The sequence below is a fragment of the Pseudomonas ogarae genome (genome assembly GCF_014268695.2).
Classification (GTDB): domain Bacteria; phylum Pseudomonadota; class Gammaproteobacteria; order Pseudomonadales; family Pseudomonadaceae; genus Aquipseudomonas; species Aquipseudomonas kilonensis.
On record NZ_CP077086.1, the window covers coordinates 2,199,518 to 2,257,188 of the forward strand.

Sequence of the window (57,671 nt, forward strand, 5' to 3'; positions counted from 1 at the left end):
CGCGAATCTTCACTGGGGCGCCAGTCCCGGCCGGCGCGGATTGCGTCGAGATGCAGGAAAACGCCGTGGTTGAAGACGATCAGCGGGTGCGGTTTATCGAGCCCATGATCAGCGGGCAGAACATTCGCCCCCAGGGACAGGAGACCACCGTCGGGGAGCAGGTTCTCTCTGCTGGCACTCGCCTGGGGCCGATCGAGCTGGGGCTGGCGGCATCCTTGGGCTGTGCATCGCTGGAAGTGGTGCGCAAGGTCCGCGTCGCAGTCCTGTCCACGGGGGATGAACTGGTCGAACCCGGTCAGGCGCTGGGCCCAGGCCAGATCTATAACAGCAACCGCGTGCTGCTGTGTGGCTGGCTGCAACGCATGGGGTGTGAGGTGGTTGACGCGGGTATCCTGCCTGATGATTTATCGGCCACCCGCGAGCGCCTGGCACAGTTGTCAGATGTCGATCTGATCCTGTCCACCGGCGGGGTATCGGTGGGGGAGGCGGACTTCCTGGGCATCGCCTTGCGCGAGGACGGTGAGCTGGCGCTTTGGAAACTCGCCATCAAGCCGGGTAAGCCGCTGACGTTCGGGCATTACCGCGGCGTGCCGGTCATAGGCCTGCCTGGAAACCCGGCCTCGACCCTCGTGACTTTCGCATTGCTGGCAAGGCCTTACCTGCTGAGACGCCAAGGCGTTCAGTCGGTGGCGCCGCTCAAGTTCAAGGTGCCGGCCGGTTTCGCCTGGTCGAAGGCGGGCGGTCGACGAGAGTACTTGCGAGGCCGCATGGAGAATGGTCGAGCGATCATCTACCGAAATCAGAGCTCGGGTGTCCTGCGCAGCGCGGCCTGGGCCGAAGGGCTGGTCGAAGTGCTGGAGGGACGGACGCTGGTGGAGGGCGATGAAGTGGGCTTCATTCCCTTGAGTGAAGTCCTTGGCTAGCCCTGTGACAGGTGTTCTGCGGCCCGAGTCGGATACTCGGGCCTGCATGCGTCTCACCCTTCATCGTGTGAGCAGCATCACCAACTGATCGAATCGATTGTTCGCAATCCAGCCCAGCAGGCCGAGCACCACCCCTGCAGCGCCAGCCGAATAGGCCAGCCGGTGGCGGATCACCTTTACGTCGGTGCGAATTTCATCCATGTCTTTGCGGATGTATTTGAGGTGGGTTTCCAGTTCAACGACGCGCGGTTCCAAATCAATTCCTCCAACGGGATTACTGCAACTTTTGCATTCGTTCCGAGTATCGGCCCGCCCGTTCCCGAAGGACGGGCGCTGCCGGGGCAACAGCTTGTATTCACGGTTATGCATGGGACGGTTCATCCCCTTGGTCATAACTGTTCAAACGACTGATCCGGCCCCGGCGGGCCGTGACGTATCCATCCATGGGTAAGTGCTTCCTTGTGTGATGAGGGTTTTAGCGTTCCAGCAGAACAGAAGGCCAAGGTCTCTCAATACCGCTAGAGGGTCAATTGAGCCGATTCGCCAGATCTTGTAAGAAAACTCTTCGAATCAAGGCGTACCGGTCGGGCGAGCTGCCCAACGGGTTTTCTCCCGGGGCTCGCCTTCCTGCCTTTTTTAATAAATTGAGGTTCATCGAGGCTATTTCGGTCGAATGAGCGGTCCCATTTCCTGAACCTTCCAATGACGGAGACAACGATGAGCAAAGGCAAGGCGCTGTTGATTTTGCATGGCAAGCAAGCGCTCAACGAAGAGGTTCGCACGGCGGTGATGCTCAAGCGCGAGCAGGGCTGGGACCTGGCGGTACGGTTGACCTGGGAAGCCGGTGATGCCCAACGATGCGTCGACGAGGCGCTGGAGGCCGGTTATACGCGACTGATCGCCGGCGGCGGCGATGGGACCCTGCGTGACATCGCCGAAGCGATCGTCCTCAAATCGAGCGATGCCAGCCTGGTACTGCTGCCGCTGGGCACTGCCAACGATTTCGCCCGGGCCGCCGGTGTTCCGTTGGAGCCGGCGCAGGCCCTGGATTTGCTTGACGTTGCGCCACGGGCGGTGGATGTGGGCGAAGTCTGCGGCCGGATTTTCCTGAACATGGCCACTGGCGGTTTTGGCAGCCAGGTGACGGCGAACACCTCCGAGGACCTCAAGAAAGTCCTGGGGGGCGCGGCCTACCTGTTCACCGGCCTGTCGCGATTCAGTGAGCTGAGTGCCGCCTATGGTGAGTTGCAAGGCCCCGATTTCCACTGGCAGGGCGATTTGCTCGCGCTGGGTATCGGCAACGGTCGACAGGCGGGGGGAGGCCATGTGCTGTGCCCGCAGGCGTTGGCCGATGATGGGTTGCTGGACATCAGCATCCTGCCGGCGCCTCAGGAAGTGGTCAGTACGTTGAAGGACTTGCTGGCGGGCGGCCTGGGCATCGACAACATGTTTGTTCGCGCGCGCTTGCCATGGGTGGAGATCAAGGTCGCCCAAGGCCTGGATATCAATCTCGATGGCGAGCCGTTGCAGGTCGACGCCCTGCGTTTCACTGTCCGCCCGAAGGCACTGCGCGTGCATCTGCCGTCCGATTCGCCACTGTTGGGCGATACGGCTGCGCTCAATCGTCCAGGCTGATGATTTTTTCGCGCACCGCGAACAGCACCAGGCCGGCCACGTCATGGATCTGCAGGCGCTTCATGACTTGCGCCCGGTGGGTTTCGACGGTCTTGATGCTCAGGTTCAGGCCGTTGGCAATTTCCCGGGTGGACTTGCCGCGTACGATCAACCGCAGTATTTCCAGTTGGCGTGCTGTCAGGTTATGGGCCTGGGCGGGGTCCGGCTGGTGCTTCTGGACGCGAGTCAGCGCCTGGTTGATCACGGTGTGGGCGATGGCCGGGCTCAGGTAGCGTTCATTGTTGCGCAACGCCTCCAAGGCGTGTTTCAGCTCATGGGCAGTGGTGTCCTTGAGCAGGTAGCCATGGGCTCCGGATTCCAGCGCCTGCATGATCAGCGCCGGATCCGTATGCATGGACAGGATCAGCACCTTGCTGTGGGGGCGCACTCGCTTGAGCTGTAGCAGGGCGTCCAGGCCGCTGGTGTCCTTCATGGAGATGTCCAGCAGTACGATATCGGGGTTCAGCCGTTCGACCAATTCCACCAATTGCGTGCCATCACTGGCCTCGCCGATGACGGCATAACCGGGGATATCCATGACCAGCGCGCGTACGCCGGCCCTGATCAGGGAATGGTCATCTACCAGAAGCAAATTACAAATCAAAGGAGAACCTTATTCTTACTGGCTCGTTCCAGGGCACGCGGTGCCCAGGGAAAGCGTGCTTCGATGTGCGTGCCTTTGCCGGCCTCGCTGGTGACCTTGAGGGTGCCGCCCAATTGTTCGACCCGCTCCAACATGCCGGCCATGCCCCGTTGACCTTCGCGCGCGGGGTGGGTGGCCGGGACAAAACCCTGGCCATCGTCGCTGATCTCCAGGGTCAGGCCGTCGGGCAGGCGTTGCAGGCGTACCAGCAGATTCGTCGCCCGCGCATGACGCAAGATGTTGGTGACCGCTTCCTGGGTGATCCGGAACACCGCGACCGACATTTCCTCGGGGATGCCCGCCATGCGCTGTTGGCAATCGAGGCTCCATTTCACCGGGACGTTGGCCAGCGTCTTGAGCAGGTGCGCCCGCAGGCTGGCTTCAAGTCCGAGGCTGGTCAGCTCCCTGGGGTTGAGGATCGCCGATACATCGCGGACCTTGTTGAGGGTTTCGTCCAGGGTCTCGCAGAGCAGCGCGCATTGGCCTTGCAATTCTTCCGGCATCCGCCGCTTGAGCCATTCGCCTTGCAGTTTCGCCGCGGTCAGCAACTGGCCAATGTCGTCGTGCAATTCGCGGCTCAGACGATGGCGCTCGTTTTCCTGTACTTCAAGTAATCGGTCGGCCAGTTCCTGGGGCTGGAACTTGATGGATTTGCGCGACAATCGATGGTGGATCCAGACACAGGTCATGGCTGCGACATTCAGTGCCAACAGACTCAACGGCACCGTATGGGCGAACAGGTAGGCCAGCAGGCTGCCGAGGGTCGAGCAGACGCACAACAATAATGTGAAGCGACGGGCGTTTTCTCGGGAGGGAGGCCAGGTGATGAATGACTTGAGGCTGGCGTACATAGCGGATGGAGCCAATGAATGTTCGCTGCGGGCAGGCCGGTCAGCGCGTCTGACAGGCCGGTCGGGTAAACGTTTCAGGTCGAGGGCGGCTTCGGTTGGCGGCTTTTACGGCGCTGTCTTGAAGTGGCTGACGCGCGAGATGGTACCACTTCGCTTATCGTTGGTCGCGCTCGGCATGGCGCGGCGAAAGCACCATGGGCCGGTCGCGCCGCATTGAGCCGATATCATCGCATCAGGCTTGTTTCTGGGAGTAGGGTACCAACGCCAGCGGACATGACGCTGCCAATGCCTGGCCAGGGCACTGGCCTACCTGGAAAGCAAATGCCTCGATCAACGAGATCTGTTCACTGCTGTCCAGGCCCAACTGGCCTGTGGTGTGATCGACCAGTTCCAGTTGCCAGGCCATCAGGGTCAAGCAATCCTTCAGGGCGTCCAAGGCCTGGTCATGCAACTCCATGTGGTTTTGCGCGTGATTGAGCAAACCATGGATATGCAGTGAAAACTCCGAAACGGCTTCCAGCGCCAGGGCATTGGCCTTGTTCGAGAGTTTCAGCAAGGTGCTGAGCATGCAATCGATGGCGTCCTTGTCGTTGTTGATCAATTGCAGATGGCTCAGGCATTCCTCCGACTTGGCCAGCAGCGTCTCGGCTTCGATCAGAAGTTCGGGAAGACGCTGACTCCAGTTCCTACGATCGTTCGGCATGCTTATCTCCACAACATCATGTCAGGCGAAAGAAAACCGCTTATGGCGAACGGCTGGATCTCAAGGTCGATTGCGGACGGACGCACGGCGACACGCCCCTGCCGTTCAGCGAAAGTGAATTCGCAAACAATTGCACGGGTGGGATCGGCCGAAAGACTGGAGGTCCGATGTCCTGTGGTCGCGCACAAAAGCCTGACTCCGTTCAGCAATGAGAATGGCGTCACATTAATGGCTATTGGATAACGGGAATATCAGGTTGGACCTGATTGTGCCTAGGGGAATCCCTTAGGCAGCGGAACTTTGCGCGCAAACCAGGGTCGCGCGGCGAGGAAAATCGCAGATGAAGTTACGAAGCCAGTAAAGCATGATGTTAATGTGACATCAATGCCCCCACGCTTGTATTTTATCCGGGGTCAAGATTCGGCTGGTGCAGCCGATATCTCTTTTATTGGATTCATCCGAACAAGCCCAGGAGTCATCGATGGCCGGCATTCTCGACACAGTAGATCAACGAACCCAACTGGTGGGTGAGAATCGCCTGGAAATTCTCATGTTCCGCCTGGCGGGGCGGCAGTTGTTCGCCATTAACGTGTTCAAGGTCCAGGAAGTCCTGCAACTGCCGAAGCTGACCCTGATGCCGCAGCGCCATCCGTTCGTGTGCGGCGTGGTCAATCTGCGGGGCCAGACGTTGCCGGTGATCGACCTGTCCCAGGCCATTGGCATGCGTCCGCTGGTGCCAGGCCCTAACAGCACCATTATCGTGACCGAATACAATCGCTCGGTTCAGGCATTTTTGGTGGGCGGTGTCGACCGCATCGTCAACATGAACTGGGAAGCCATCCTGCCACCCCCGACCAGCGCCGGTCGTGAGCACTACTTGACGGCCATCAGCAAGGTGGACGATCAGTTGGTGGAAATCATCGACGTGGAAAAAGTCCTGGCCGAAATCGTGCCTTACAACGCCAAGGTCTCCCGGGACAAACTCGAAGACCCGGTGCTGGAGCGCGCCCGTGGCCGCGAAGTGCTGCTGGTGGACGACTCCAACGTCGCGCTCTCGCAACTGCGCGATACCCTGGGTCAACTGGGCGTGAAAATGCACATCGCCAGCGACGGCCTCAAAGCCCTGAACATGCTCAAGGCCTGGGCCGATACCGGCGAGGTGATGACCGATAAATTGCTGATGATCTTCACCGACGCGGAAATGCCGGAAATGGACGGCTACCGCCTGACCACCGAAATCCGCAACGATCCGCGTTTGCGTGGGCTCTATGTCGTATTGCACACCTCGCTGTCCGGCAGCTTCAACGATTCGATGGTCAAGAAGGTCGGGTGCGACAACTTCCTCTCCAAATTCCAGCCGGACAAGCTGGTCGACGTGGTGCGTCAGCGGCTGATGCTCGACTGAAGCCGAGGGTGGTTTGCTTCGATGGCCGGCTCGTATAAGGTGGCATTTTTTCGCCACCAGGGAAGTTGACCATGTTGCGGCTGAGCGCGCTGTATCGGTATCCGTTGAAGTCCGGCCAGGGCCAGCCCCTGCAAGGGATTGGGCTGGACAAGCTGGGGTTGGACGGTGATCGGCGCTGGATGCTGGTGGATGAGGGCACGGGTCGTTTCCTGACCCAGCGCGCCGTGGCGAAGATGAGCCAGCTCTCAGCCTTGTGGAACGAAGCGGGCGGCCTGACGCTCAGCGCGCCGGGCCATGGCGCCATCGACGTGCCGCTGCCGCCAACCCAGGAAGAGCAGCGGCGCGCAGTGATCATCTGGCGTGACACCTTGCGCGTGCCGGATGCCGGTGACGAGGCCGCGGCCTGGGTCAGCGAATTCATCGGCACCCCCACGCGGCTGGTGCATGTGCCGGTGGAACTGGCGCGCACCACCGCAGCCGGTTATGGCAAGGACGATGACAAGGTCGCCTTTGCCGATGGTTTCCCCCTGCTGCTGATTGGCCAGGCGTCCTTGCAGGACCTGTCGAGCCGGGTCGGTCGTTCGCTGGAAATGTTGCGCTTTCGCCCCAACCTGGTGGTCGAAGGCAGCGAGGCGTTTGCCGAGGACGGCTGGAAGCGCATTCGTATCGGCGAGGTGGAGTTCCGGCTGGTCAAGCCATGCTCGCGCTGCATCATGACCACGGTCGATCCGCAGACCGGCGAACGCGACCCGAATCGCGAACCCTTTGCCACCTTGCAGCAATACCGTTCGACACCGGACGGTGCGATGTTCGGCCAGAACCTGGTCAACGACAGCAACGGTCGGCTTGAAGTCGGCATGCCGGTTGAAGTGCTCGAATAAAAAGATCCGTGAATAAAAATGCCCGTGTCATTGGACACGGGCATTTTTGTTTGTCAGGCAACAGCTTTTCTAGCTTCTAGCTTCAGCCGCGGTATTCACACAGGTAGGCGGTATCGACAGCCACTTTGAGCTGGAACTTGCTGTTGGCCGGGACATTGAACTGGCTGCCGGCCTCGAAGGTTTCCCAGTCGGTGCTGTCAGGCAGTTTCACGGTCAGGGCGCCGGAGACCACGTGCATGATTTCCCGTTGGGCCGTGCCGAACTCATATTCGCCCGGTGCCATGACGCCGATGGTCGCAGGGCCTTCGGCAGTGCCAAAAGCGATCGACTTGACGGTGCCGTCGAAGTACTCGTTGACTTTAAACATGGGCGATTCCTCGAAAAAGGGGCTGGAAAAGGCCGGCCAGTATGCACAAGGCTGCAACATTCGTCATCTGCCGCACCGGCAGGTGGCAGGCGTTCAACCCGGAAGCACCAGGGGCAACAACCGCGCGGTATTGCGCGCGTCTTCCAGCGCACGGTGCTGTTGACCGCAGAATTGCAGGCCAGCCAGTTGCAGAGCGCCATTGAGCCCCAGCGGTCGTTCCAGCCGACGGGCCTTGGCGAAGCGTTGCTTGAGGTTCATGTGCGGCACCTGGCCGAGGACACTGTGCAACTGCTGGTGCTGCCATTCCTGAAGCAGTTGCTTGCGGTCGTAATCGCCCCAACTGACCCAGCTTTCCAGCTTCGACTGGTACGGCGCCAGCCAGCGCTCGAACGCCGGCCAGACCTCGGTCAAGGGCGCGGCACCGTCGATATTGGCCTGGGTGATGTGGGTCAGTTCGCGACAGAAGGGCGTGAGCAGCGGGCGTCTCAGGGGGCGCACGAAGCGCTGGAAATGATCCACCTCGCGACCGTCACGATTTACCAGCGTGGCGCCGATTTCGATAATTTCCATTTCGGTTACCGGCCAGCCACCTTCATCGGTGGTGGCCTCCAGATCAATCACCAGCCAGTGAGGCATTGCAGGGTTCCCGGTATCGGCGTGCTGATGGGTTTGAGCGTAGTCAAACCCGCGGCATCCGACTAGTCGCCTGTTTCGACACGTAACAAAACTTGCCGGTTTTGCACCTGCTCACCCCGTGTGACCTGCAATTGCCTGACCACGCCGTCAATGCCGGCCTTGAGTGGGTGCTCCATTTTCATTGCCTCAAGCACCATCAGCAGTTGGCCTTGGCGCACTGTGCTGCCTTCGCTGACCAGCAACTCGACAATGGCACCGTCCATGGGCGCCTTGAGCGTGCCGTCGCGGGGGCCGGCCTTGGCGGCGATGGAGGTGTGGGTTCGGTCTTGCAGGTGCAGGCCACCGGGGCGGGTAGACAGCCATAGATCATTGCCATCGAGGCGCCAGGCATGACGCTGGCGAATCCCGTCGATGATCAGCGTGGCGCCATACGCGTCAGCGTCGAGCAGCCTCAGTTCGATCAAGCGCCCGGTACTGCGGATGTGCAGTGTCCCGTTGGTTTTGGCCTCAAGGCTCAGCGCCCAGTCGTGCTCGCCGATGCCGATTCGATAATGCAGCGCCGCGCCGAGGCTGTTGCGCCATCCGCCGAGGTCGGGGGCATGCCGTGCCTGCGAGGCCTGATAGAACGCCGCGGTGGCGATGGCGAGCTGTTCGGCTGAGGGCTCAAGGGGCAAGAGCGCCGCATGATTGGCTAAGTGCTGCCCGATGAAACCGGTGCCGAAGTCGCCGGCGATGAACTGCGGATGTGCCAGCAACCCGGCGAGCAAGCGTTGGTTGCTCTGGACGCCAAGCAATACGCAATCTTCCACCGCTCGCAACAACTTGCGTCGGGCCTCCTCGCGGGTGGCGCCGTGGACGATGAGCTTGCCCAGCATCGAATCGTAGAACGGAGTGATGAGCTGGCCCTCCTGCAGGCCATGGTCGACTCGCACGCCGTCGCGTATGGGCGGCTCCCAGCCGATCAGCCGCCCGGTCTGGGGCAGGAAATCCGCCGCCGGGTCCTCGGCGTACAGCCGCACTTGCATGGCATGGCCGCTGAGCATCACTTGCTCCTGACGCAGGGGCAACGGCCTGCCGGCGGCGACGTCCAATTGCCAGGCCACCAGATCCAGGCCGGTGATCAACTCGGTGACCGGGTGTTCGACCTGCAGGCGCGTGTTCATCTCCAGGAAGTAAAACCGGCCGTCCGCCGCGAGCAGGAACTCCACGGTCCCGGCACCGACATAATTCACTGCGCGTCCGGCCTTGAGTGCTGCGTCGCCCATGGCCTGGCGCAGGTCAGTGGTCATGACCGGGCAGGGCGCTTCCTCGATGACTTTCTGGTGGCGCCGCTGGATCGAGCAGTCCCGTTCGCCCAAGTGGATCAGCTGACCATGGTGGTCGCCGAAAATCTGCATTTCCACATGCCGCGGATCGATCAAGGCCTGTTCGAGGATCAACTCGTCGTTGCCAAACCCGTGCAGGGCCTCCGAGCGCGCGCTGCGCAACTGCTCCAGCAGGTCCTCGGCGCGCTGGACCAGGCGCATGCCTCGACCGCCACCACCAGCACTGGCCTTGATCATCAATGGGTAGCCGATGCGTCCGGCTTCGCGCTGCAGCGTGTCGTCGTCCTGGGCGGCGCCCTGGTAACCGGCGATGCAGGGAACGCCGGCTTCAATCATGGCGGTTTTTGCCCGGCGCTTGCTGCCCATCAGGTCGATTGCCTCGGGGCTGGGGCCGATGAACACGATGCCGGCGGCTTCGCAGGCCTTGGCGAACCCGGCATTTTCCGAAAGAAAGCCGTAGCCGGGATGGATCGCATCGGCCCCGCAGCGCCGGGCTGCATCGAGCATGGCCGAGGGGTTGAGGTAGGACTGCTGCACCGCGGCCGCGCCGATCAGCACGGCTTCATCGGCCATGCGCACATGCAGCGCCTCGGCGTCAGCCTCGCTGAACACCGCCACCGTGCGATAGCCCAGGGCCTGGGCGGTGCGCTGGATCCGGCAGGCGATTTCGCCACGGTTGGCGATGAGGATTTTGCTGAAGGCGGGCATGGGTTCATTCCTGGAGTCTTGCGGTGTCTGTTTGGGCCTCATCGCGAGCAAGCTTTGCTCCCACAGGTGAATGCACTCACTGGGCATTGTGGGAGCAAAGCTTGCTCGCGATGGCGGTCTGGCAGGTGATGTACTCAGTTTTTCTTCCCCGGCAAAATCCCCATGAGCTTGCAGATGATGCCCAGCATGATCTCGTCCGCACCGGCACCGATGGACACCAGCCGCACGTCGCGATAGGCCCGGGCGACCGGGTTGTCCCACATGAAGCCCATGCCGCCCCAGTACTGCAGGCAACTGTCGGTGGTTTCCCGGGCCAGGCGTCCGGCCTTGAGCTTGGCCATCGACGCCAGCCGCGTGACGTCCTGGCCGTTGATGTACTGCTCGGTGGCCTGGTAGACCAGCGCCCGCAGGCATTCGATCTCGCTGGCCAGTTCCGCCAGGCGAAAGTGGATCACCTGGTTGTCGATCAGGGCCGCGCCGAAGGTCTTGCGTTCCTTGCAGTACGCGATGGTGCTGTCGATGCAATGCTCCAGGCCCTTGAGCATGTTGGCCGCGCCGAACAGGCGTTCTTCCTGGAACTGCAGCATCTGCATCATGAACCCGGCGCCTTCCTGGCCGATGCGATTGCGTTGTGGCACTCGCACGTCGTCGAAAAACACCTGGGCGGTTTCCGAGCTGCGCATGCCGAGTTTGTCCAGGTGCTGGCCGAGGCTGATGCCGGGGCTGTGCATCGGCACCATGATCAGCGATTTGTTGACGTGGGGCTTGTCATCCGAGGTGTTGGCCAGCAGGCAAATGAAATCGGCACTGGGCGCATTGGTGATCCACATCTTGCTGCCGTTGATGACGTAGTCGTCGCCGTCCTTGCGCGCCGTGGTCTTGAGCCCGGCGACGTCGGAGCCAGCGCCGACTTCCGAGACGCCGATGCAGCCGACCTGTTCGCCGCGAATGGCCGGGCGCAGGAACGCTTCACGCAACTGATCGGAGCCGAAACGGGCCAGGGCCGGGGTGCACATGTCGGTCTGGACGCCGATGGACATGGGCACGCCGCCGCAATGAATGGTGCCAAATTCCTCGGCCGCGACGATCGAATAGCTGTAGTCCAGGCCCATGCCGCCAAAGGCAGCTGGTTTGGAAATGCCCAGCAGGCCCAGCTCGCCGGCCTTTCGGAAAACCTCGTGGATGGGGAAACGCCCGGCTTTCTCCCATTCGTCGACGTAAGGGTTGATGTCATGCTCGACAAACTGGCGAACGGTGCGCCGCAGCGCTTCGTGTTCCTGGGTGAAGATCATTTTCATTGTTCTCCTGTGAGCCGTGGAGCGTCCTCAGAAACGGGCCACGCCGAAGCTGTTGGCTTGCAGTGGCCGCTGCTCGGCCTCGTGACAGATGTCCAGCAGGTAGCCCAGCAGTGTGCGGGTGTCGCGCGGGTCGATGAGCCCGTCGTCCCACAGGCTGGCGCTGCCGTAGAGAGCGGTGGACTGGCTGTCGAGTTTCTGCGCGGTGGTTTGCTCGAGCAGGTCCAGCATCTTCGGGTCGGGGGTCAGGCCGTTCTTGATCTGCGTGGCCTCGGTGACCATGCGCAGGACCTTGCCGGCCTGTGCGCCGCCCATCACCGCCGTATGGCTGTTGGGCCAGGCGAAGATGAAGCGTGGGTCCAGCCCACGGCCGCACATGGCGTAATTGCCGGCGCCGTAGGAGCCGCCCACCACGACGGTCAGCTTGGGCACTCGGGCATTGGCCACGGCCTGGATCATCTTGGCGCCGTGCTTGATCACCCCTTGTCGCTCCGACTCGGTGCCGACCATGAACCCGGTGGTGTTGTGCAAAAACAGCAAGGGCGTGCGGCTCTGGTCGCACAACTGGATGAACTGCGCGGCCTTGCTGGCACCTTGGGGCGTGATCGGTCCGTTGTTGCCGATCAGGCCGCAGGCATGACCGCGAATGTGCAAGTGGCCGCAAATCGTCTGGGCGTCGAACTCGCTTTTGAAGGCCAGGAAATTCGAGCCGTCGGCGATGCGGGCGATGATTTCCTGCACGTCATAGGGCTTCTTCGGGTCGTCGGGGACCAGTCCCAGTAACTCGTCGGCGGGGTAGAGCGGCTCTGTCCACGTCCGTTCGGGCTGTGGCGGCAGTTGCGCATTCCAGGGCAGCAGGCTGAGGATCTCCCGGGCCAGGCGCACGCCGTCGGCGTCGTTCTCGGCCAGGTATTCGGCGGTGCCGGCCACCTGTACGTGCATCTGCGCACCGCCCAGTTCCTCCTCGCTGGCCACTTCGCCGGTCGCGGCCTTGAGCAACGGCGGCCCGGCCAGGAACAGCCGCGCCTTGTCGCGCACCACCACCACGTAATCCGACAAACCCGGCTGATAGGCGCCACCGGCCGTGGCCGAGCCATGCACCACAGTGATCTGTGGCAGGCCCATGGCCGACATACGTGCCTGGTTGGCGAAGCAGCGCGCGCCTTCGACGAAGATCTGCGCGGCGTAATTGAGATTGGCGCCGCCACTTTCGGCGAGGGTGATGACCGGCAGTTTGTTTTCCATGGCGATCTGTTGCAGGCGCAGGGTCTTGTACAAGCCGCTGGGGGAAATCGTGCCGCCCTTGATTGCGCTGTTGTTGGCCACCACCAACGCCCGCACCCCGGACACGTAGCCGATCCCGGCGATCAGGCCGCCGCCGGCCTGGCTGCCATCCTTGTCGTCATGGAGTTTGTAGCCGGCCAGGCTCGCCAGCTCGAGGAACGGCGCGCCAGGGTCCAGCAGCAGGTTCAGGCGCTGGTGCGGCAACAGTTGGCCGCGCTTGTCGAACTTGCCCTGGGCCTGGGCGGCTTTCTCCAGCACGGTCTGCTCGAGTTGGCGCAGCTGTTCGACACCGGCCAGCATCGCCGCGTGGTTGCGCGTGAAGTCAGCGCTGTGGGGATCAAGGTGCGATTCGATGACTGGCATGAGGATTCCTCTTGCTCGAACGGATTAGCGCAAAACCCTGTGGCGAGGGAGCTTGCTCCCGCTCGATTGCGCAGCAATCGCAAAAAGCCAGGGCCGCTGCGCAGCCCAGCGGGAGCAAGCTCCCTCGCCACAGGTTCTGCTGATCGTCATGTTTAATCCACGGGCATTCGCCATGCGACCGTCTCCTAGTTGACCTGATCGGCGATGCTTTGCGGCACCGGAATCTGGATTTCCAGCAACTGCTGGGCGAACGCCTTGCCCTGGGGATCGATGCGCAGGCTGGCGATACCGCCGCCGCCGAGGGCGTTTTCCAGCAGGAAATTCAAACTGTGGGTGCCCGGCAGGTACCAGCGTTCGACCCGACCCAACCGTGGGTCGAGCACGTGGCTCATCCAGTCGACCATCACCTCCGGCATCAGCGCTTCGGCGATCCAGGGCAGGTATTCGGGGTCACGGGCGATCACGCCAATGTTGCTGTGGTTGCCCTTGTCGCCGGAGCGCGCCACCGCCAGTTTGACCAGCGGCACGCTGGCATCGGCCCGGCCCTGGGGTTTGGGCACATCCGGGGCGACCGGCAGATCGACGGTGTGCAGCGGTTCGAAAGTGGGCAGGTGGCAAGGGTGACGCTGGCCGTCGAGTTCTATGTCGAGCCGGCAAGTGGCTTTTTCGATCAGGAACGAGAACAGGCGAATCAACGGCGACACCGTCGGCCGGCCGCCGACCAGACCCGTCAGCCCCGGCGCCATGCCGGTGGCGGCTTGGGCGATCTCCCTGGAAAACAGCACCAGCGGCTGTTTCTCCGGGTGCCGAACCGCCAGCTTGATCACCACCTCACGGCTGTCCCGACGCTGGCCGTGCTGGCCATAAGTGGCTTCGCTGCCCAGTAGTTCGATGTTCACTTCGCTGTAGGGCGCCCAGCCACGTTGGCTGAAAATCTGTGAGGTCTTGGCGATGATCGCCTGGCTGACCCGTTCAGCCTTCGCCACTGCATCAATGCCGGCGATCAGGCAGGTGGCGGTGCAGCGCCAACCGTCCGGCCAGGTGGCGCTGACCTTGTATTGATCGGTGGGCGGCAAGCCCTTGGCGCCGTGGACGTGCACGGCGTGCTTGCCTTGTTGGATCAACCTGACCTGGCTGAAATCACAGATCACGTCCGGCAATAGATAGCCTTGCGGGTCGCCGATTTCGTAGAGCAACTGCTCGCCGACGGTCAATGGCGTGACCAATCCGCCGCTGCCTCCGGTTTTGGTAACCGTGAACTGGCCGTCGGCGCTGACCTCGACGATGGGAAAGCCGATGTGCTCGTAATCCGGCACTTGCTGCCAGTCGGTGAAGTTGCCGCCCGTGCACTGGGCGCCGCACTCGATCAGGTGTCCGGCCAGTGCGGCCTGGGCCAATCGGTCGTAATCGTCCCAGGCCCAGCCGAATTCATGCACCAGGGCGGCGCTGACCACGGCGCTGTCCACCACACGGCCGGTGATCACGACATTGGCCCCCAGGCGCAACGCTTCGACGATACCGGGCGCGCCAAGGTAGGCGTTGATGGACACGCACGCGGGCGGCAGGGGGTCGCCGCTGAACATTTCACGGATGCCCTGGGAGGCGAGCTGTTCGAATTGTGGTTGCAGGTCATCGCCCAACAGCACGGCGATCTTCAACGACACGCCCGCCTGATTACAGGCCGCTTGCAGGGCCTTCGCACAAGCCTGGGGATTGACCCCGCCGGCGTTGCTGATCACGCGCACCCCATCGTCATGCAAACGCTGCAGCAGCGGTGTGAGGACCTCGATGAAGTCCGTGGCGTAGCCGCTCGAAGGGTCCTTCAGGCGCGCCCCGGCCATGATCGACATCGTCACTTCGGCCAGGTAGTCGAATACCAGGTAATCCAGCGCCCCGCCCTCGACCAGTTGCGTCGCCGCAGTACAGGTATCGCCCCAAAAGGCGCTGGCGCAACCGATTCGGATCGTTTTGGGCATGGCGCTCCCTCCGGCAAAGGTGGCTCGAGACTACCAAGCAAGCGCTTGGTCTGTAAACGACCGCTGGTTCTTCTGGCCGAGCGCTTGCTTGGTTGCCTCGGTCAGCTTAAATTGCCCGCGCCACTGATGATTTGGTGTGCAATGCTCGCGCGTGTGTTGATCGACTGTAGGAGAGAATGGGTGGACGAGCAAAAAGCCCTGGGCGTGATGCGTGAGCTGGTCGACAACGGGCAACTGACCGACCCGGACAGTGCTCGCGGCAAACTGCTCCAGACCGCCGCCCACCTGTTTCGCAACAAAGGCTTCGAGCGCACCACGGTGCGCGACCTGGCCAGTGCCGTGGGCATCCAGTCAGGCAGCATCTTTCACCATTTCAAGAGCAAGGACGAAATCCTGCGGGCGGTGATGGAAGAAACCATCCGCTACAACACCGCATTGATGCGCGCCGCCCTGGCCGAGGCCGACAGCGTGCGTGAGCGGGTATTGGCGCTGATCCGCTGCGAATTGCAGTCGATCATGGGCGGCACCGGCGAGGCCATGGCGGTGCTGGTCTATGAATGGCGTTCGCTATCGCAGGAAGGGCAGCGGCACGTGCTGGCCCTGCGTGATATTTATGAAGACTTGTGGCTCGAGGTTCTGGGCCAGGCCAAGGAGGCCGGGTATATTCGCGGTGACGTGTTCATTACCCGGCGGTTCCTCACGGGAGCGTTGTCCTGGACCACCACCTGGTTTCGCGCCGAAGGCAGCCTGAGCCTTGACGAGCTGGCCGAGCAAGCCCTGATCCTGGTGCTTGAAGAAAAACAATAACCGAGCAATGCCTTAAATGACCGTGTGTGGCTGGCTAAGTGACTGAAACCGCCTAGCTTGATTGTTATTGATGGGGACTTTTGGGGAGTGGGTTATCTTGACGTTTTCGCCGATGGGGATGACCTCGCGTCTGCTACTGGCTGCTCTGGCCGTTTTCCTGGTGCTGCCGACCGAGGCTGCGCAACTGGTGCGGATCGGTGCCGCGCATTTTCCGCCTTATACCGTTCGTCCCGAGAACGGCGTCGACACCGGCCTGCTGCCGCAAATGGTGGAGGCCTTGAACCAGGCGCAAACCGACTATCAGTTCGTGCTGGTGCCGACGTCGATCCCGCGCCGCTTCAATGATTTCAAGCAGGGCCGGGTCGACATGGCGATTTTCGAGAACCCCGAGTGGGGCTGGCAAGATGTACCGCACACCTCGGTGGACATGGGCCTGGAGGATGCGGAAGTCTTCGTCGCCCAGCGCCAGCCGGATCGACAGCAAAGTTATTTCACCGACCTCAGGGGCAAGCGCCTGGCCCTGTTCAGTGGTTATCACTACGCCTTTGCCGAGTTCAACGCCGACCCCAAGTTCCTCGCCGGCCAATACAACGCCACGCTGACGTATTCCCATGACAGCAACCTGTTGATGGTGTTGCGCGGGCGCGCGGACATCGCCCTGGTGACCCGTTCGTACCTCAACGATTACGTGTTGCGCAATCCGGACGTCGGCCCGCAATTGCTGGTGTCCGAGCGTATCGATCAGGTTTACCACCATTACGCGCTGATCCGGCCGCAGGCGCCCATTTCCAGTGAGGGGTTTGCCCAGTTGCTGCAAACGCTGCGGGATAACGGTCAGTTGCTGAAGATTTTCCAGCCCTACCAGATCCAGCTGGTGCCCACGCATTCCCATTGAAGGCGACACTAAATTTCCTTCCCCGGCTCACGTCCCACGTTGACTACCGACGAATACGCGAGCCCCTCCCATGTCCAGCCTCAATCACCCGACGACACTGCCCTTGCCCGGCGGCCGTCGCCTCGGCGCCGATGAAACCGAACGCCACCTGAGCCTGATGCTCGAAGGCGCGCCGCTGATCCGGCTGCGCCTTGCGCGCGGTCCCGAGTTGCACGTGCACTTGCAGGAAATCAACGACCGCCCGGTGGGCCCGGCGCTGTGGGCGGCCTGCTATTGGCTGTTTGCTCGCGATCCCGACTGCCAGCGCCTGACCTGGCACCTCGACGAGCGCCCCGGCGAAGCCTTGCTCAGTGGTTTGTTGACGGCCACTGAGCGTGCCGGTGAATACGTTTGCGAGCGCACGATGTTCTGGCAACTGCCGCAGCCTTGGCTGGGAGTGTCGTTCAACGGCAGTTACCCGCAACACATGATCATCACCGATGGCCAGCGCCATCCGCGCCGGCCGACGAAGCCGCGTGGCGAGGTGTACCGGCGTTTCGATGCGCGGCTGGGGGCCTGGGTGTCCTTGCGCACCTTGGAAATCGAGCAGGACCTGGCGCGTTTCAACCGCTGGCAGAACAGCCCGCGGGTGGCGAGTTTCTGGCAGGAGGAGGGCAGCCTGGAACAGCATCGCGAGTACCTGGGCAAGCTGCAGGCCGACCCCCGGGTCTTGACCCTGATCGGCTGTTTCGATGACCAGCCGTTCGCTTACTTCGAAGCCTATTGGGCCAAGGAGGATCGGATCGCGCCGTTCTATGACGCCGGCAACTACGATCGCGGCATCCACATGCTGGTGGGTGAAGAGCAACACCGGGGACCGCACAAGGTGGCCAGTTGGCTGTCGGCGCTGGTGCATTACCTGTTCCTGGACGATCCGCGCACCCAGCGCGTGGTCGCCGAGCCCCGGGCCGACAATGCCCGGATGATCGGGCACCTGCACAACCAGTGCTTTCATTGTGAAAAGGAATTCGATTTCCCCCACAAGCGCGCGGCGCTGATGATCCTGGGGCGTGAGCGGTTTTTTGATCGGTGTGGGTTGATGTAAGGTTTGACATGGGGCAGGTGGTGGTCATCAGGCCGCCATCGCGGGCAAGCCTTGCTCCCACAGGCCCCGGGCTTCATACACTATCTGCCTGCCAGAAAAACCTGTGGGAGCAAGGCTTGCCCGCGATGGGGCCGGAACTGACATATCACCGCCGGGCGAAGGTATCTCCTCGAACCCCCGACACCTTGCGGCAATGCACCAGGGCATCGCGGATCATGAAGTTCACCAGGGTCGGCGAAACGCCCAGCTCCTTGGCGATGTCCTTCTGTGGCACGCCATGCAGGCGGTACATCTCGAAGGCATAGCGGGTGCGGCTGGGCAATTCGGTCAGCGCGTCGGCGATGTGCTCCAGCGTGGAGAAGTTGATATGGGAGGTTTCTGGCGAAGCACCCTGTATCACCACGTTCAACCCTTCCTCTTCCGGCCCCGAGTATTTCTGTTCCAGCGCCTGCTTGCGGTAGTGGTCGATCGCCAGGTTGCGCACGATCTGGAACAGGTAGCTGAGCTGGGCCTTGAACGAGGAGGTGATCTGCGGCGCCGATTGCAGCCGGAAAAACGCGTCCTGCACCACATCTTCCGCGCGGGACCGGCAGCCGGTAATGCGCGCCGCGATCTTGACCAGGATCAATCGGTTGTCCACGAATGCCTGGAGTAACGGTGAGTCGCACCTGCTTGTGGATACTTGTTCCGTCATGGAATTCACCTTGCTGCAAAAAGTTAGCAGGACGTCCGGATGCCGGCCCCGTCCTGCACATCGAGCGCCAAATTAGGCTTAATGATAATGATTGTCAATTGAGAAAAAGAATTATTGCTGTAATAAAGCCCAGCCTCGGCCCTGCGACCCATTGCCGCGGCGCTGGGCTGTCGGCTGCTTCGGTGCGCAGGCTTCGCGACTAATTATTTGCCGCTGCTATCCGTTCCCATGGGTGACAACTTGCAAGCCGAATCCAGGCAGGAAACCCCATGACCGACGCGTTCGAACTCCCCAGCACCCTGGCTCATGCCCTCCAGCGCCGCGCCGCGTTGACGCCGGACCGGGTGGCCCTGCGCTTCCTTGCCGACACCCCGGAGCAGGGGGTGGTGTTGAGTTATCGCGACCTGGACCTGCGCGCCCGGACCATCGCCGCCGCCTTGCAGGCCGAAGCGGAGCTGGGTGATCGCGCCGTGCTGCTGTTCCCCAGCGGCCCGGATTACGTCGCGGCATTCTTTGGCTGCCTCTACGCCGGGGTGATTGCCGTGCCGGCCTATCCGCCGGAGTCTGCCCGCCGCCATCATCAGGAGCGCTTGCTGTCGATCATTGCCGACGCCGAACCGCGCCTGTTGCTCACCAGTAGCGATCTGTGCGAGCCGTTGCGGGCTATCGAATCGGCACCGCCGGTGTTGTGCGTCGATACCCTCGACCTGGCCCGCGCCGGGCAATGGCGGATGCCGACGCTGCAGGACGATGACATTGCCTTCCTGCAATACACCTCCGGCTCCACCGCGCTGCCCAAGGGCGTGCAGGTCAGCCACGGCAACCTGGTGGCCAACGAATTGCTGATCCGTCATGGCTTCGGCATCGACCTGAATCCCGATGACGTCATCGTCAGCTGGCTGCCGCTGTACCACGACATGGGCTTGATTGGCGGCTTGCTGCAGCCGGTGTTCAGCGGCGTCCCCTGCGTATTGATGTCGCCGGCCTACTTCCTGGCCCGGCCCCTGCGTTGGCTTGAAGCGATCAGCGAATACGGCGGCACCATCAGCGGTGGCCCGGACTTCGCCTATCGGCTGTGCAGCGAACGGGTCAGCGACTCGGCCCTGCAGCGTCTCGACCTGAGCGGCTGGCGCGTGGCCTATTCCGGTTCCGAGCCGATCCGCCTCGACACGCTGGAGCGGTTTGCCGAGAAGTTCGCCCCGTGCGGCTTCACGCCGGACAATTTCATGGCCTCCTACGGCCTGGCCGAAGCGACCCTATTCGTCGCCGGCACGCCACGCCGTCACGGCATTCCTTCGCTGCGGGTGGATGATGCGGCACTGGCGCAAAACCGAGCCGAGCCGGGGCAGGGCAGTGCGGTGATGAGTTGCGGTGTCAGTCAGCCTGGGCACGCGGTGCTGGTCGTCGAGCCCGCTACGGTGCAGCCGTTGGCCGACAATCAGGTCGGTGAAGTCTGGGCTGCTGGCCCGAGCATCGCCCTGGGTTACTGGCGCAACCCTGAAGCCAGCGCCAAGACCTTTGTCCAGCACGATGGCCGGACCTGGCTGCGTACTGGTGACCTGGGTTTCCTGCGCGACGGCGAGCTGTTCATCACCGGTCGCCTGAAAGACTTGCTGATCGTGCGCGGGCATAACCTCTATCCCCAGGACATCGAGCAAACCATCGAGCGTGAAGTGGAGGTGGTGCGCAAGGGCCGCGTGGCCGCGTTCGCGGTCAACGATAACGGCGAGGAAGGCATCGGCATCGCTGCGGAAATCAGCCGCAGCGTGCAGAAAATCCTGCCGTCCGAAGCCTTGATCAAAGCCATTCGCCAGGCCGTGGCCGAGGCCTGCCAGCAAGCCCCGAGCGTGGTGGTGCTGCTCAATCCCGGCGCGTTGCCCAAGACCTCCAGCGGCAAGTTGCAGCGCTCGGCGTGCCGCAGTCGATTGGCCGACGGCAGCTTGGACAGTTATGCGCAGTTCCCATCAGCCGAGGCAGAAGTCGCTGACGAGTCTGTGCCGTCCTCCGAGCTGCAAACACTCATCGGCCAAATCTGGCGGGAGCAGTTGCAGGTCGAACACGTCCAGGCTGACGATCACTTCTTCCTGCTGGGCGGTAATTCCATCGCCGCCACCCAGGTGATCGCACGGCTACGGGAAAGCCTGGGGCTGGAGTTGAACCTGCGCCTGCTGTTCGAAGCCCCGACCCTGGCCGCGTTTGCCGCAGCGGTGGCGAACCAGCAACAGGACGGCGGCCAGCCTCAAGGCGCGATCAGCGCATTGTCGCGCGACGATGCGTTGCCGCAATCCCTGGCCCAGAACCGTTTGTGGATCACCTGGCAGCTCGACCCGGCGAGCCATGCCTACAATATTCCCGGCGCCTTGCACCTGCGCGGCGAGCTGGACGAAGACGCGCTGCGCGCCAGTTTCCAGCAACTGATCGAACGCCATGAGTCCCTGCGCACGCGGTTCCTGGAGCGGGATGGCGTGGCCCTGCAACAGATTGATCCGGCCGGTGAATTCAAGCTGCGTGTCATCGATCTCGGCGACCTGCCTGCCGACTCGCGCGAAGCCCGGGCGCGGCAGGTTCGAGAAGACGAAGCGGCCACGCCGTTCGATCTGGAGAAGGGGCCGCTGCTGCGGGTCAGCCTGTTGCGTCTCGACGAGGATGACCATCAGCTGCTAGTGACACTGCACCACATCATCGCCGACGGCTGGTCGATGAATGTATTGATCGAAGAGTTCTCCCGGGTGTACGCCGCAGCCTCCCAAGGCCAGGTCGCCGGTCTGGCGCCGTTGCCCTTGCAATACGCCGACTACGGCAGTTGGCAGCGCCAGTGGCTCGCCCAGGGTGAGGCCGAGCGCCAACTGAGCTACTGGAAGCAGCAACTGGGCGCGGAACATTCGGCTCTGGTGCTGGGCACGGATCACCCGCGCAGCGCTCAACGCCAGCGCAGTGCCACGCGGCATAGCCTGCGCCTGGACAAGGGGCTCGGCGAGGCCCTGCGCCACGTGGCCCAGGCCCATGACGCGACGCCGTTCATGCTGTTGCTGGCAGCTTTCCAGGCGCTTTTGCAGCGTTACACCGGCCAATCCGACCTCCGCATCGGCGTGCCCAACGCCAACCGTCCGCGCCTGGAAACCCAGGGACTGATCGGCTTCTTTATCAACACCCAGGTGCTGCGCGGGCAGGTCGATTCACGTCAGCCATTCGCTGCGCTGCTGGCCCAGGCCCGGGAAGCCACGCTCGGTGCCCAGGCCCATCAGGACCTGCCGTTCGAACAACTGCTCGAAGCGTTTCCCGAGGCGCGTGAGCAAGGCCTGTTCCAGGTGATGTTCAACCACCAGCAGCGTGACTTGAGCGCCTTGCGGCGCCTGCCGGGGTTGCTGGCCGAGGCGTTGCCGTGGCACAGCCGCGAAGCCAAGTTCGACCTGCAACTGCACAGCGAAGAAGATCGCAACGGCCGTTTGACGCTGTCGTTCGACTACGCCGACGAACTGTTCGAGGCGGCGACCATTGAGCGGCTGGCAGCGCATTACTGCAACCTGTTGCGGGCGGTCTGTACCGATCCGCAACAAGCCATCGGCGATGTGCCGTTATTGGGCGCCGATGAGCACAGCCAACAGCAGCAATGGAGCGCAGCCCCGTGCGAGCCGGCCAGCCAATGGCTACCGGAGCTGTTGAACGAACAGGCCCGCGGCACGCCGCAACGCACTGCGTTGCGCTGGGACGGTGGTCAACTCGATTATGCCGAGCTGCACACCCAGGCCAATCGCCTGGCCCATTACCTGCGGGACAAGGGCGTTGGCCCGGACGTATGCGTGGCGATTGCCGCCGAGCGTTCGCCGCAGTTGCTCATCGGTGTGCTGGCCATCATCAAGGCCGGCGGTGCCTATGTGCCGCTGGATGCGGACTACCCGGCCGAACGCCTGGCCTACATGCTCCACGACAGTGGCGTCGATCTGCTGCTGACTCAAACCGCGCTGCTCGAACGTTTGCCGGCGTGCGACGGCGTCAGTGTCATCGCCATGGACGCCCTGCACCTGGAGCAATGGCCAAGCAATCCACCGGGCCTGCACCTGCACGGCGAACACCTGGCCTACGTGATCTACACATCTGGCTCCACCGGCCAGCCCAAAGGCGTCGGCAATACTCACGCGGCCCTGGCCGAGCGCCTGCAATGGATGCAAGCGACCTATGGGCTGGATGCCAGCGATGTGCTGATGCAAAAAGCACCGATCAGTTTCGACGTGTCGGTCTGGGAGTGCTTCTGGCCGCTGATCACCGGCAGCCAACTGGTACTGGCTGGCCCCGGAGAGCACCGTGACCCGCACCGCATCGCCCAGTTGGTGCAGCAGTTTGGCGTGACCACGCTGCACTTCGTGCCGCCGTTGCTCAGCCTGTTTGTCGATGAGCCGCTCAGCGCCCGCTGCAGCAGCCTGCGCCGGCTGTTCTCCGGTGGCGAAGCCTTGCCCGCCGAACTGCGCAACCGGGTGTTGGCGCAACTGCCGGCGGTGCAATTGCACAACCGCTACGGCCCGACTGAAACCGCGATCAACGTCACCCATTGGCATTGCACCGAGGCCGATGGCGAGCGCTCGCCGATCGGCCGTCCCCTGGGCAACGTCCTGTGCCGGGTACTCGACAGCGAGCTCAATCCCGTGCCGGCCGGTGTGCCGGGCGAGCTGTGCATCGGCGGCCTGGGCCTGGCCCGGGGTTACCTCGGCCGCCCGGGCCTGAGCGCCGAGCGCTTCGTCGCCGACCCATTGGGGCCGGCCGGTGCGCGGTTATACCGCACCGGCGACTGCGCGCGTTGGAACGCTGACGGCGTGATCGAATACCTCGGCCGCCTCGACCAGCAGGTCAAGCTGCGCGGTTTCCGGATCGAGCCGCAGGAAATCGAAGCGCGCCTGCTGGCCCAGGACGGCGTCGCCCAAGTGGCGGTGCTGGTGCGCGACACCTCGGCCGGCCCGCAGTTGATCGGCTATTACACCGCCCCGGATGTCGCTCAGGACCAGGACGAGTTGAACATTCGACTCAAAACCGCCCTGGCCGCCGAGCTGCCCGACTACATGGTGCCCACCCAACTGCTGCGCCTGGACACCATGCCCCTGGGCCCGAGCGGCAAGCTCGACCGCCGCGCCTTGCCCGAACCGCAGTGGCAGGTGCGCGAGCACGTCGAGCCGGCCAGCGCCCTGGAGCAGCAAATCGCTGGCATCTGGCGCGACGTGCTGGGCCTTGCGCGCATCGGCCTGCGGGACGATTTCTTTGCCCTCGGCGGCCATTCGCTGCTGGCGACCCAGATCATTTCCCGCACCCGCCAAACCTGTGACGTCGAACTGCCGCTGCGCACTTTGTTCGAAGCCAGTGAACTGGGCGCCTTCGCCGAACAAGTGCGCTTGATCCAGGCCAGCGGCCAGACCAACCGCCAGCCGCCCATCGAGAAGGTCGACCGCAGCCAACCAGTGCCGCTGTCCTATTCCCAGCAGCGCATGTGGTTTCTCTGGCAGATGGAGCCGGACAGCCCGGCCTACAACGTCGGTGGCATGGCGCGCTTGCGCGGGGTGCTGGATGTCGGGCGCTTCGAGGCGGCCTTGCAGGCGTTGATCCTGCTCCACGAAACCCTGCGCACCACGTTCCCGAGCGTCGACGGCGTCGCCCGTCAGCAGGTGCACGGCGAGACGGGCCTGCGCATGGGCTGGAAGGACTTTTCGCTGCTGGCCGCCGACATTCGCCAGCAGCGGGTGCAACAACTGGCCGACAGTGAGGCCCACCAGCCTTTCGACCTGGAAACCGGGCCGCTGCTGCGGGCTTGTCTGGTCAAGACCGCCGAGCATGAGCATTACTTCGTGCTGACGCTGCACCACATCGTCACCGAAGGCTGGGCGATGGACATTTTCGCCCGTGAATTGAGTGCGCTGTACGAAGCCTTTATAGACGACCGTGAATCCCCGCTGGAACCGTTGCCGGTGCAGTACCTGGACTACAGCGTCTGGCAGCGTCAGTGGCTGGAGTCCGGCGAGCGTCAGCGACAACTCGACTATTGGACCGCGCAACTGGGCCGCGAACACCCGCTGCTGGAGCTGCCCGGTGACCGTCCGCGTCCATCGGTGCAAAGCCATCGCGGCGAACTGTTTCGTTTCGATCTCAGCGATGAATTGGCGGCGCGGGTCCGCGCCTTCAACGCACAACAGGGCCTGACCCTGTTCATGACCATGACCGCCGCCCTGGCCGTGTTGCTCTATCGCTACAGCGGCCAGACCGACCTGCGCATCGGCGCGCCGGTGGCCAACCGTATCCGCCCGGAAAGCGAAGGGCTGATCGGGGCGTTCCTCAACACCCAGGTGTTGCGTTGTCAGCTCGACGGGCAGATGTCGGTGGGCGAACTGTTCGAGCAGGTGCGCCACACCGTCATCGAAGGCCAGTCCCATCAGGATTTACCGTTCGATCATCTGGTGGAAGCCCTGCAACCACCGCGCAGTGCGGCCTACAACCCACTGTTCCAGGTGATGTGCAACGTGCAGCGCTGGGAATTCCAGCAGAGCCGCACGCTGGCCGGCATGAGCGTCGAATACCTGGTCAACGACGCCCGGGCCACCAAGTTCGACCTCAACCTGGAAGTCACCGACCTGGATCAGCGCCTGGGTTGCTGCCTGACCTATAGCACCGACCTGTTCGACGAACCGCGCATCGCGCGCATGGCCGGGCACTGGCGCAATCTGCTGGAAGCGTTGCTGGTCGATCCGGCCCGACGCCTGAGCGAACTGCCGTTGTTGGACACCCACGAGCAGCAACAGCTGCTCGACAGCCTGGGCGTCGAGCCCGGTGATCATCGCCTGGACCAATGCATCCACACACTGTTCGACGAACAGGCCCGGGCGCGTCCCGACGCACCGGCGCTGACTTTCGCCGGGCAGACCCTGACGTATGCGCAACTGGACAGCGGCGCCAATCGCCTGGCCTGGATGTTGCGCGAGCGAGGCGTCGGGCCGCAGGTGCGGGTGGGCCTGGCCCTGGAGCGTTCGCTGGAAATGGTCATCGGCCTGCTGGCGATCCTCAAGGCCGGCGGCGCCTACGTGCCGCTGGACCCGGAATACCCGCTGGACCGCTTGAGCTACATGATCGAGGACAGCGGCGTCAGTCTGCTGCTCAGTGACCGGGCGATGTTCCAGGCCCTCGGTGCGTTACCCGAGGGCGTGGGCTGCTGGTGCCTGGAAGATGATTCGGCGGCCCTGGCCCAATACCCGGATCAGCCGCCGCCGCTGATCAACCTGCCGCAACACCAGGCGTACCTGATCTACACCTCCGGCTCCACCGGCAAGCCCAAGGGCGTGGTGGTGTCCCACGGGGAAATCGCCATGCATTGCCAGGCAGTGATCCAGCGTTTCGGCATGCGCCCGGACGATTGCGAGCTGCATTTCTATTCCATCAACTTCGATGCGGCCACCGAACGTCTGCTGGTGCCGTTGCTCAGTGGCGCCCACGTGGTGCTGCGGGCCCAGGGCCAATGGGACGCCGAGGAAATCTGCGGGCTGATTCGCCAGCATCGCATCAATATTCTTGGCTTCACCCCCAGCTATGGCAGCCAGTTGGCGCAGTGGCTGGCGACTCAGGGCCAGACCTTGCCGGTGCGCATGTGCATCACCGGCGGCGAGGCCCTGACGGGCGAGCATTTGCAGCGCATTCGCGCGGCGTTCAGCCCGAGCCTGTTCTTCAACGCCTATGGCCCGACCGAAACCGTGGTCATGCCGTTGGCGAGCCTGGCTCCGGAGCGATTGGAAGAGGGCGTGGCCAGTGTGCCGATTGGCAGCGTGATTGGCGCCCGCGTGGCGTACATTCTCGACGCCGACCTGGCGTTGGTGCCGCAAGGCGCCACGGGTGAGTTGTATGTGGGCGGCGCCGGTCTGGCCCAGGGTTATCACCAGCGTCCGGGCATGACCGCCGAGCGTTTCGTCGCCGACCCGTTCGCCACCGAGGGTGGACGCCTCTATCGCACCGGCGACCTGGTGCGCCAGCGTGCCGACGGTCTGGTTGAGTATCTGGGACGGATCGACCATCAGGTGAAAATCCGTGGTTTCCGCATTGAACTGGGGGAAATCGAAACCCGTCTGCTGGAACATGAGGCGGTGCGCGAGGCCGTGGTATTGGCCCTCGACACGCCTGGGGGCAAGCAACTGGCGGGTTACCTGGTGACCGCTGTCGCCGAACAGGACGCCGAACAACAAACGGCCCTGCGCGACGCGCTGAAAAATCACCTCAAGGCCCAGCTGCCGGACTACATGGTGCCCACACATCTGATCCTGCTGACGAACATGCCGCTGACCGCCAACGGCAAGCTCGACCGCCGCGCCTTGCCGATGCCCGATCCTGAACTCAACCGCCAACACTACGTGGCGCCGAGCAATGCTCTGGAGCAGACCCTGGCGGCGATCTGGTGCGACGTGCTGAACGTGGCGCAGGTAGGCCTCAACGATAACTTCTTCGAGCTGGGCGGCGACTCGATCCTGTCCATCCAGGTGGTCAGTCGCGCCCGGCAGCAGGGCATTCATTTCACGCCCCGGGACTTGTTCCAGCACCAGACCGTACAGACCTTGGCTGCCGTTGCCACGCGTAGCCAGCAGGTGCTTGCCGAGCAGGGCCTGTTGCAGGGTGAGTCCGGGCTGACGCCGATCCAGCACTGGTTCTTCGAGCGCCAGATCCCCAACCAGCACCACTGGAACCAGGCGCTGGTGCTGGCGCCGACCACGGTCCTGGCGCCGCAACCGCTGGAACAGGCACTGCGCAGCGTCTTCCAGCACCACGATGCCTTGCGCCTGGGCTTCGACGAAAGCACCGGGCACTGGCGGGCCGAGCACCAGCCGTTGTCTGACGCGGCGCTGTTGCAGCACGTGTCCGTGGACACCGCGCAGGATTGCGAAGCGTTGTTTGCCGAGACGCAGAGCCGTTTCAATCTATCAACCGGGCCATTGCTGCGCGCAGTGCTGGCGCAGTTACCCGATGGCCGGCAACGGTTGCTGATCGTCATCCATCACCTGGTGGTCGACGGTGTGTCGTGGCGGGTGCTGATGGACGATTTGCAAACCGTCTACCGCCAGCTCACCACTGGGCAGGAGGTACAACTGCCGGCCAAGACCAGCCCATTGCGGGACTGGGCCGCGCGCTTGCAGGCTTACGCCGGCAGCGAATCCCTGCGCGAAGAACTGCAGTGGTGGCAAGCGCAGTTGAGTGGCGCGCAGGTGCAACTACCGTGCGCGAATCCCGAGGGCGGGCTGCAGGAGCGTCACGCGCAAACCGTCAGCGTGCGCCTGGACGCTGAGCGCACCCTGCAACTGTTGCAACAGGCGCCGAGCGCCTATCGCACCCAGGTCAACGACCTGCTGCTGACCGCGCTGGCCCGGGTACTGTGCCGTTGGAGCGGCCATGCCTCGGCCCTGGTCCAGCTTGAAGGCCACGGCCGCGAAGCGCTGTTCGACGACATCGACCTGACCCGCACCTTCGGCTGGTTCACCAGCGTCTATCCCGTGCGCCTGAGCCCAGTGGCCGAAGGCTTCGGTGCGTCGATCAAGGCGATCAAGGAACAACTGCGCGCGGTGCCCCACAAAGGCCTCGGCCATGGCGTATTGCGCTACCTGGCGGACGCGGCGACTCGCCAGACGATGGCCAACCTGCCGCACGCGGCGATCACCTTCAACTACCTGGGCCAACTCGACCAGACCCTGGGTCATGATGCGCTGTTCCAGGCGCTGGATGCGCCGTTGGGGGCGATCCACGATCTCGATGCGCCGCTGCCCAATGAGCTGAGTGTCGACAGCCAGGTCAGCGGTGGCGAGTTGGTGCTGCGCTGGACGTTCAGCCGCGAACGTCATGATCGTCAGGCTATCGCCACCCTGGCCGAGGCCTACCTCGATGAATTGCAACGCCTGATCGAGCACTGCCTGACGGACGAGGCGGGCGGCTTGACGCCATCGGACTTCCCCCTGGCGAAGCTGACCCAGGGTCAACTCGACAGCCTGCCGGTGCCGGCCGGGCAGATCGAAGACGTCTACCCGCTGACGCCGATGCAGGAAGGCATGCTGTTGCACACCTTGCTGGAACCGGGCACAGGCCTGTACTACATGCAGGATCGCTATCGCATCAACAGCGAACTGGACCCGCAGCGTTTTGCCCAGGCCTGGCAAGCGGTCATCGCCCGCCACGAAGCCTTGCGCGCGTCGTTCTGCTGGAACGTCGGCGAAGACATGCTGCAAATCATCCACAAACCCGGCAGCACCCCGGTGGATTACCTCGACTGGTCCGAGGTGCCCGAAGACGCCCAGGAAACCAAGCTCCAGGCGCTGCTCAAGAACGAGCGCGAGGCCGGTTTCGATCTGTTGAACCAGGCGCCGTTTCACCTGCGACTGATTCGGGTCGGCGCGGCACGCTACTGGTTCATGATGAGTAACCACCACATCCTCATCGATGCGTGGTGCCGTTCGCTGCTGATGGACGACTTCTTCGAGATCTACACCGCCCTGGGTGAAAACCGCGAACCGCAGTTGGCCGTGCCACCGCGTTATCGCGACTACATCGGCTGGCTGCAGCACCAGAGCCTGGCCGAAGCCCGCCAGTGGTGGCAGCGCAACCTGCAAGGCTTCGAGCGGACCACGCCGATCCCGGGCGACCGGCCATTCCTGCGCGAGCACGCCGGTGACAGCGGCGGCATGATCGTCGGCGACTGCTACACCCGTCTCGATGCCCGGGACGGTGCACGGCTGCGGGAATTGGCCCAGGCCCATCAACTGACGGTCAACACCTTCGCCCAGGCGGCGTGGGCCCTGGTGCTGCGGCGGGTCAGCGGCGACCGCGACGTGCTGTTCGGCGTCACCGTGGCCGGGCGCCCGGTGGAGCTGCCGCAGATGCAACGCACCGTGGGGCTGTTCATCAACAGCATCGCCTTGCGCGTGCAGATGCCTGAGGACCATCAGCGTTGCAGCGTGCGCCAGTGGCTCAGCGATTTGCTGGACAGCAACATGCAACTGCGCGAGTACGAATACCTGCCGCTGGTGAGCATCCAGGAGGTCAGCGAACTGCCCAAGGGCCAGCCGCTGTTCGACAGTTTGTTCGTGTTCGAGAACGCGCCGGTGGAGGTCTCGGTGCTGGACCGCGCCCAAAGCCTCAACGCCACTTCGGATTCGGGCCGGACCCACACCAACTTCCCGCTGACGGCGGTCTGCTACCCGGGGGATGACCTGGGACTGCACCTTTCGTACGACCAGCGCTACTTCGATGAAAGCACCGTCCAGGGTCTGCTAGGCGAGTTCAAACGGTTGCTGCTGGCGTTGATGGAGGGCTTGCACGGTGACATGAGCGAGCTGCCGCTGATCGGTGCCGAAGAACAGGACTTCCTCATCGAGGGCTGCAACCAGAGCGAGCATGCCTATCCGCTGGAGCAGAGCTACGCTGAGTTGTTCGAGGCGCGGGTCGCGACCCATCCCCATCGCCCTGCGGTCAGTTGCCTGGACGCGAGCTACAGCTACGCCGAGTTGAATGCGCGCAGCAACCGCCTCGGCCACGCCCTGATCGCGTCCGGTGTCGGCCTGGATCAGCCAGTGGCGCTGCTGGCCGAACGGGATGCCGAGTTGCTGGGCATGATCATCGGCAGCTTCAAGGCCGGTGCCGGCTATCTGCCGCTGGATCCCGGCCTGCCGAGCCAGCGCCTGAGCCGCATCATCGAATTGAGCCGCACGCCGTTGCTGGTTTGCACCCAGGCCTGCGAGGCTCAGGCGCAGGCGTTGCTGGATGAATTCGCCTGTTCCGGGCGGCCAAAGTTGCTGGTGTGGGAAACCGTCCAGGCCAGCGCTCTTTCGCTGGAAAACCCAGGGGTCTACAGCGGGCCGGATAACCTCGCCTACGTGATCTACACCTCCGGCTCCACCGGCCTGCCCAAAGGCGTGATGGTGGAGCAGCGAGGCATGCTCAATAACCAACTGAGCAAAGTGCCGTACCTGGCGCTGAGCGAGGCGGATGTGATCGCCCAGACGGCTTCCCAAAGCTTTGATATTTCGGTCTGGCAGTTCCTGGCCGCGCCGTTGTTCGGTGCCCGGGTCGACATCGTGCCCAACGCCATTGCCCACGACCCGCAAGGGCTGCTGGAGCATGTACAGCAGCAGGGCATTAGCGTGCTGGAAAGCGTGCCGTCGCTGATCCAGGGCATGCTTGCCCAGGAACGCATCGGTCTGGACGGCTTGCGCTGGATGCTGCCCACCGGCGAAGCGATGCCGCCGGAACTGGCGCACCAGTGGTTGTTGCGTTACCCGGACATTGGCCTGGTCAACGCCTACGGTCCTGCGGAATGCTCGGATGACGTGGCGTTTTTCCAGGTCGACAAGGGGTCGACCCGCGGCGCTTACCTGCCGATTGGCACGCCCACCGACAACAACCGTCTGTACCTGCTCGACGGCGCGCTGGACCTGGTGCCGCTGGGCGCGGTGGGTGAGTTGTGCGTGGCGGGCACCGGGGTCGGGCGTGGTTATGTCAGCGATCCGTTGCGCACCGCCCCGGTCTTTGTGCCGAACCCGTTCGGCGCGCCGGGGGAGCGGCTGTACCGTACCGGCGACCTGGCGCGGCGGCGCAGCGATGGAGTGTTGGAGTACGTCGGGCGCATCGACCATCAGGTGAAGATCCGCGGCTACCGCATCGAACTGGGGGAAATCGAAGCACGCTTGCATGAACAGCCGGAAGTGCGCGATGGGGCGGTGGGTGTGCAGGAGGGCGCCAATGGCAAGCATCTGGTCGGCTACCTCGTGGCCACCGACTCGGCGCTCAAACCCGCCGAGCGCCTGGAGCGCATCAAGCAGCGCCTGCGGGCCGAACTGCCGGAATACATGGTGCCGCTGCACTGGCTGTGGCTCGAGCGCCTGCCTCTCAACGCCAACGGCAAGCTCGACCGCAAGGCCTTGCCGGCCCTGGAGATCGGCCAGTTGCAAAGCCAGGACTACCAGGCTCCCGGCAATGAGCTGGAACAGACCCTGGCAGACATCTGGGCCCAGGTGCTGAAAGTCGAGCGGGTGGGGGTGCGGGACAACTTCTTCGAACTGGGCGGGCATTCCTTGCTGGCGACGCAAATCGCCTCACGGGTGCAAAAGGCCCTGCAACGCAACGTGCCGCTGCGGGCGATGTTCGAATGCAGCACGGTGCAGGAACTGGCCGACTACATCGATGGGCTGGCGGCCAGCGAGATCACTGAGGAGAAAGTGGATCGGTTGAATGATTTGATGGCGGAGTTGGAAGGAATGTAGTTTTGCGGCGTCTATAAGGACCCCTTCGCGGGCAAGCCTTGCTCCCACAGGGATCGGCTGCGAGCAGATTATCTGTGTTCGAGCTTCTCAACCCTGTGGGAGCAAGGCTTGCCCGCGATGGCGTCAGCCCTGACATCGCTAAGCCCAAGGTTGACGCCTAGCGCTTCGCGGCTCAGTCTCCCAAGGCTTTTTTCCAGACTCAAACAAGGAGGTCACCCATGCCCTTTGCAACGATCGACGGACAACCGCTTCACTACCTGGACCAAGGCCAGGGCCCGGTGGTGCTGCTGGGCAGCAGCTATCTGTGGGACCACACCATGTGGGCGCCGCAGATCGAGGTGTTGTCCCGGCATTATCGGGTCATCGCCCTGGACTTGTGGGGCCACGGCCAGTCCGGGCGTTTGCCTGAGGGCATGACCTCCCTGGACGACCTGGCTCGCCAGGCATTGGCATTGATGGATCATCTGGACATCGACTGCTTCAACCTGGTCGGGCTTTCGGTGGGCGGGATGTGGGGCGCTCGGTTGGCGCTGGCGGCGCCTGAGCGCGTGCAATCGCTGGTGTTGATGGACACCTACGTCGGCGTCGAGCCGGAACCGACTCGCCAGTACTACTTCTCGTTGTTCGACAAGATCGAGGCCAGCGGCAGCATTCCCGAACCCTTGCTGGACATCGTCGTGCCGATTTTCTTCCGGCCGGGTATCGACCCGCAGTCGGCGCTCTATCAGCAGTTGCGCGCCACATTGGCCGCGCTGCCGACCGACCGCCTGCGCGACAGTATCGTACCGCTGGGGCGGATCATTTTCGGTCGGGACGACATCCTGCCGCGCCTGCATGAACTGGACGCCAAGCGCACGACGGTGATGTTTGGCGACCAGGACAAACCGCGGCCGCCGTCCGAGTCGCTGGAAATGGCCGAGTTGATCGGTTGCCCCCATGTGTCGATTCCGGAGGCGGGGCATATTTCCAATCTGGAGAATCCGGAATTCGTGACCGGGGCGTTGCTGGAGTTCCTGACGCGCAAGCACTGAAATTGTGGCGAGGGGATTTATCCCCGCTGGGCTGCGAAGCAGCCCTGAAACCTGACACCTCGGTGAACCTGACAAACCAAGTCGACAGCATTGGGGCCGCTTCGCGCCCCAGCGGGGATAAATCCCCTCGCCACAGGTGTTTGTCCAGGGCTTTACTTCGGCCCGAGAATCTTCACCAGTTTGTCCGGCGACGGCGCGCCTTGCTGCTGTTGCAGGTCGCCTTTTTCATCCAGATAGAAAATCGCCGGGGTGGCGGACAGTTCCAGTTCGTCCATCAGCTGCTGGTTGGCGTCCAGTTTTGCCTGGATGGCCGGCGGTATGGCCTTGAGCGGTTTGAGCGGGCTGCCCTTGCCAGCCTTTTCATGCTCGGCCAGGGTTTTTTCCGGGTCCTTGGCCGCCAGCAAGGCGGCGGATTTACCCGGGCTGTCTTCGCGGATGATGCCCACCATGATGTGGCGCAACTGCACCTTGCCGGCCTTGACCCAGGGCCGTGCCTGTTCCCAGAACATGTTGCAGTACGGGCAGTTCGGATCGCTGAACAGATACACCGTGCGCGGTGCGTCCTTGTTGCCGTCGGCGATCCAGTTGCTGGCTTCCATCTTCGCCCAGATGGCCTTGGCCATCGGTGCATAGACCAGTTTCTGCAGCGGCTCGGCGCTCAGGTCCTTGCCGTCGGCGTCGTACAGGTTGCCCAGCAGGACGTGCTGCCCATCCGGGGTCAGGTACAGCGCCATGCCACGGTTCTGGTATTGCGCCGCGTAACCGCGCAAGCCGTCCGGCGCGTCGAAGGTGCCGATGATTTTTGCGCCCTTGGCTTCGATTTTCTTGATGGCTGCGGGCAATTCTTCGGCCTGGAGCAGCGGGGCCTGCGACAGTGCGGCGGCGACGGCCAGGGTCAGCAGGTTGCGGAGGCGGGGCATGGCGATTTCCTTGTGGCGGAGTGGGGCGTCGTGGACGAGTCCGGCGTTTCGAAGTGTTCCAGGGCACGAGCCAGGCTCGCTTCCGACAATTCACCCAGGTGACTGCCCAGCAGGCGGCCATCAGCGCTGTAGAACAGAGTAGTCGGCAGGGCCATGGAACCCACGGCCTGGCCGAGACGGCCACTGCCATCGAACAACACGTTGTCCAGGCTCAGGCCTTGGGTGGCAAGGTAGGTGCTGACGCTTTGCATGCTTTCGGCCTGATTGACGAACAGGAACGTCAGGTCCGGACGCTGTTGCTGGGCTTCTTCGAGCACCGGCATTTCACGCCGGCAGGGCGGGCACCAGGTGGCCCATAGATTGATCACCAGGGGACCGCCCTGGTAATCGGTGAGTTTCACGGTCTCGCCGTCGGCGGTGCGCAGGGTGATGTCCGGCAGCCGGGTGCCTTGTTCATAAATCGTCAACGACAGGGTCGCCACCAGCCAGAACAGCAAGCCGCTGCCGACGCCGAAGCCCAATGGCCGGCGCAGGGGCGGACGGCGGCGGGCCCACAACAAGGCGCCAATCAGCAGCGCCACGATGCCAGGCCAAGCCAGGAAGCCACCGTCGCGCAGGTCGACGATCTGCCATGGGTCGTCCCGGTAATGTTGCCAATAGGCGACGACGAAGCCGATCCGTGCGGCCAGCAGGCCCAGCAAAAACAGCACGAACAGCACCGACTCGGGGTTTTCGCCATCGCGCTTGGCCACCCGCCAGCCGACGAAGGTCGCCAACGCCAGGGCGCTGATGAGCAATAGGTGGTTAAGGGCGATGGCAAAGGTGCCCAAGGTAAACGTCAGCATCAGCGCGCGTCCCGGGTGAGGTTCCAGCGCTCCAGGAACGCCTTGGCGTCGACTTCCCCGGTGATCCGCTGGCTGCGGCGCTCTTCACCGTCGGCGCCGATCCACAGCAGGCTCGGCGGCCCCGGCACCTGGTAACGGCTCAGCAGCTCGCGACTGGCGGGGCTGTCGGCGGTGACATCCAGGCGCAGCAGGCGCACGCCTTTCAGGGCGTCGAGCACTTCGCTGCGGCCGAAGACCTGTTTTTCCATGATCTTGCAGGACACGCACCAGTCGGCGTAGTAGTCCAGCAGCACCCACTGGCCCTGGGCCTTGGCGGCGTCCAGTTCCCGTTGCAGGGCGGCGGGCTCGCTGACCGTGACGAACGCGTCATGGGCACTGACGGTCGCACTGCCCTCGCTGCCGGCGTAGACCTTCAGGGGCTGGAAGAAATCATCGCCACCGCCCGCCGCGCCAATCACCAGCAGGCTGCCCCACAGGCCGAACAGCAACGAAGCGCTGCCGCAGATATAGGCGATGCGGCCGAACCCTTCGGTCTGGCGCCAGGCGCTGTAGGCGGCGATCAACAACAGCACGCCCCACAGGCCGACCCACAACGAACCGTCGATGATCGGGCGAATCATCAGCAGCGCGGTGCCCAGAAACAGGAAGCCGAATACGCCCTTGAGCAGGTTCATCCAGGCGCCGGGCTTGGGCAGGAAGCGGTTGCCCACGGTCACCAACAGCAACAGTGGCAAGCCCATGCCGATGCCCATGGTGAACAGGATCAGCCCGCCGTGCAGGGCATTGCCGCTCTGGGCGATGTACAGCAGCGCGCCTGCCAGCGGCGCGGTCATGCACGGGCCCACCAACAGGCCGGACAGCGCCCCGAGAACGCCGGCACCCACCAGGCTGCCACCGCGCTGCTGGCGCCCGGCGTTTTCCAGGTGGTCACGCAGGGCGGCCGGCAATTGCAATTCGAAGAAGCCGAACATGGGCAGCGCCAGCAACACGAATACGGCCGCGAAGCTGCCCAGCAGCCACGGTTGTTGCAGCAGCGCCTGGAGGTTGGCGCCCAGTAGCGCGGCGAGCACGCCCATGGCGGCGTATACCAGGGCCATGCTGATCACGTAGCTGCCGGCCAAGGCCAGGCCGCGTCTCGGCCCGGCGCCGCTGCCCACCACCAGCCCGGCCAGGATCGGCAGCATCGGCAGCGAACACGGTGTGAACGCCAGCAGCAGGCCCAGGCCGAAGAACACCAGCAGGCTCCAGCCCAAGGCCCGTTGTTGCAGGCCGCTGGCCAGGGCCTGGTCCGGCGCCTCGCCGATGGCCGCCACCGGTGCGCTGCCACCCAGGTCGACCACTTGGGTCTGGGGTGGATAGCACAGGCCCGCGTCGGCGCAGCCCTGGAAGCCGACCTTGATCTTGCCCGTGGCACCGGCGGGTATCTTCAGCTCCAACGCCTGGCGATAGACTTGCTGGTCGCCGAAAAACTCGTCGCTGTGGGCCTCGCCCTCCGGCAATTTCGGTTTCTGCGCCTCGGCCAGGCCATCGAACTTGAGCCGCTGCTGATATAGGTAGTACCCATCGGCGATCTGCCAGAACAGCTGGGTTTCACCGGAGTCCAGGCGTTCGGAGGTAAACACGAACGCCTTTTCCACCGGCAGGAAATCGGGTTTGGTTTCGAAGGGATTGGCGGCCTGGGCCAGGCCCGAGATCAGGAACAGCCACAGCAAAAACAATCGACGCATGGATAAAGCCTTAGAACGAAGCAAGTGGAAAACACAATGGCGGCTGGCGATTAACCGTCGATTAACCCGGCGGCGACCGGCAGGCAGCAATGATCGCCCATGTTGGCCGTACTCGTCGCATAATGTCGGCTTAATCGGCCGGCGGCCTAATGTACCTTTTTCCACGGGGCTTACCATGCGCGTACTGGTCTGCGAAGACGATGAGTTGATTGCCAGCGGGATCGTTGCCGGCCTTACGGCGCAGGGCCTGACTGTCGAGCACGTCGCCACCGCGTCGGCGGCGCGGGCGATGGTCGGCGTGGCGGAATTCGACGTCATGGTGCTGGACTTGGGATTGCCCGACGAGGACGGCCTCAAGCTGCTCAGGCAGTTGCGTCAGCAGGGGCTGGAGACGCCGGTGCTGATCCTCACCGCCCGGGACTCGGTAACCGACCGGGTCGACGGCTTGCAGGCCGGCGCCGATGACTATCTGCTCAAACCCTTCGACCTGCGCGAACTCGCGGCGCGCCTGCACACGTTGCTGCGGCGCGTGGCGGGGCGCAGCGTCAACCTGATCGAGCACGGTCGCCTGACCTACGACCCCAGCAGTCGGGAAACCACCCTGGACGGTCAGCCGGTGGATCTGTCCCGGCGCGAACAGTCGCTGTTGCAGGCGCTCTTGCACAGTCGTGGGCGGGTGCTGTCCACCGAGCAACTCAAGGACAGCGTCTACGGCTTCAACGACGAGCTGGAGAGTAACGCCCTCAACGTCCATATCCATCACCTGCGGCGCAAGTTGGGTAACGGGATTGTCGAAACCGTGCGTGGCCTGGGCTATCGCCTGGGGCCGGCCGAAGGTGGAGAGTCTTCCAAGTGATGAGCCTGCGACTGCGCCTGAGCCTGACCCTCGGCGCGGCCTTTGCCCTGATCTGGGCCCTGGCTGCGGCGTGGATGCTCAGCGACCTGCGCAACCAGATGATGTTTTCCCTCGACCAGCGCCTGGTGGCTTCGGCGCGAATGGTCGCCGGGTTGCTGGAACAGATGCCACCGTTGCCCAGCAAGGGCGACGGCACGCATTTGAGCTCCGAGCAATTGAGCATTCCTGGCGGCATGGCCTGCCAGGTCAGTTCCTTGCGCGGCGAGATTCTGGCTCGCAGCCATGGCACTCCGGAACAAACCCTGGAAGCCGAGAAGATGGGTTTCCACGACCAGATGATCGACGGCGCGCCCTGGCGCAGCTTCACCCTGGCCCGGGGTGACTTGCGCATCACCACTGCCGATCGCCAGATCGAACGGGAAGCCTTGAACATGTCGATACTGCTGGCCGCCTCGGTGCCGGTGGGCGTGGCGTTGCTCGGTTGCCTGTGCCTGTTGTGGCTCGGCATCGGCCAGGGCCTGGCACCGCTCAATCGCATGCGCGATGCGCTGATGCGGCGCAATGCCGACTCCCTGGAACCCTTGCAGATCCATCCGCTACCCAGTGAACTGCGGCCGTTGCTGGAGACCCAGAACCAGTTGTTCCAGCGCATCGGCAAGACCATCGAGCGCGAGCGACGGCTGACCGGCGACGCCGCCCACGAGCTGCGCAGCCCGCTGACCGCCATCAAGACGCACCTGCAAGTGGCGCGCATGACCGAGGGCGCCGCCCGTGATCAATCCCTGGCCCGGGCCGAAGAGGGCGCCGACCGCATGCATCGCACACTCGAACAGTTGCTGCTGCTGGCGCGGGTCGAAGGCAGCCTGTCGTTCGACGATGGCGTGCAATGCAACGCCGAACAGGTCGCCCGGCTGGCGATCCAGGATGCCGCCAGCAGTGATTCCCGGCGAATCAAGCTGCACCTTTCTCCAGGGCTCTCCGACGCACCGGTGCAGATGCCGGCCGTGCTTTCCATCGCTGCCTTGCGCAACCTGTTGGATAACGCCTTGCGCCATGCCCCGGACGATACCGATGTGGAGCTGAGCCTGGAGATGATCGGCCAGCGCGTGCGCTTCCAGGTCCGCGATCACGGCCCCGGCATCGCTGCCGACGACATCCAGCACCTGACCCAGCGCTTCTGGCGCAACGGCCAGAGCACCGGCTGCGGGCTGGGGCTGGCGATCGTCCAGGCCATCGTCCAGCGCTGCGGCTGCGGCCTGCATTTCGACAGTCGCCCGGATGGCCTGCGGGTCGAGTTGACGATGCCGGTGCAGGTGTTACCGGCCTGATTCACTTTAGCAATGGCCTGTAGGAAGGCTTTGCTCCTACAGGCTTCAAGGACAAACCACTGATCGCGCTGACGGAGAAAGTTCTGCCCGAGAGTAAATCCCTGCGTGGCTGATGCGTTTCCACAACAGGAAACCTGCATGTGCGCTCCGACCGGAGATGCACCTGTGCGGTGTGTCGTTGGGTCATTACTTCAGTGTATTGCGGGGTCGAGGGATGTCAGTCGCCAACAGTCTTATCGAAGCACAGCCGGCCCGGGTCAGTCCTGCGCCGGCCGAGACGCTCTACCAGTTCAATGAGTCGCCGCTGCTGGCCCGTCAGAGTCGGCAGGAGTCCAATGCCCGCAGCTACCCACGGCGGATTCCCCTGGCCCTCAAGCGTGCCAAGGGGCTGTATGTCGAGGATGTCGAGGGCCGCACCTTCATCGATTGCCTGGCCGGCGCTGGCACACTGGCGCTGGGGCATAACCACCCAGTGGTGATCGAAGCGATCCAGCAGGTGCTGGCCGATGAGCTGCCGTTGCATACCCTGGACCTGACCACGCCGGTTAAGGACCGTTTCGTCCAGGACCTGTTCGGCCTGTTGCCGGCAGAGCTGGCCGCCGAGGCGAAGATCCAGTTCTGCGGCCCCACCGGTACCGACGCCGTGGAAGCCGCCCTCAAGCTGGTGCGCACCGCCACCGGACGCAGCACCGTGCTGTCGTTCCAGGGCGGTTATCACGGCATGAGCCAGGGGGCGTTGAGCCTGATGGGCAGCCTGGGGCCGAAGAAACCCTTGGGCGCCTTGCTCAGCAGCGGCGTGCAGTTCACGCCATACCCCTACGATTACCGCTGCCCATTCGGGTTGGGCGGTGTGGCGGGCGTGAAGGCCAATCTGCATTACCTGGAAAACCTGTTGAATGACCCCGAGGCCGGCGTGCAATTGCCGGCAGCCGTCATCGTCGAGGTGGTGCAGGGCGAGGGTGGGGTCATTCCTGCCGACCTGGACTGGCTGCGCGGCTTGCGGCGGATCACCGAGCAGGCGGGGGTGGCGTTGATCGTCGACGAAATCCAGAGCGGCTTTGGCCGGACCGGCAAAATGTTTGCGTTCGAGCACGCCGGGATCATCCCGGACGTGGTCGTGCTGTCCAAGGCCATCGGTGGCAGCCTGCCGCTGGCGGTGGTGGTTTATCGCGACTGGCTCGACACCTGGCTGCCGGGTGCTCATGCCGGGACCTTCCGTGGCAATCAGATGGCCATGGCCGCCGGTTCCGCAGTGATGCGCTATCTGCAGGAACACGACCTGCCGGCCCACGCCGCCGCCATGGGCGAACGCTTGAGCGAGCACCTGCGCATCCTGCAGCGAGACTTCCCACAACTGGGCGATATCCGCGGTCGCGGGTTGATGCTCGGCGTCGAACTGGTAGACCCGGCGGGTAAACCCGACGCCCTGGGCCATCCACCGGTGCATGCACAGCTGGCGCCACGGCTGCAACGTGAATGCCTCAAGCGCGGGCTGATCCTGGAACTGGGTGGCCGGCAGGGCGGCGTGGTGCGGTTCCTGCCGCCGCTGATTATCACAAGGGCGGAAATCGACCGGGTCGCCGAAATTTTCGGGCGAGCCCTGCATGCGGCGGTCGTTGAGGCCTAATTTTCACTCGGCCCAGTACGTTCCTTTCATACCCTGGCTGCGCATGCGCCGCAGCGAACCTCGAGCAAAGATGGAGAGACACCCATGACTTCAGTATTCGACCGCGAGGACATCGTCTTTCAGGTCGTGGTCAACCACGAAGAACAGTATTCGATCTGGCCAGACTACAAGGCTGTTCCCGAAGGCTGGCGTACCGTCGGCAAAAGCGGGTTCAAGAAGGAATGCCTGGCCTACATCGAAGAAGTCTGGACCGACATGCGCCCGCTGAGCCTGCGCAAGAAGATGGAAGAGCAGGCGGCTGCGGCCCACTAAAGCGGTATGGGGATGCTTTTTGTGGGAGCGGGCTTGCTCGCGAAGACGATCTGTCAGTTAGCCAATTATTGCCTGACACGCCGCTTTCGCGAGCAAGCCCGCTCCCACATGCTTAGGTGTGCTCAAGATTGCTTCACTAGAAAATCAATCAACGCCCGTGCCGCCGCCGGCAATTGTCGATGGGGCGGGTAGATGATTGAAAACGGTCGGCTGCGTCCGCCAAAGTCCTCCAGCAAAGCCACCAGTTCCCCGCGCTCGATGCGCTCCCGGACGATGAACTCATAGGTCTGGCAAATTCCCATCCCGGCCTGGGCCAGGGATACGATGCCCAATACATCGTCGGACACTTGCACATTGCCCGTCGGCAGCCATTCCCGATCTTCCTGATTTTCGCGAAACAGCCAGGGTGCGATGCGTCCGCTGCTGGGCATCACGAAGGGCAGGCAAGCGTGGGCAGCCAGTTCATCGAGGTGCCGGGGTGTTCCGGCGCGTTCCAGATACGGCGGCGCAGCCACCAGGCAAAGGCGGGCGTCTTCGAGCTTGCGACCGACCAGCCCGCTGTCCGGCAACGGCCCGAGACGGATCGCCAAGTCATACCCCTCGGCCACCAGATCGACATTGCGGTTGGTGATGCTCAGCTCGACCCGCACCTGTGGAAAAGCCTGGGCGAAACGCGACAGCAGCGACGGCAGGCGGTAGTGACCGTAGGTGGTCGGTACGCTCAAGCGCACGCGACCGGTCAAGACACCGTCCTGGCCCTGGATTCGCCGCTCGGCGTCGTCAATCAGGGCAAAGGCCGAGCGCGACTGTTCCAGGTTCAAGGTACCGGCATCGGTCAGGTTCAGCCGTCGGGTCGTGCGTCGCAACAGTTGTACCCCGAGCCGGGCTTCGAGGCGGGAGATGGCGCGGCTCAGGACCGAAGGCGTGGTCCCCAGCGCCACGGCGCCGGCGCTGAGGGTGCCTTTTTCCACGACCGTGACGAAGGCCTCCACGTCTGCCAGATGATCGAATCGACGGGGCATTGTTGCCTCCAGAGGCCAGGTGATGTTCCGGGGTGCCAGTTTATCGCCGGTAAGCGCATCAATACAGTGAGCGCATCTTTTATCGAAGCGCCCTGGAGTCATCATGAAAAAGCTCACTACCTTGGCAACGTCCGTTGTTCTGGCGGGCATCAGTGTCGCGGCCCATGCCGATAACGTGCTGGTGGTTCTGTCGGATTCCGATCATCTGGATCTGAAAAATGGCCAGGTCTTCTCCACCGGCTTTTACCTCAACGAATTGCTGCAGCCGGTGAAACTGTTGCTGGACGCCGGTCACCAAGTGACGTTCGCGACGCCCGAGGGCAAGGCGCCAACGCTGGATCGCTCCTCGGTGGACAAGATGTATTTCAACAATGACCCGGCGGAGCTGGAGCGCTATCAGGCGTTGCTGGCGCAGTTGAACATCACGTCGACCAAGGACTCGCCAGTGATCAGCCTGGCCCGTGTCGAGCAGATCGGCCTGGAACAGTTCGACGCCCTGTACATCCCCGGTGGGCATGCGCCGATGCAGGATTTGCTCACGAGCGCACCGTTGGGTCGGGTGCTGACGCACTTCCATGACAAGGGCAAGACCACCGCGCTGGTTTGCCACGGGCCGATAGCGTTGCTGTCGACGCTGCCCGATGCCAAGGGCTTCGTTGGCCAGTTGGCCGTCAAAGGCCAGGCTTCGGCCAAGGCCGCCGACTGGATCTATGCCGGGTACAAGATGACGGTGATCAGCAATCAGGAAGAAGAACTGGCCAAGGGACTGTTGGGCGGCGGGAGCATGAAGTTCTATCCACAAACCGCGTTGGAACAGGCCGGTGGGCACTACAGCAGCAATACCGCGCCGTGGGCGTCCCATGTGGTGACGGATCGGGAATTGATCACCGGCCAGAACCCGGCGTCGGCGCTGGAGGTGGGGCAGGCGTTGGTCGAGCGGTTGAAGCGCTGATCCAGGAGCACCACCGATTCCCCTGTGGGAGATTCCCTTGTGGGAGCGAGCTTGCTCGCGATTGCGGTTCGTCAGCAGCATTGGTGTTGGCTGACACTCCGCTATCGCGAGCAAGCTCGCTCCCACAGGGTTTTGTGGTGTTGCGGGTTTACTTGAACCGCCGCTCCACCCCTTTCTCCACCAGGATCTTCGCCGAAATCTCTTCCACGGAAAAATGCGTGGAATTGATGTGCGGAATATTCTCCCGCCGGAACAGGTTTTCCACCTCGCGCACTTCGAATTCGCACTGGGCGTAGCTTGAGTAACGGCTGTTGGGCTTGCGCTCGTTGCGGATCGCGGTGAGGCGGTCCGGGTCGATGGTCAGGCCGAACAGCTTGTGCTGGTGGGCGCGCAGGGCGCTGGGCAGTTGCAGGCGCTCCATGTCGTCTTCGGTCAGCGGATAGTTGGCCGCGCGGATGCCGAACTGCATCGCCATGTACAGGCACGTCGGCGTCTTGCCACAGCGCGACACGCCCACCAGGATCAGGTCGGCCTTGTCGTAATAATGCGTGCGGGCGCCGTCATCGTTGTCCAGCGCGAAGTTGACCGCCTCGATCCGCTCCATGTAGTTGGAGTTGTGGCCAATGGAATGGGACTTGCCGACCGAGTAGGAGGAGTGCTCGCTCAGTTCCTGTTCCAGGGGCGCCAGGAACGTGGAAAAAATGTCGATCATGAAACCATTGGACGTTGCGAGAATCTCACGGATGTCTTGATTGACGATGGTATCGAAGATAATCGGGCGGAAACCGTCGGTTTCGGCGGCTTTATTGATTTGCTGTACCATGGCCCGCGCCTTGTCGACGTTGTCGATGTACGGACGTATGAACTTGGCGAAGGTAATGTTTTCGAACTGTGCCAACAGGCTTTGGCCTAGCGTTTCGGCCGTGATGCCGGTGCCGTCGGAGATAAAGAAAGCAGATCGTTTCATTTGCGCCTTGGGCCTTAAGCTAGTGAGCTAGTGACGATTCTTGGATATGATAGGCGCGATTTGCCGGCCGCCAGTGGCCCGCATTCTCACTTATTTTCCAGGTCCAGGCCATATCGCCGGTCATCGCTCCCCTGGAGCCACCGGTGCCTTGAGCTTTTCCAACACAGTTAGTGGAGAGATCACCTTGGTAGAGTACGTAGTTTCCCTCGATAAGCTCGGCGTCCATGATGTGGAGCATGTGGGGGGCAAGAACGCATCCCTGGGCGAGATGATCAGCAACCTCGCCGGTGCCGGCGTATCGGTGCCAGGTGGCTTCGCCACGACCGCTCAGGCTTATCGTGATTTCCTGGAACTGAGCGGCCTGAACAAGCAGATCCACGATGCGCTCGATGCCCTGGACGTCGATGACGTCAATGCCCTGGCCAAGACCGGTGCCCAGATCCGCCAATGGATCATGGACGCCGAATTCCCCGAGAAACTGAACGCCGAGATCCGCACCGCGTTCGCCAAGCTGTCCGAAGGCAATCCGGACATCGCCGTCGCCGTGCGCTCCTCGGCCACCGCCGAAGACCTGCCGGATGCCTCCTTCGCCGGCCAGCAGGAAACCTTCCTGAACATCCGTGGCGTGGAAAACGTCATCCGTGCCGCCAAGGAAGTCTTCGCTTCCCTCTTCAACGACCGTGCCATTTCCTACCGCGTGCACCAGGGCTTCGACCACAAGCTGGTCGCCCTGTCCGCCGGTGTGCAGCGCATGGTCCGCTCCGAAACCGGCACCGCCGGCGTGATGTTCACCCTCGACACCGAGTCGGGTTTCCGTGACGTGGTGTTCATCACCGGCGCCTACGGCCTGGGTGAAACCGTCGTGCAGGGCGCGGTGAACCCGGATGAGTTCTACGTCCACAAAGGCACGCTGCAAGCCGGTCGTCCAGCCATCCTGCGCCGCAACCTGGGCAGCAAGGCCATCAAGATGATCTACGGCGACGAAGCCAAGGCCGGCCGTTCGGTGAAGACCGTCGATGTGGACAAGGCCGAGCGCGCGCGTTTTTGCCTCAGCGATGCCGAAGTCAGCGAGCTGGCCAAGCAGGCGATGATCATCGAGCAGCACTACAAGTGCCCGATGGACATCGAGTGGGCCAAGGACGGTGACGACGGCAAGCTGTACATCGTGCAGGCCCGTCCGGAAACCGTGAAGAGCCGCACCCAGGCCAACGTCATGGAGCGCTACCTGCTCAAGGAAACCGGCACTGTGCTGGTGGAAGGCCGTGCCATCGGCCAGCGCATCGGCGCGGGCAAGGTGCGGATCATCAAGGACGTCTCGGAGATGGACAAGGTCCAGGCCGGCGACGTATTGGTCTCCGACATGACCGACCCGGACTGGGAACCGGTGATGAAGCGCGCCAGCGCCATCGTCACCAACCGCGGCGGGCGTACCTGCCACGCGGCGATCATCGCCCGTGAACTGGGGATCCCGGCCGTGGTGGGTTGCGGCAACGCCACCCAACTGCTCAAGGACGGCCAGGGCGTGACCGTTTCCTGCGCCGAAGGCGATACCGGCTACATCTTTGAGGGCGAACTGGGCTTCGACATCAAGAAGAACTCCGTGGACGCCATGCCGGACCTGCCGTTCAAGATCATGATGAACGTCGGCAACCCGGATCGCGCCTTCGACTTCGCGCAGTTGCCCAATGCCGGTGTGGGCCTGGCCCGCCTGGAATTCATCATCAACCGCATGATCGGCGTACACCCCAAGGCATTGCTGAACTACGACGGCCTGCCGCAGGAAATCAAGGACAGCGTCGACAAGCGCATTGCCGGTTACAACGATCCGGTCGGTTTCTACGTCGAGAAGCTGGTGGAAGGCATCAGCACCCTGGCGGCGGCGTTCTGGCCGAAAAAGGTCATCGTGCGCCTGTCGGACTTCAAGTCCAATGAATACGCCAACCTGATCGGCGGCAAGCTCTACGAACCGGAAGAAGAAAACCCGATGCTGGGCTTCCGTGGTGCTTCGCGCTACATCAGCGAATCGTTCCGCGACTGCTTCGAACTCGAATGCCGCGCCCTCAAGCGCGTGCGTAACGAGATGGGCCTGACCAACGTCGAGATCATGGTGCCGTTCGTGCGGACCCTGGGCGAAGCGAGCCAGGTCGTCGACCTGCTGGCGGAAAACGGCCTGGCCCGTGGCGACAATGGCCTGCGCGTGATCATGATGTGCGAGCTGCCGTCCAACGCGATCCTGGCTGAAGAGTTCCTCGAGTTCTTCGACGGTTTCTCCATCGGTTCCAACGACCTGACCCAGCTGACCCTGGGCTTGGACCGTGACTCCGGGATCATCGCGCACCTGTTCGACGAGCGGAACCCGGCGGTCAAGAAGCTGCTGGCCAACGCCATTGCCGCCTGCAACAAGGCTGGCAAGTACATCGGCATCTGCGGCCAGGGCCCTTCGGACCATCCGGACCTGGCCAAATGGCTGATGGAGCAGGGCATCGAAAGCGTTTCGTTGAATCCGGACTCCGTGTTGGAAACCTGGTTCTTCCTGGCTGAGGGTCAGGCGGCGGTCTGATCGAGTGAAGGGGCCTCACCGGTAATGTAAGCCGGGTAACCTTTGTGGGAGCGAGCCTGCTCGCGATAGCGGAGTGTCAGCCAAGATTATTGTGCTGATCCACCGCCATCGCGAGCAAGCTCGCGCTCCCACAGTCGTCTTTTTTTTGTGCAAGAAAATCATGCAAAGCAGCAGCAACCTCTTTCCTGTCGCCCTGATCAGCGCCGAGCGGCGCGGTGATCTGAGCGAAGACGTCTATCGCTTGAAACCCGGCAACAGCCCGGACGCCAGCGTCGAACTGGCCGTCACCCGGCTGGGTATGGCCGACGCCTGCGAAAACCGTGGGGTCCCGGTGATCCTGTTGCACGGCAGTTTTTCCAATCGGCGTTTCTGGTATTCGCCCAAGGGTCTGGGCCTGGGGGCGTACCTGGCACGCCTGGGGTTCGATGTCTGGATTCCCGAGATGCGTGGCCATGGGCTGTCCCAGCGCAACCTGGGCTATCGCCACAATCGGGTGGCCGACTACGCCCGCTACGACTTGCCGGCCATTGGCGCCTTCGTGCGTGAACAGAGCGGGCAAGTGCCCCACTGGATCGGTCATTCCCTGGGGGGCATTACCCTGGCGGCGGCCTTGGGCGGCCACTACCTGGGCGAGCCCGCAGTGGCGTCGGCGGCGTTTTTCGGTACCCAGGTCAGCCGCACCTACTGGCCGCTGAAGATTCCGCCAGTGGAATGGAGCGGCCGCTTCATCCTCAAGCGTTTTGCCCAATTGTCCGGCTCAAGGCTCAAGCGCGGTCCCGAGGATGAACCCATCGGCCTGGCCCTGGAAAGCATGCGCTGGTACGGCCTGTTCGGGCGTTTCGGCGATGCCGAGAAGAACTGGTGGGCCGGGTTGGCCGATGTCCGGTTGCCGGTGCTGGCGGTGAGCGCCGCGGGCGATCATCAGGACCCCACCTGGGCGTGCCGCAAGCTCTTTGACCAGATCGGTTCCGAGCACAAACAGTTTGTCTGCCTGGGCCGGGAACAAGGTTTCAAAGGCGATTTCGGTCACGTCGAGATGCTGGTCAGCAAGGCGGCACAGGCTGAGGTCTGGCCTCTGGTGGCGCGTTGGCTGCAAGATCAGCAGGCACCGTTGCTGGAAAACCTGCCCGCCCTGGCCGAGGCGGTTTAAGCGAAAGGCTCTGACGTGGGCATTTCGCTCTGGTCGGCTTGCGGCTAAGATATGACGCTTCAAGCGGTTCCAGTCACAAACGGTTGCTCATTCAGTCTGACGTTCCAGCCTTTCAGGAGTTGTTCGATGAACCATTACCTCACGCCCGACCTGTGCGACGCCTACCCGGAATTGGTGCAGGTGTTGGAGCCGATGTTCAGCAATTTCGGTGGCCGCGATTCCTTCGGCGGTGAAATCGTGACCATCAAGTGCTTCGAGGACAACTCCCGGGTCAAGGAGCAGGTTGAACTCAAGGGCAACGGCAAGGTGCTGGTGGTCGATGGCGGCGGTTCCCTGCGTCGGGCGCTGCTGGGGGACATGCTGGCGGAAAAAGCCGCGAAAAACGGCTGGGAAGGGCTGGTGGTCTACGGTTGCATCCGCGACGTCGACATCATTGCCCAGACGGACCTCGGGGTCCAGGCCCTGGCCAGTCACCCGATGAAGACTGACCGGCGCGGCGTCGGCGAACTCAATGTGCCGGTGACCTTTGCCGGCGTGACGTTTCGCCCGGGCGAGTATGTCTATGCGGACAATAACGGCGTGATTGTCTCGCCAAGCCCACTGAAAATGCCTGAATGAAGCAGTACAGTCATAAGGGATGAGGATGTTCGAGGAAGAAAACGCGCAATGGGGGCTGGTGCATGCCCTGGTGCTGGATGGTAAAGGTGGCGCGCGTTCCATAGCCCGGACCGAACTCGACGATTTGCAGTTGCAGGCCCATGAAAGCCTGTGGCTGCACTGGGATCGCAGTCATCCGCAAACCCACACCTGGCTGCGCAAATCCAGCGGCCTGAGCGAATTCAACTGCGACCTGCTGCTCGAAGAGAACACCCGGCCGCGCTTGTTGCCGTTGCCCAACGCCGAATTGCTGCTGTTCCTGCGGGGGATCAACCTCAACCCGGGTGCCGAGCCTGAAGACATGGTCTCGGTACGGATCTTTGCGTCCGCCCAGCGGGTCATCTCCCTGCGCCTGCGTCCGTTGCGCGCCACCGATGAGCTGTTGGCGCAACTGGCCGAGGGCAAGGGCCCGAAGACGGCATCCGAACTCATCCTCTACATGGCGCAATACCTCACCAATAAGGTGCAGGACCTGGTCACCTGCCTCTCCGAAATCGTCGACGGCGAGGAAGAAAAACTCGATACCGACGAACGGTATACTCCCGAGCACGACGCCATTTTGCACATCCGTCGAAGGGCTGCCGGGCTCAAGCGATTCCTGGCGCCACAGCGGGACATCTTCGGCCAGATGACGCGGCTCAAGCTGCCGTGGTTTTTCGACGATGACGGCGACTACTGGAACGAATTGAACAACAGCCTGACCCGTTACCTCGAGGAGCTGGAATTGACCCGAGAGCGCGTGGGGCTTGTGCTGGAGGCCGAAGACCGGCGCCTGTCGGTGCGCATGAACCGCACCATGTACCGCTTCGGCATCATCACCGGGATTTTCCTGCCGATGAGTTTTCTCACCGGCCTTTTGGGTATCAACGTAGGTGGCATTCCGTTTTCCGAAAGCCCCTACGGTTTCATGGTCGCCTGCCTGCTGATGATCTGCGTCGCGACGGGGCAGTGGTGGTTGTTCCGCCGCTTGCGCTGGGTGTGATGGGGTTTCATGTGACCCGACGAAATTTGATCGCGTCTTCCACAGACATCACGAGAGGTGCGTATGCACGATCCGTTTGAACAGTCTTTGCGCGACATGCTCAAGGCTTCGCCGTCCAGCCGGGACGACGATGCATGCCTGGGACGTGTACTGAAAACCGCCAACCGCCAGGTCGGCGCAGGCGATCTGTTCAGCCTGCTGGGCCGCTGGTTGCCCGCGCTGATGATCGCCCTGAATAATGGATCGGCCCATGTCTCGCCGGTTTCCCGCCGTAAACCTGTTACTCGCACCGCTGATAAGGCTGATTGAATATGGAACTTGATCTCTGGACCCAGAGCCTCGTCACGGCAATGACTGCGTTGTGGACCAAGGTGGCTAACTTCATCCCCAACCTCTTCGGCGCGCTGGTGGTGCTGTTGCTGGGCTTTGTCGTGGCCAAGCTGCTGGACACGCTGCTGTCCAAGTTGCTCGCCAAACTGGGCCTCGATCGCCTGATGGGCGGCACCGGCCTGACCAAGCTGTTGTCCCGAGGTGGCATCCAGGTACCGATCTCTACCCTGGTCGGCAAGATTGTGTATTGGTTCGTGCTGCTGATTTTCCTGGTTTCCGCAGCAGAATCCCTTGGCCTTGAGCGAGTTTCGGCTACGCTCGATATGCTTGCGCTGTATTTACCGAAGGTTTTTGGTGCTGCGCTGGTGTTGCTGGTCGGCGTTCTGCTGGCGCAACTGGCCAACGGGCTGGTGCGCGGTGCGGCCGAGGGCGTTGGGCTGGACTACGCCGCTGGCGTGGGGCGAATTGCCCAGGGCCTGGTGATCATCATCAGTATTTCGGTGGCGATCAGCCAGTTGGAGGTCAAGACTGACCTGCTCAACCACGTGATCGTGATCGTATTGATTACCGTTGGTCTGGCGGTTGCGCTGGCAATGGGGTTGGGAAGTCGGGAAATCGCCGGTCAGATCCTGGCGGGAATCTATGTGCGTGAATTGTACGAGGTTGGGCAACAAGTGCGTGTTGGCGAGGTCGAAGGCCAGATCGAAGAGATCGGCACGGTGAAGACCACATTGCTGACCGAGGAGGGCGAGTTGGTGTCGCTTTCCAATCGGATCCTGCTGGAACAGCATGTGAGTAGCCGCTAACCCGGCAAACCCTGCTAATGTATGCCGCCGCAAAATGCCCGATATCGCAGGCTGCGGCGCACATTGACCTAGACTGTCGGCCCGACTTGTTTTGAACAAACCCCAATCGCTATCCACGCGCTACGAACCCCGTGATCTCTCCGATGAGGAGTTGGTCGCGCGCGCGCATACGGAGCTGTTTCACGTAACGCGCGCCTATGAAGAGTTGATGCGTCGTTACCAGAGAACTTTATTTAACGTTTGTGCACGTTATCTCGGGAACGATCGTGATGCTGACGATGTCTGTCAGGAGGTGATGTTGAAGGTGCTGTATGGCCTGAAGAACTTCGAGGGGAAATCGAAGTTCAAGACATGGCTTTATAGCATCACGTACAACGAATGCATCACACAGTATCGCAAGGAACGGCGAAAGCGTCGCTTGATGGACGCGTTGAGCCTGGACCCTCTCGAGGAAGCGTCGGAAGATAAGGCGCCCAAGCCCGAGGAAAAGGGTGGACTCGATCGCTGGCTGGTCTATGTAAACCCGATCGATCGGGAAATTCTGGTGCTACGATTTGTCGCAGAGCTGGAATTCCAGGAGATCGCAGACATAATGCATATGGGTTTGAGCGCGACAAAAATGCGTTACAAGCGTGCTCTTGACAAATTGCGTGAGAAATTTGCAGGCATTGCTGAAACTTAGTTCGGCGCAAATATCTCTTACGTGTAGGCAAGTTCTGATAGACTTGCCGCCGAGTTGTCCCCCGGTTTGCGGGACTGCTTCACAATCACCAGATGGGGATTTAACGGATGAAACTGAAAAACACCTTGGGCTTTGCCATTGGTTCTTTGATTGCTGCCACTTCGTTCGGCGCTCTGGCACAAGGCCAAGGCGCAGTTGAAATCGAAGGCTTCGCCAAGAAAGAAATGTTCGACAGCGCTCGGGACTTCAAGAACAACGGCAACCTGTTCGGCGGTTCGGTTGGTTACTTCCTGACCGACGACGTAGAACTGCGTCTGGCCTACGACGAAGTGCACAACGCACGTGCCGAAGACGGTCGTAACATCAAGGGCTCCAACACCGCTCTGGATGCCCTGTACCACTTCAACAACCCGGGTGACATGCTGCGTCCATACGTATCGGCTGGTTTCTCCGATCAGAGCATCGGTCAGAACGGTCGTAGCGGTCGCAACGGCTCCACCTTCGCCAACGTTGGCGGCGGTGCCAAGCTGTACTTCACTGACAACTTCTACGCCCGTGCCGGCGTTGAAGCTCAGTACAACATCGACCAGGGCGACACCGAGTGGGCGCCGAGCGTCGGTATCGGTGTGAACTTCGGTGGCGGCTCCAAGCCTGCTGCTGCTCCAGTTCCAGCTCCGGCTGAAGTCTGCTCCGACAGCGACAACGATGGCGTGTGCGACAACGTCGACAAGTGCCCTGACACCCCAGCCAACGTAACCGTTGACGCTGATGGCTGCCCAGCTGTTGCTGAAGTCGTACGTGTTGAGCTGGACGTCAAGTTCGACTTCGACAAGTCGGTCGTTAAAGAAAACAGCTATGGCGACATCAAGAACCTGGCTGATTTCATGAAGCAGTACCCATCCACCAGCACCACTGTTGAAGGTCACACTGACTCCGTCGGTCCTGACGCTTACAACCAGAAACTGTCTGAGCGTCGTGCAAACGCCGTTAAGCAAGTTCTGACCAACCAGTACGGTGTTGAATCGACTCGCGTTCAGTCTGTTGGCTACGGCGAATCCCGCCCAGTTGCTGACAACGCCACTGAAGCTGGTCGTGCAGTTAACCGTCGCGTAGAAGCGCAGGTTGAAGCCCAAGCTAAGTAATTAGCCCACAGCTTTGGAAAAGCCCGGCCTAGGCCGGGCTTTTCTTTGCCTGCGATTTATGAACGTCAGGTATTTGTTGATCGAGTACATATCCATTGCTGCGGTAACGGCGGTTTATGGTTCCGCTCTTACAGCGGGTCACTTTCGAAAAGCCCGGAAGCCGGCCCAGTCGAAAGTAACCAAAGCGCTTCTGCCCCACCACTCGGTGCCTCGCCTAGGCTCGGCATGCCCGAACGAAGGCATTGCTCCGTGGGCCCGCCGCGAAGGGCCATCCATGGCCCAGCGCGGCTATCCCGGCATCCATGCCGGGATGCCCACTACGCAATACCTGCGTTCGGCCATCGTGGTTAACGGGGCGCCCGAGATCAACGTCCACCGCGAGGCGGCCTTATAGCCGACCTGGTTCTGGGTGATCGCGTTCCTTCTGTGGGAGCGGGCTTGCTCGCGAAAGCGGCCTGACAGCCGACCTGGTTCTCCCGGACGTACTCCAATCCCATTGTGGGAGCGAGCTTGCTCGCGATTGCGGTGTGTCAGTCACCATCCAGGCTGCTGATACATTGCAATCGCGAGCAAGCTCGCTCCCACATTGGTAGGGGTTGTATGTCAGAGGGCTGAAACCTGGGCCCAGGCCGGCGGGGAGGCGGCCAGTTCAGCCGCTCCCGCTACTGCGCCAATCACCAGGATCGCCGGGCTCTTGAGTTGAAAGGCGCTTGCATCGGCTTCCATCGAGGCCAGGTCGCTGCGGCAGTCACGCTGGTGGGGCAGGGAGGCGTTTTCGATCATGGCCACGGGTGTGTTCGCCGACAGGCCACCGGCCAGCAATTGCTCACGAATCTCGCTAAGCTTCGCCACGCCCATGTACACCACCAGGGTGGTTCCGCTTTGCGCCAGGGCTTGCCAGTTCAGGCTGCTGCCATCCTGGGTGTGGGCCGTGACCAGCGTCACGCCCCGGGCAATCCCGCGCAGGGTCAGTGGAATATCGCACTGGGTCGCCCCCGCGAGGCCGGCGGTGATGCCATTGACCATCTCCACTTCAACACCGTGCTCGCGCAGCCACTGCGCTTCTTCACCGCCGCGACCGAAGATGCATGGGTCGCCGCCCTTGAGCCGCACCACGCATTTGCCCTGGCGGGCATAACGCAGCATCAGGCGATGGATAAAGGCCTGGGGCGTGGAGCGGCAGCCGCCGCGCTTGCCCACGGCAATGATGCGCGCATCGGGGCAATGCTCCAGCACCGCGGCGTTGACCAGATCGTCGATCAACACCACGTCGGCCTCGCCCAGGGCGCGCACGGCTTTGAGGGTCAGCAATTCAGGGTCACCGGGACCTGCACCCACCAGCCAGACTTTTGCGTTCATAGTGTTTTTCCTCACGAGATAGCCGCCAGCGGCTGCGCAGTGGCAACCAGCAGGCGCTTGATTTCCGGTACGCAGGAGCCGCATTGCGTGCCACAGCCCAGTTCCTGTTTGAGCCCCTGCAAGTCCAGGCCACGTTCGATGCCTGCGCAGATCGCACGCTGGCTGACGTTCATGCAGTTGCACAGCGTTTTACTGCCACCCGTTGCGGCGCCGACGTTGCCCGGCGGCGCGCTCAGAGGCGCCAGCAGCCAGCGCCGCAGTTGTTCATCGGCACGACCTTCCAGCCACAGGTTCTGCAGCCAGTGGCGGGCCAGGGTTTCGCCGGCCAGGCGAATGGCGGTGATGCGGCCGTTTTCGATGCGCACCCGTTTACCGATGGAGCGACGCGGATCGTCATAGGCCAGCACCGGCCCATCGATCAGGCCCAATTGTTCGTCGATGGCCTGGAGCAGTTGCGGTTCGGGAGCGATGGCGCTAGCAGCGCGAATCAGCAACGCGGGACGCTCACGGCCAGTCAGGCTCAGGCTGACGTAGGAAAACGCCTCGCACAGGGGCCGTAGGGCCTCCAGATGCTGTTGAACATCGCCTTCGATCAAGGCGAAAAGCTGCCAAGGCAGGTCCACCGGTTCCAGGCGCACGCCGCTGTGCTTGAGTTCCGGTTGTTTCGACAAGGGGTCGAAGGCCGGTTGCGTCAGGGTATTGACTCCACCCTTGAGGAACCGGTCGCCCCAGTGCATGGGCAGGAAGGCCTGGCCGGGGCGCACACTGTCGTCGCTGTCCACGGCCACGATCACGCTGCCGCGACGGCTCTTGAGGCTGACCAGGTCGCCCGCTTGCAGGCGATGCCGGAGCAGTTCTTCGGGGTGCAGGCTGAGTACCGCTTCGTTCACATGACCAAACAACTGCGCGGCGGTACCGGTACGGCTCATGCCGTGCCACTGGTCACGCAAGCGGCCGGTGTTCAGGGTCAATGGGTAGCGGGCGTCACGCACTTCCTTGGCGGCGCGATACGGGTCGGCCACAAAACGCGCCCGGCCGTTGTCGGTAGGAAAAATCCCGTCCACGTACAGGCGCGCCGTCCCGACCGTGGCTCCGTCCGGGAAGGGCCATTGCTGAGGGCCGAGTTGATCGATCAGGGCATGGCTGATGCCGGACAAGTCCAGGTCGCGGCCACGGGTCAGCTGTTTGTATTCATCGAACAGTTGGGCTGGGCTTTCAAAGGCGAACAGGCTCGGCAAGCTCGGGCGCAGACGTTTCTCCAGGCGTTGTGCGAAATCCACGGTGATTGCCCAGTCCGGACGTGCTTCACCCGGTGCGCCGATGGCCCGGCGGACGTGGGAAATGCGCCGTTCGGAGTTGGTCACCGAACCTTCTTTCTCGCCCCAACTGGCCGCTGGCAGCAGCAGGTCGGCAAACGCGGCGGTTTCGGTGGTCCGGAAAGCTTCCTGCAACACCACGAACGGGCAGGCTTGCAGGGCGTCGCGTACCGCAGTCTGGTCCGGCATCGATTGCGCAGGGTTGGTGCAGGCGATCCACAAGGCCTTGATCTTGCCGCTGCGCACCTGTTCGAACAGCTCGATGGCGCTCAAGCCAGTGGTGGCGGGCAGTTGCTCGACGCCCCAGTAGTGGGCGACTTCGGCACGATGCTCCGGGTTGGCGGCTTCGCGATGGCCCGGCAGCAGGTTCGACAGGCTGCCGGTTTCCCGCCCGCCCATGGCATTGGGTTGGCCGGTCAGCGAGAAAGGCCCCGCCCCCGGCCGGCCGATTTGCCCCGTGGCCAGGTGCAGGTTGATCAGTGCGCTGTTTTTCGCGCTGCCGGCGGTGGACTGGTTCAGGCCCATACACCACAAGGACAGGAAAGTCGGCGACGTGCCGACCCACTCGGCGCACTGCTGCAGTTGCTCGACGCTGATACCGCACAACTGCGCGACCATGGTCGGGGTGTAATCACGTACCAGGTTTTTCAGGTCCGCCAGCCCTTCGGTATGGGCCTTGATGAAGTCGCGGTCGACCCAGTCTTCCCACAGCAGCAGGTGCAAGATCCCATGGAACAAGGCGACGTCGGTGCCGGGCAGGATCGCCAGGTGCAGGTCCGCCAGGTCGCAGGTGTCGGTGCGCCGGGGGTCGATGACGATGATTTTCATCTGCGGTCGGCGGGATTTAGCCTCTTCGAGGCGACGAAACAGGATGGGATGGGCGTAGGCCATGTTACTGCCGACGATCATCACGCAATCGCTCAGTTCCAGGTCTTCATAGCTGCAGGGCGGGGCGTCGGCGCCGAGGCTGCGCTTGTAGCCCACCACGGCGGAGGACATGCATAGCCGCGAATTGCTGTCGATGTTATTGGTGCCCACCAATGCCCGGGCGAGCTTGTTGAAGGCATAGTAATCCTCGGTCAGCAGTTGGCCGGAGATGTAGAACGCCACGCTGTCGGGGCCGTGTTCGGCGATGGTCTCGGCGAAGACACTGGCGGCGTGATCCAGGGCGCTGTCCCAATCGGTGCGGGCGCGGGCCAGGCCTTTGCCCAGGCGCAGTTCAGGGTACAGGGCGCGGGCGGCGAGGTCGCCGGTCAGGTGCAGTGTCGAGCCCTTGCTGCACAGTTTGCCAAAGTTGGCCGGATGGGCGGGATCGCCGCTGACGCCGAGGATGCGCTCGCCATCATGCTCGATCAGGACGCCGCAACCGACCCCGCAATAACAGCAGGTCGAGGCCGTGATCTGGCGGTTCATCAGCTTGCGTCCCGCAGGGCCAACTGCACCCGGCCATTTTCGACCCGGGCCGAATGATGATGGGCGCAACCTACGTCGGGGGCTTGGGCCTGACCGCTTTCCAGGTCGATCTGCCAGTTGTGCAGCGGGCAGGCCACGCGCTTGCCGTAGACCAACCCTTGGGACAATGGGCCACCCTTGTGTGGGCAACGGTCATCGAGGGCGAACACTTCATCGTCGCTGGTACGAAAAATCGCGATATCGCCTTTCGGGCCATTGATGATGCGCGAACCCAGGATATTGATCTCTTCCAGTGCGCAGATATCCAGCCAGTTCATGCCGGCACCTCCAGGTTTTTCACGGGGATGACCTCAAACTCTTTTTTCAACTGAGGCTGTTCCAGGCGTTGTTTCCAGGGGTCTTGCTCCAGCGACAGGGAAAACTTCAACCGCTCATGGAGCGCTTTGCGCCGTTCCGAGTCTTCCAGCACGGCTTTCTTGATGTGCTCCATGCCGACCCGCTGCATGTAGTGCACGGTGCGTTCGAGGTAGAAGGCTTCCTCGCGGTACAGCTGCAGGAAGGCGCCGTTGTATTCGCGCACTTCTTCGGCCGTCTTGAGCTTGACGAAAAACTCCGCGACTTCGGTCTTGATCCCGCCGTTGCCGCCGATGTACATCTCCCAACCGGAATCGACGCCGATAATGCCGACGTCCTTGATGCCGGCTTCCGAGCAGTTGCGTGGGCAACCGGAGACGGCCAGCTTCACCTTGTGAGGCGACCACATGTTGAACAGGTCGTGTTCCAGCTCGATGCCCAGTTGGGTCGAGTTCTGCGTGCCGAAGCGGCAGAACTCGCTGCCCACGCAGGTCTTCACCGTGCGGATGGACTTGCCGTAGGCGTGGCCGGACGGCATGTCGAGGTCTTTCCACACGCCGGGCAGGTCCTGCTTCTTGATCCCCAGCAAATCGATGCGTTGGCCGCCGGTGACCTTGACCATGGGCACGTTGTATTTGTCGGCCACGTCGGCGATGCGCCGCAGTTCCGAAGGGTTGGTCACGCCACCCCACATCCGCGGGACCACGGAGTAGGTGCCGTCTTTCTGAATGTTGGCGTGGGCGCGTTCGTTGATCAGGCGCGACTGTGGGTCGTCCTGGGCTTCGCCGGGCCAGGTGGAAATCAGGTAGTAGTTCAACGCCGGGCGGCAGGTGGCGCAGCCGTTGGGGGTGCGCCAGTTCAGGTAGCTCATGGCCCCGGCGATGGTCAGCAGGTGCTGGTCGCGGATCGCCTGGCGGATCTGGCCGTGGTTGAGGTCGCTGCACCCGCAGATGGCTTTTTCGCTTTTCGGCTTGACGTCCGCCGCGCCGCCGACAGTGTTGATCAGGATCTGCTCCACCAGGCCGGCGCACGAGCCGCAGGAGCTGGCGGCCTTGGTGTGTTTTTTCACGTCATCGACGCTGAACAGCCCGTGTTCCTGGATCGCCTTGACGATGGTGCCTTTGCACACGCCGTTGCAGCCGCAGACTTCGGCGGTGTCGGCCATGCTCATGGCTTTGTCCTGGCCCTGGTGGCCTACGTCGCCCAAAGCGTTTTCACCGAACATCAAGTGATCGCGAATCTCGCTGATGCCGTGGTTTTCACGGATCTGGCGGAAATACCAGCCGCCGTCTGCGGTGTCGCCGTACAGGCAGGCGCCGACCAGCACGTCATCCTTGATCACCAGCTTTTTGTAGACGCCGCCGATGGGGTCGGAAAGGGTGATGGTCTCGGTGCCTTCGCCGCCCATGAAGTCGCCGGCGGAGAACAGGTCGATGCCGGTGACCTTCAACTTGGTTGAGGTGACCGAACCCTTGTAAGTGGCGAAGCCCAGTTGCGCGAGGTGGTTGGCGCAGACCTTGGCCTGTTCGAACAACGGCGCCACCAGGCCGTAGGCCGTGCCGC

42 protein-coding genes (2 of these 42 running past the window's edge) are annotated in these 57,671 nt (G+C 62.8%); 22 read left to right on the top strand and 20 right to left on the bottom strand.

The features are described from left to right. Nucleotides 1-923: the 3' portion of a molybdopterin molybdotransferase MoeA gene (locus HU749_RS09860; RefSeq protein ID WP_172898786.1), read on the top strand. It extends 265 nt beyond the left edge of the window; only the last 923 of its 1,188 coding nucleotides appear in the window; the start codon falls outside the window, past its left edge; the stop codon is at nt 921-923. Between the two features lie 60 nt (nt 924-983). Here HU749_RS09860 and HU749_RS29200 read toward each other — a convergent pair whose 3' ends face one another. Next, nucleotides 984-1,292 (bottom strand): hypothetical protein, encoded by a 309-nt coding sequence (locus HU749_RS29200; protein ID WP_225919147.1) that lies wholly within the window; start codon nt 1,290-1,292, stop codon nt 984-986. A gap of 348 nt (nt 1,293-1,640) precedes the next feature. Here HU749_RS29200 and yegS point away from each other — a divergent pair, with 348 nt between their 5' ends. Then, complete coding sequence (gene yegS, locus HU749_RS09870; RefSeq protein WP_079305579.1) at nt 1,641-2,558, top strand: lipid kinase YegS; 918 nt, start codon at nt 1,641-1,643, stop codon at nt 2,556-2,558. Here yegS and HU749_RS09875 read toward each other — a convergent pair. From HU749_RS09875 to HU749_RS09885, 3 genes are all read right to left on the bottom strand, one after another. Next, a complete protein-coding gene (locus HU749_RS09875; protein WP_186650216.1) occupies nt 2,542-3,201 on the bottom strand; it encodes a response regulator in 660 nt (219 codons plus the stop codon). The two genes, yegS and HU749_RS09875, sit on opposite strands and share 17 nt — an antisense overlap. Continuing rightward, nucleotides 3,198-4,091, bottom strand: coding sequence for a sensor histidine kinase (locus HU749_RS09880; protein WP_046063781.1), 894 nt, complete (start codon nt 4,089-4,091; stop codon nt 3,198-3,200). The genes HU749_RS09875 and HU749_RS09880 overlap by 4 nt, the downstream gene beginning before the upstream one ends. Nucleotides 4,092-4,323: 232 nt before the next feature. Next, nucleotides 4,324-4,794 (bottom strand): hypothetical protein, encoded by a 471-nt coding sequence (locus HU749_RS09885; protein WP_079305581.1) that lies wholly within the window; start codon nt 4,792-4,794, stop codon nt 4,324-4,326. A 481-nt stretch (nt 4,795-5,275) separates the two neighbouring features. Here HU749_RS09885 and HU749_RS09890 point away from each other — a divergent pair, with 481 nt between their 5' ends. Together HU749_RS09890 and HU749_RS09895 are read left to right on the top strand one after the other, a co-directional pair. Then, complete coding sequence (locus tag HU749_RS09890; RefSeq protein WP_003183670.1) at nt 5,276-6,199, top strand: chemotaxis protein CheV; 924 nt, start codon at nt 5,276-5,278, stop codon at nt 6,197-6,199. 71 nt (nt 6,200-6,270) lie between these two features. Next, nucleotides 6,271-7,080, top strand: coding sequence for an MOSC domain-containing protein (locus HU749_RS09895; protein ID WP_186650219.1), 810 nt, complete (start codon nt 6,271-6,273; stop codon nt 7,078-7,080). Between the two features lie 82 nt (nt 7,081-7,162). On the opposite strand, the gene ppnP is transcribed toward HU749_RS09895, so the two are convergent. From ppnP to HU749_RS09925, 6 genes are all read right to left on the bottom strand, one after another. After that, a complete protein-coding gene (gene ppnP / locus HU749_RS09900; RefSeq protein WP_014337306.1) occupies nt 7,163-7,447 on the bottom strand; it encodes a pyrimidine/purine nucleoside phosphorylase in 285 nt (94 codons plus the stop codon). Between the two features lie 93 nt (nt 7,448-7,540). Continuing rightward, the gene (locus HU749_RS09905) at nt 7,541-8,083 is read right to left on the bottom strand and encodes a 3'-5' exonuclease (RefSeq protein ID WP_079305585.1); all 543 of its coding nucleotides are present in this window, start codon (nt 8,081-8,083) and stop codon (nt 7,541-7,543) included. A 62-nt stretch (nt 8,084-8,145) separates the two neighbouring features. Continuing rightward, nucleotides 8,146-10,116 (bottom strand): acetyl/propionyl/methylcrotonyl-CoA carboxylase subunit alpha, encoded by a 1,971-nt coding sequence (locus HU749_RS09910; RefSeq protein ID WP_186650221.1) that lies wholly within the window; start codon nt 10,114-10,116, stop codon nt 8,146-8,148. Between the two features lie 134 nt (nt 10,117-10,250). Further along, a complete protein-coding gene (gene atuD / locus HU749_RS09915) occupies nt 10,251-11,408 on the bottom strand; it encodes a citronellyl-CoA dehydrogenase (protein ID WP_186650336.1) in 1,158 nt (385 codons plus the stop codon). A 33-nt stretch (nt 11,409-11,441) separates the two neighbouring features. Beyond that, the gene (gene atuC, locus HU749_RS09920) at nt 11,442-13,058 is read right to left on the bottom strand and encodes a geranyl-CoA carboxylase subunit beta (protein ID WP_186650224.1); all 1,617 of its coding nucleotides are present in this window, start codon (nt 13,056-13,058) and stop codon (nt 11,442-11,444) included. Between the two features lie 185 nt (nt 13,059-13,243). Further along, entirely contained in the window at nt 13,244-15,034 is a 1,791-nt protein-coding gene (locus HU749_RS09925) for an acyclic terpene utilization AtuA family protein (RefSeq protein WP_095963515.1), read from the bottom strand. 180 nt (nt 15,035-15,214) lie between these two features. Here HU749_RS09925 and HU749_RS09930 point away from each other — a divergent pair, with 180 nt between their 5' ends. The 3 genes from HU749_RS09930 (at nt 15,215) to HU749_RS09940 (ending at nt 17,820) form a co-directional block, all read left to right on the top strand. Continuing rightward, entirely contained in the window at nt 15,215-15,841 is a 627-nt protein-coding gene (locus tag HU749_RS09930) for a TetR/AcrR family transcriptional regulator (protein ID WP_046063788.1), read from the top strand. 118 nt (nt 15,842-15,959) lie between these two features. Continuing rightward, nucleotides 15,960-16,736, top strand: a complete 777-nt coding sequence (locus tag HU749_RS09935; protein ID WP_186650339.1) for a substrate-binding periplasmic protein — start codon at nt 15,960-15,962, stop codon at nt 16,734-16,736. A 70-nt stretch (nt 16,737-16,806) separates the two neighbouring features. Then, a complete protein-coding gene (locus HU749_RS09940; RefSeq protein ID WP_046063789.1) occupies nt 16,807-17,820 on the top strand; it encodes a GNAT family N-acetyltransferase in 1,014 nt (337 codons plus the stop codon). Between the two features lie 145 nt (nt 17,821-17,965). Here the strand turns inward: HU749_RS09940 and HU749_RS09945 are convergent, their stop codons facing one another. After that, nucleotides 17,966-18,514 (bottom strand): RNA polymerase factor sigma-70, encoded by a 549-nt coding sequence (locus tag HU749_RS09945; protein WP_024619408.1) that lies wholly within the window; start codon nt 18,512-18,514, stop codon nt 17,966-17,968. A 269-nt stretch (nt 18,515-18,783) separates the two neighbouring features. Between HU749_RS09945 and HU749_RS09950 the strand changes: the two genes are divergently transcribed. Together HU749_RS09950 and HU749_RS09955 are read left to right on the top strand one after the other, a co-directional pair. Beyond that, a complete protein-coding gene (locus HU749_RS09950; RefSeq protein WP_186650227.1) occupies nt 18,784-31,770 on the top strand; it encodes a non-ribosomal peptide synthetase in 12,987 nt (4,328 codons plus the stop codon). A 218-nt stretch (nt 31,771-31,988) separates the two neighbouring features. After that, entirely contained in the window at nt 31,989-32,801 is an 813-nt protein-coding gene (locus HU749_RS09955) for an alpha/beta fold hydrolase (protein WP_079305595.1), read from the top strand. Between the two features lie 152 nt (nt 32,802-32,953). Here HU749_RS09955 and dsbG read toward each other — a convergent pair whose 3' ends face one another. Genes dsbG through dsbD form a run of 3 tightly spaced genes read right to left on the bottom strand, consistent with a single transcriptional unit; the run spans nt 32,954 to nt 36,293 of the window. Beyond that, entirely contained in the window at nt 32,954-33,721 is a 768-nt protein-coding gene (gene dsbG, locus HU749_RS09960) for a thiol:disulfide interchange protein DsbG (protein ID WP_186650230.1), read from the bottom strand. Then, on the bottom strand, nt 33,697-34,566 hold the full coding sequence (locus tag HU749_RS09965) for a TlpA disulfide reductase family protein (protein ID WP_079305597.1): 870 nt from the start codon (nt 34,564-34,566) through the stop codon (nt 33,697-33,699). Before HU749_RS09965 ends, dsbG begins: the two co-directional genes overlap by 25 nt. Continuing rightward, nucleotides 34,566-36,293 carry a protein-disulfide reductase DsbD gene (dsbD, locus tag HU749_RS09970; RefSeq protein WP_186650232.1) on the bottom strand — a complete coding sequence of 576 codons (1,728 nt, stop codon included), beginning with the start codon at nt 36,291-36,293 and terminating at the stop codon, nt 34,566-34,568. Before dsbD ends, HU749_RS09965 begins: the two co-directional genes overlap by 1 nt. Before the next feature lie 175 nt (nt 36,294-36,468). Between dsbD and HU749_RS09975 the strand changes: the two genes are divergently transcribed. The 4 genes from HU749_RS09975 (at nt 36,469) to HU749_RS09990 (ending at nt 40,416) form a co-directional block, all read left to right on the top strand. Next, nucleotides 36,469-37,149 (top strand): response regulator, encoded by a 681-nt coding sequence (locus HU749_RS09975; RefSeq protein WP_013692602.1) that lies wholly within the window; start codon nt 36,469-36,471, stop codon nt 37,147-37,149. After that, on the top strand, nt 37,146-38,477 hold the full coding sequence (locus tag HU749_RS09980; protein ID WP_079305601.1) for an ATP-binding protein: 1,332 nt from the start codon (nt 37,146-37,148) through the stop codon (nt 38,475-38,477). Before HU749_RS09975 ends, HU749_RS09980 begins: the two co-directional genes overlap by 4 nt. 214 nt (nt 38,478-38,691) lie before the next feature. Beyond that, complete coding sequence (locus HU749_RS09985; protein WP_186650235.1) at nt 38,692-40,104, top strand: aspartate aminotransferase family protein; 1,413 nt, start codon at nt 38,692-38,694, stop codon at nt 40,102-40,104. A gap of 84 nt (nt 40,105-40,188) precedes the next feature. Next, a complete protein-coding gene (locus HU749_RS09990) occupies nt 40,189-40,416 on the top strand; it encodes an MbtH family protein (protein ID WP_063322270.1) in 228 nt (75 codons plus the stop codon). Between the two features lie 122 nt (nt 40,417-40,538). Here HU749_RS09990 and HU749_RS09995 read toward each other — a convergent pair whose 3' ends face one another. Continuing rightward, entirely contained in the window at nt 40,539-41,438 is a 900-nt protein-coding gene (locus tag HU749_RS09995; RefSeq protein WP_186650238.1) for a LysR family transcriptional regulator, read from the bottom strand. A 103-nt stretch (nt 41,439-41,541) separates the two neighbouring features. Here HU749_RS09995 and HU749_RS10000 point away from each other — a divergent pair, with 103 nt between their 5' ends. After that, nucleotides 41,542-42,390 carry a type 1 glutamine amidotransferase domain-containing protein gene (locus HU749_RS10000; protein WP_095962001.1) on the top strand — a complete coding sequence of 283 codons (849 nt, stop codon included), beginning with the start codon at nt 41,542-41,544 and terminating at the stop codon, nt 42,388-42,390. Nucleotides 42,391-42,538: 148 nt separating this feature from the next. On the opposite strand, the gene ppsR is transcribed toward HU749_RS10000, so the two are convergent. Next, complete coding sequence (ppsR, locus tag HU749_RS10005; RefSeq protein WP_014337326.1) at nt 42,539-43,357, bottom strand: posphoenolpyruvate synthetase regulatory kinase/phosphorylase PpsR; 819 nt, start codon at nt 43,355-43,357, stop codon at nt 42,539-42,541. A gap of 184 nt (nt 43,358-43,541) precedes the next feature. Between ppsR and ppsA the strand changes: the two genes are divergently transcribed. The 8 genes from ppsA (at nt 43,542) to HU749_RS10045 (ending at nt 51,666) form a co-directional block, all read left to right on the top strand. Beyond that, entirely contained in the window at nt 43,542-45,917 is a 2,376-nt protein-coding gene (ppsA, locus tag HU749_RS10010) for a phosphoenolpyruvate synthase (RefSeq protein ID WP_018605647.1), read from the top strand. A 160-nt stretch (nt 45,918-46,077) separates the two neighbouring features. Next, on the top strand, nt 46,078-47,067 hold the full coding sequence (locus HU749_RS10015) for an alpha/beta fold hydrolase (RefSeq protein WP_186650241.1): 990 nt from the start codon (nt 46,078-46,080) through the stop codon (nt 47,065-47,067). A 126-nt stretch (nt 47,068-47,193) separates the two neighbouring features. After that, nucleotides 47,194-47,685: a ribonuclease E activity regulator RraA gene (rraA, locus tag HU749_RS10020; protein WP_003199517.1), complete on the top strand. Its 492-nt coding sequence runs from the start codon at nt 47,194-47,196 to the stop codon at nt 47,683-47,685. 25 nt (nt 47,686-47,710) lie between these two features. Then, nucleotides 47,711-48,706, top strand: coding sequence for a divalent cation transporter CmaX (gene cmaX, locus HU749_RS10025; RefSeq protein ID WP_053181497.1), 996 nt, complete (start codon nt 47,711-47,713; stop codon nt 48,704-48,706). A 63-nt stretch (nt 48,707-48,769) separates the two neighbouring features. After that, a complete protein-coding gene (locus tag HU749_RS10030) occupies nt 48,770-49,015 on the top strand; it encodes a hypothetical protein (protein WP_014337331.1) in 246 nt (81 codons plus the stop codon). A gap of 2 nt (nt 49,016-49,017) precedes the next feature. Further along, on the top strand, nt 49,018-49,842 hold the full coding sequence (locus HU749_RS10035) for a mechanosensitive ion channel family protein (RefSeq protein WP_003199523.1): 825 nt from the start codon (nt 49,018-49,020) through the stop codon (nt 49,840-49,842). A gap of 91 nt (nt 49,843-49,933) precedes the next feature. After that, nucleotides 49,934-50,524, top strand: a complete 591-nt coding sequence (gene sigX, locus HU749_RS10040; protein WP_018605654.1) for an RNA polymerase sigma factor SigX — start codon at nt 49,934-49,936, stop codon at nt 50,522-50,524. A gap of 107 nt (nt 50,525-50,631) precedes the next feature. Beyond that, the gene (locus HU749_RS10045; protein ID WP_079305613.1) at nt 50,632-51,666 is read left to right on the top strand and encodes an OmpA family protein; all 1,035 of its coding nucleotides are present in this window, start codon (nt 50,632-50,634) and stop codon (nt 51,664-51,666) included. Between the two features lie 603 nt (nt 51,667-52,269). On the opposite strand, the gene cobA is transcribed toward HU749_RS10045, so the two are convergent. The 4 genes in view from cobA to nirB are tightly spaced (at most 11 nt apart) and all read right to left on the bottom strand, a layout consistent with a single transcriptional unit that may run on beyond the window. Continuing rightward, the gene (cobA, locus tag HU749_RS10050; RefSeq protein WP_186650244.1) at nt 52,270-53,025 is read right to left on the bottom strand and encodes a uroporphyrinogen-III C-methyltransferase; all 756 of its coding nucleotides are present in this window, start codon (nt 53,023-53,025) and stop codon (nt 52,270-52,272) included. Nucleotides 53,026-53,036: 11 nt separating this feature from the next. Further along, a complete protein-coding gene (locus HU749_RS10055) occupies nt 53,037-55,754 on the bottom strand; it encodes a nitrate reductase (protein WP_186650246.1) in 2,718 nt (905 codons plus the stop codon). After that, nucleotides 55,754-56,071: a nitrite reductase small subunit NirD gene (gene nirD, locus HU749_RS10060; RefSeq protein WP_018605256.1), complete on the bottom strand. Its 318-nt coding sequence runs from the start codon at nt 56,069-56,071 to the stop codon at nt 55,754-55,756. Before nirD ends, HU749_RS10055 begins: the two co-directional genes overlap by 1 nt. Beyond that, nucleotides 56,068-57,671 carry the 3' portion of a nitrite reductase large subunit NirB gene (nirB, locus tag HU749_RS10065; protein WP_018605254.1) on the bottom strand. 850 nt of this gene lie beyond the right edge of the window, so the window shows 1,604 of its 2,454 coding nt (coding positions 851-2,454); its start codon lies off the right edge, out of view; the stop codon is at nt 56,068-56,070. The genes nirD and nirB overlap by 4 nt, the downstream gene beginning before the upstream one ends.

Excerpts from the sequence above, each read along its gene's own strand:
- ppsR (WP_014337326.1), bottom strand. The coding sequence starts at position 43,357 with ATGAAACGATCTGCTTTCTTTATCTCCGACGGCACCGGCATCACGGCC.
- HU749_RS09975 (WP_013692602.1), top strand. The coding sequence starts at position 36,469 with ATGCGCGTACTGGTCTGCGAAGACGATGAGTTGATTGCCAGCGGGATC.
- HU749_RS09905 (WP_079305585.1), bottom strand. The coding sequence starts at position 8,083 with ATGCCTCACTGGCTGGTGATTGATCTGGAGGCCACCACCGATGAAGGT.
- nirD (WP_018605256.1), bottom strand. The coding sequence starts at position 56,071 with ATGAACTGGCTGGATATCTGCGCACTGGAAGAGATCAATATCCTGGGT.
- HU749_RS09885 (WP_079305581.1), bottom strand. The coding sequence starts at position 4,794 with ATGCCGAACGATCGTAGGAACTGGAGTCAGCGTCTTCCCGAACTTCTG.
- HU749_RS10015 (WP_186650241.1), top strand. The coding sequence starts at position 46,078 with ATGCAAAGCAGCAGCAACCTCTTTCCTGTCGCCCTGATCAGCGCCGAG.
- yegS (WP_079305579.1), top strand. The coding sequence starts at position 1,641 with ATGAGCAAAGGCAAGGCGCTGTTGATTTTGCATGGCAAGCAAGCGCTC.
- cobA (WP_186650244.1), bottom strand. The coding sequence starts at position 53,025 with ATGAACGCAAAAGTCTGGCTGGTGGGTGCAGGTCCCGGTGACCCTGAA.
- rraA (WP_003199517.1), top strand. The coding sequence starts at position 47,194 with ATGAACCATTACCTCACGCCCGACCTGTGCGACGCCTACCCGGAATTG.
- HU749_RS10030 (WP_014337331.1), top strand. The coding sequence starts at position 48,770 with ATGCACGATCCGTTTGAACAGTCTTTGCGCGACATGCTCAAGGCTTCG.
- HU749_RS09925 (WP_095963515.1), bottom strand. The coding sequence starts at position 15,034 with ATGCCCAAAACGATCCGAATCGGTTGCGCCAGCGCCTTTTGGGGCGAT.
- atuC (WP_186650224.1), bottom strand. The coding sequence starts at position 13,058 with ATGCCAGTCATCGAATCGCACCTTGATCCCCACAGCGCTGACTTCACG.
- HU749_RS09940 (WP_046063789.1), top strand. The coding sequence starts at position 16,807 with ATGTCCAGCCTCAATCACCCGACGACACTGCCCTTGCCCGGCGGCCGT.
- HU749_RS09990 (WP_063322270.1), top strand. The coding sequence starts at position 40,189 with ATGACTTCAGTATTCGACCGCGAGGACATCGTCTTTCAGGTCGTGGTC.
- HU749_RS09995 (WP_186650238.1), bottom strand. The coding sequence starts at position 41,438 with ATGCCCCGTCGATTCGATCATCTGGCAGACGTGGAGGCCTTCGTCACG.
- HU749_RS09945 (WP_024619408.1), bottom strand. The coding sequence starts at position 18,514 with ATGACGGAACAAGTATCCACAAGCAGGTGCGACTCACCGTTACTCCAG.
- HU749_RS10035 (WP_003199523.1), top strand. The coding sequence starts at position 49,018 with ATGGAACTTGATCTCTGGACCCAGAGCCTCGTCACGGCAATGACTGCG.
- HU749_RS10055 (WP_186650246.1), bottom strand. The coding sequence starts at position 55,754 with ATGAACCGCCAGATCACGGCCTCGACCTGCTGTTATTGCGGGGTCGGT.
- HU749_RS09935 (WP_186650339.1), top strand. The coding sequence starts at position 15,960 with ATGACCTCGCGTCTGCTACTGGCTGCTCTGGCCGTTTTCCTGGTGCTG.
- HU749_RS10045 (WP_079305613.1), top strand. The coding sequence starts at position 50,632 with ATGAAACTGAAAAACACCTTGGGCTTTGCCATTGGTTCTTTGATTGCT.
- ppnP (WP_014337306.1), bottom strand. The coding sequence starts at position 7,447 with ATGTTTAAAGTCAACGAGTACTTCGACGGCACCGTCAAGTCGATCGCT.
- HU749_RS09895 (WP_186650219.1), top strand. The coding sequence starts at position 6,271 with ATGTTGCGGCTGAGCGCGCTGTATCGGTATCCGTTGAAGTCCGGCCAG.
- HU749_RS09910 (WP_186650221.1), bottom strand. The coding sequence starts at position 10,116 with ATGCCCGCCTTCAGCAAAATCCTCATCGCCAACCGTGGCGAAATCGCC.
- HU749_RS10000 (WP_095962001.1), top strand. The coding sequence starts at position 41,542 with ATGAAAAAGCTCACTACCTTGGCAACGTCCGTTGTTCTGGCGGGCATC.
- HU749_RS09965 (WP_079305597.1), bottom strand. The coding sequence starts at position 34,566 with ATGCTGACGTTTACCTTGGGCACCTTTGCCATCGCCCTTAACCACCTA.
- HU749_RS09950 (WP_186650227.1), top strand. The coding sequence starts at position 18,784 with ATGACCGACGCGTTCGAACTCCCCAGCACCCTGGCTCATGCCCTCCAG.
- HU749_RS09890 (WP_003183670.1), top strand. The coding sequence starts at position 5,276 with ATGGCCGGCATTCTCGACACAGTAGATCAACGAACCCAACTGGTGGGT.
- HU749_RS09985 (WP_186650235.1), top strand. The coding sequence starts at position 38,692 with ATGTCAGTCGCCAACAGTCTTATCGAAGCACAGCCGGCCCGGGTCAGT.
- HU749_RS09880 (WP_046063781.1), bottom strand. The coding sequence starts at position 4,091 with ATGTACGCCAGCCTCAAGTCATTCATCACCTGGCCTCCCTCCCGAGAA.
- cmaX (WP_053181497.1), top strand. The coding sequence starts at position 47,711 with ATGTTCGAGGAAGAAAACGCGCAATGGGGGCTGGTGCATGCCCTGGTG.
- dsbG (WP_186650230.1), bottom strand. The coding sequence starts at position 33,721 with ATGCCCCGCCTCCGCAACCTGCTGACCCTGGCCGTCGCCGCCGCACTG.
- atuD (WP_186650336.1), bottom strand. The coding sequence starts at position 11,408 with ATGATCTTCACCCAGGAACACGAAGCGCTGCGGCGCACCGTTCGCCAG.
- HU749_RS09955 (WP_079305595.1), top strand. The coding sequence starts at position 31,989 with ATGCCCTTTGCAACGATCGACGGACAACCGCTTCACTACCTGGACCAA.
- dsbD (WP_186650232.1), bottom strand. The coding sequence starts at position 36,293 with ATGCGTCGATTGTTTTTGCTGTGGCTGTTCCTGATCTCGGGCCTGGCC.
- HU749_RS29200 (WP_225919147.1), bottom strand. The coding sequence starts at position 1,292 with ATGCATAACCGTGAATACAAGCTGTTGCCCCGGCAGCGCCCGTCCTTC.